This is a genomic window from Chloroflexus sp. (assembly GCF_034434295.1).
Lineage (GTDB): Bacteria > Chloroflexota > Chloroflexia > Chloroflexales > Chloroflexaceae > Chloroflexus.
Window position 1 is genome coordinate 1 of record NZ_DAOTZQ010000025.1, and the last position, 57,671, is coordinate 57,671.

44 protein-coding genes and 1 tRNA gene (1 of these 45 running past the window's edge) are annotated in these 57,671 nt (G+C 54.8%); 26 read left to right on the forward strand and 19 right to left on the reverse strand.

Annotated elements, in window-relative coordinates; genetic code table 11:
* On the reverse strand, positions 1–3,353 hold a 3,353-nt coding region (locus VAE57_RS04060), incomplete at its 3' end, for an adenylate/guanylate cyclase domain-containing protein (RefSeq protein ID WP_322820623.1).
* Between the two features lie 299 nt (positions 3,354–3,652).
* On the opposite strand from VAE57_RS04060, the gene nadA reads away from it, so the two are divergent.
* Complete coding sequence (gene nadA, locus VAE57_RS04065; protein ID WP_322820624.1) at positions 3,653–4,624, forward strand: quinolinate synthase NadA; 972 nt, start codon at positions 3,653–3,655, stop codon at positions 4,622–4,624.
* Between the two features lie 284 nt (positions 4,625–4,908).
* Positions 4,909–6,561 carry an L-aspartate oxidase gene (nadB, locus tag VAE57_RS04070; protein ID WP_322820625.1) on the forward strand — a complete coding sequence of 551 codons (1,653 nt, stop codon included), beginning with the start codon at positions 4,909–4,911 and terminating at the stop codon, positions 6,559–6,561.
* 1,199 nt (positions 6,562–7,760) lie between these two features.
* Here nadB and VAE57_RS04075 read toward each other — a convergent pair.
* Together VAE57_RS04075 and VAE57_RS04080 are read right to left on the reverse strand one after the other, a co-directional pair.
* Complete coding sequence (locus VAE57_RS04075) at positions 7,761–7,976, reverse strand: hypothetical protein (protein ID WP_322820626.1); 216 nt, start codon at positions 7,974–7,976, stop codon at positions 7,761–7,763.
* A gap of 1,109 nt (positions 7,977–9,085) precedes the next feature.
* Complete coding sequence (locus VAE57_RS04080) at positions 9,086–9,874, reverse strand: DUF4397 domain-containing protein (RefSeq protein WP_322820627.1); 789 nt, start codon at positions 9,872–9,874, stop codon at positions 9,086–9,088.
* 643 nt (positions 9,875–10,517) lie between these two features.
* Here VAE57_RS04080 and VAE57_RS04085 point away from each other — a divergent pair.
* Positions 10,518–10,594 (forward strand) — tRNA-Arg (locus VAE57_RS04085).
* A gap of 488 nt (positions 10,595–11,082) precedes the next feature.
* Here the strand turns inward: VAE57_RS04085 and VAE57_RS04090 are convergent.
* The 3 genes from VAE57_RS04090 to trpS all read right to left on the reverse strand — a co-directional run bounded on the left by VAE57_RS04090 (position 11,083) and on the right by trpS (position 14,378).
* Complete coding sequence (locus tag VAE57_RS04090) at positions 11,083–11,649, reverse strand: methylated-DNA--[protein]-cysteine S-methyltransferase (RefSeq protein WP_322820628.1); 567 nt, start codon at positions 11,647–11,649, stop codon at positions 11,083–11,085.
* Between the two features lie 198 nt (positions 11,650–11,847).
* The gene (trpE, locus tag VAE57_RS04095; protein ID WP_322820629.1) at positions 11,848–13,359 is read right to left on the reverse strand and encodes an anthranilate synthase component I; all 1,512 of its coding nucleotides are present in this window, start codon (positions 13,357–13,359) and stop codon (positions 11,848–11,850) included.
* Between the two features lie 8 nt (positions 13,360–13,367).
* Complete coding sequence (gene trpS / locus VAE57_RS04100) at positions 13,368–14,378, reverse strand: tryptophan--tRNA ligase (protein WP_012257293.1); 1,011 nt, start codon at positions 14,376–14,378, stop codon at positions 13,368–13,370.
* A gap of 80 nt (positions 14,379–14,458) precedes the next feature.
* On the opposite strand from trpS, the gene VAE57_RS04105 reads away from it, so the two are divergent.
* Positions 14,459–16,411, forward strand: coding sequence for a hypothetical protein (locus VAE57_RS04105; protein WP_322820630.1), 1,953 nt, complete (start codon positions 14,459–14,461; stop codon positions 16,409–16,411).
* 59 nt (positions 16,412–16,470) lie between these two features.
* Here the strand turns inward: VAE57_RS04105 and VAE57_RS04110 are convergent, their stop codons facing one another.
* Positions 16,471–17,832 carry a TrpB-like pyridoxal phosphate-dependent enzyme gene (locus VAE57_RS04110; RefSeq protein ID WP_322820631.1) on the reverse strand — a complete coding sequence of 454 codons (1,362 nt, stop codon included), beginning with the start codon at positions 17,830–17,832 and terminating at the stop codon, positions 16,471–16,473.
* A 619-nt stretch (positions 17,833–18,451) separates the two neighbouring features.
* On the opposite strand from VAE57_RS04110, the gene VAE57_RS04115 reads away from it, so the two are divergent.
* Both VAE57_RS04115 and VAE57_RS04120 read left to right on the forward strand, forming a co-directional pair.
* On the forward strand, positions 18,452–18,874 hold the full coding sequence (locus VAE57_RS04115; protein WP_322820632.1) for a YbjN domain-containing protein: 423 nt from the start codon (positions 18,452–18,454) through the stop codon (positions 18,872–18,874).
* Positions 18,875–19,888: 1,014 nt separating this feature from the next.
* Positions 19,889–21,403 carry a phytoene desaturase family protein gene (locus VAE57_RS04120; protein WP_322820633.1) on the forward strand — a complete coding sequence of 505 codons (1,515 nt, stop codon included), beginning with the start codon at positions 19,889–19,891 and terminating at the stop codon, positions 21,401–21,403.
* A gap of 62 nt (positions 21,404–21,465) precedes the next feature.
* Here VAE57_RS04120 and VAE57_RS04125 read toward each other — a convergent pair whose 3' ends face one another.
* Positions 21,466–21,834 (reverse strand): chemotaxis protein CheW, encoded by a 369-nt coding sequence (locus VAE57_RS04125; protein WP_322820634.1) that lies wholly within the window; start codon positions 21,832–21,834, stop codon positions 21,466–21,468.
* Between the two features lie 162 nt (positions 21,835–21,996).
* Here VAE57_RS04125 and VAE57_RS04130 point away from each other — a divergent pair, with 162 nt between their 5' ends.
* Together VAE57_RS04130 and VAE57_RS04135 are read left to right on the forward strand one after the other, a co-directional pair.
* Entirely contained in the window at positions 21,997–22,803 is an 807-nt protein-coding gene (locus VAE57_RS04130) for a DUF429 domain-containing protein (RefSeq protein ID WP_322820635.1), read from the forward strand.
* Between the two features lie 3 nt (positions 22,804–22,806).
* Entirely contained in the window at positions 22,807–24,078 is a 1,272-nt protein-coding gene (locus tag VAE57_RS04135) for an MgtC/SapB family protein (RefSeq protein WP_322820636.1), read from the forward strand.
* 28 nt (positions 24,079–24,106) lie between these two features.
* On the opposite strand, the gene VAE57_RS18760 is transcribed toward VAE57_RS04135, so the two are convergent.
* The gene (locus tag VAE57_RS18760) at positions 24,107–24,394 is read right to left on the reverse strand and encodes a methyltransferase family protein (protein ID WP_416208428.1); all 288 of its coding nucleotides are present in this window, start codon (positions 24,392–24,394) and stop codon (positions 24,107–24,109) included.
* A 202-nt stretch (positions 24,395–24,596) separates the two neighbouring features.
* Between VAE57_RS18760 and ruvA the strand changes: the two genes are divergently transcribed.
* Complete coding sequence (ruvA, locus tag VAE57_RS04145) at positions 24,597–25,184, forward strand: Holliday junction branch migration protein RuvA (RefSeq protein WP_322820638.1); 588 nt, start codon at positions 24,597–24,599, stop codon at positions 25,182–25,184.
* Between the two features lie 98 nt (positions 25,185–25,282).
* On the opposite strand, the gene xpt is transcribed toward ruvA, so the two are convergent.
* Together xpt and VAE57_RS04155 are read right to left on the reverse strand one after the other, a co-directional pair.
* Positions 25,283–25,918: a xanthine phosphoribosyltransferase gene (xpt, locus tag VAE57_RS04150; protein WP_322820639.1), complete on the reverse strand. Its 636-nt coding sequence runs from the start codon at positions 25,916–25,918 to the stop codon at positions 25,283–25,285.
* Between the two features lie 356 nt (positions 25,919–26,274).
* Positions 26,275–26,853, reverse strand: a complete 579-nt coding sequence (locus VAE57_RS04155) for a bifunctional nuclease family protein (RefSeq protein WP_322820679.1) — start codon at positions 26,851–26,853, stop codon at positions 26,275–26,277.
* 164 nt (positions 26,854–27,017) lie between these two features.
* Here VAE57_RS04155 and VAE57_RS04160 point away from each other — a divergent pair, with 164 nt between their 5' ends.
* The 7 genes from VAE57_RS04160 to VAE57_RS04190 all read left to right on the forward strand — a co-directional run bounded on the left by VAE57_RS04160 (position 27,018) and on the right by VAE57_RS04190 (position 32,819).
* On the forward strand, positions 27,018–28,421 hold the full coding sequence (locus tag VAE57_RS04160; protein ID WP_322820640.1) for a peptidoglycan DD-metalloendopeptidase family protein: 1,404 nt from the start codon (positions 27,018–27,020) through the stop codon (positions 28,419–28,421).
* Between the two features lie 65 nt (positions 28,422–28,486).
* Complete coding sequence (locus tag VAE57_RS04165; RefSeq protein WP_322820641.1) at positions 28,487–29,284, forward strand: ParA family protein; 798 nt, start codon at positions 28,487–28,489, stop codon at positions 29,282–29,284.
* The gene (locus VAE57_RS04170; protein WP_322820642.1) at positions 29,281–30,387 is read left to right on the forward strand and encodes a ParB/RepB/Spo0J family partition protein; all 1,107 of its coding nucleotides are present in this window, start codon (positions 29,281–29,283) and stop codon (positions 30,385–30,387) included. The genes VAE57_RS04165 and VAE57_RS04170 overlap by 4 nt, the downstream gene beginning before the upstream one ends.
* Positions 30,388–30,397: 10 nt before the next feature.
* The gene (locus tag VAE57_RS04175) at positions 30,398–31,309 is read left to right on the forward strand and encodes a carbohydrate kinase family protein (RefSeq protein WP_322820643.1); all 912 of its coding nucleotides are present in this window, start codon (positions 30,398–30,400) and stop codon (positions 31,307–31,309) included.
* Positions 31,310–31,350: 41 nt separating this feature from the next.
* Complete coding sequence (locus tag VAE57_RS04180) at positions 31,351–31,989, forward strand: CDP-alcohol phosphatidyltransferase family protein (RefSeq protein WP_322820644.1); 639 nt, start codon at positions 31,351–31,353, stop codon at positions 31,987–31,989.
* 20 nt (positions 31,990–32,009) lie between these two features.
* Positions 32,010–32,300 (forward strand): Asp-tRNA(Asn)/Glu-tRNA(Gln) amidotransferase subunit GatC, encoded by a 291-nt coding sequence (gene gatC / locus VAE57_RS04185; RefSeq protein WP_322820645.1) that lies wholly within the window; start codon positions 32,010–32,012, stop codon positions 32,298–32,300.
* A 78-nt stretch (positions 32,301–32,378) separates the two neighbouring features.
* Complete coding sequence (locus VAE57_RS04190) at positions 32,379–32,819, forward strand: hypothetical protein (RefSeq protein ID WP_012257311.1); 441 nt, start codon at positions 32,379–32,381, stop codon at positions 32,817–32,819.
* A gap of 138 nt (positions 32,820–32,957) precedes the next feature.
* On the opposite strand, the gene asnS is transcribed toward VAE57_RS04190, so the two are convergent.
* Positions 32,958–34,280, reverse strand: coding sequence for an asparagine--tRNA ligase (asnS, locus tag VAE57_RS04195; protein ID WP_322820646.1), 1,323 nt, complete (start codon positions 34,278–34,280; stop codon positions 32,958–32,960).
* Between the two features lie 717 nt (positions 34,281–34,997).
* Between asnS and VAE57_RS04200 the strand changes: the two genes are divergently transcribed.
* The 5 genes from VAE57_RS04200 (at position 34,998) to fabZ (ending at position 39,419) form a co-directional block, all read left to right on the forward strand.
* Entirely contained in the window at positions 34,998–36,167 is a 1,170-nt protein-coding gene (locus tag VAE57_RS04200; protein WP_322820647.1) for a M20/M25/M40 family metallo-hydrolase, read from the forward strand.
* 22 nt (positions 36,168–36,189) lie between these two features.
* Positions 36,190–37,242, forward strand: a complete 1,053-nt coding sequence (locus VAE57_RS04205) for a sortase (RefSeq protein ID WP_322820648.1) — start codon at positions 36,190–36,192, stop codon at positions 37,240–37,242.
* 409 nt (positions 37,243–37,651) lie between these two features.
* Positions 37,652–38,143, forward strand: a complete 492-nt coding sequence (locus VAE57_RS04210; protein WP_322820649.1) for a hypothetical protein — start codon at positions 37,652–37,654, stop codon at positions 38,141–38,143.
* Between the two features lie 47 nt (positions 38,144–38,190).
* On the forward strand, positions 38,191–38,952 hold the full coding sequence (locus VAE57_RS04215; protein WP_322820650.1) for a class I SAM-dependent methyltransferase: 762 nt from the start codon (positions 38,191–38,193) through the stop codon (positions 38,950–38,952).
* 32 nt (positions 38,953–38,984) lie between these two features.
* Positions 38,985–39,419 (forward strand): 3-hydroxyacyl-ACP dehydratase FabZ, encoded by a 435-nt coding sequence (fabZ, locus tag VAE57_RS04220; RefSeq protein WP_322820651.1) that lies wholly within the window; start codon positions 38,985–38,987, stop codon positions 39,417–39,419.
* A gap of 250 nt (positions 39,420–39,669) precedes the next feature.
* Here fabZ and VAE57_RS04225 read toward each other — a convergent pair whose 3' ends face one another.
* From VAE57_RS04225 to VAE57_RS04245, 5 genes are all read right to left on the reverse strand, one after another.
* The gene (locus VAE57_RS04225; protein WP_322820652.1) at positions 39,670–40,374 is read right to left on the reverse strand and encodes a hypothetical protein; all 705 of its coding nucleotides are present in this window, start codon (positions 40,372–40,374) and stop codon (positions 39,670–39,672) included.
* A gap of 580 nt (positions 40,375–40,954) precedes the next feature.
* Complete coding sequence (locus VAE57_RS04230; RefSeq protein ID WP_322820653.1) at positions 40,955–41,089, reverse strand: hypothetical protein; 135 nt, start codon at positions 41,087–41,089, stop codon at positions 40,955–40,957.
* Positions 41,090–41,716: 627 nt separating this feature from the next.
* Complete coding sequence (locus tag VAE57_RS04235) at positions 41,717–42,643, reverse strand: branched-chain amino acid transaminase (protein ID WP_322820654.1); 927 nt, start codon at positions 42,641–42,643, stop codon at positions 41,717–41,719.
* A gap of 109 nt (positions 42,644–42,752) precedes the next feature.
* Positions 42,753–43,967: an MFS transporter gene (locus tag VAE57_RS04240; protein WP_322820655.1), complete on the reverse strand. Its 1,215-nt coding sequence runs from the start codon at positions 43,965–43,967 to the stop codon at positions 42,753–42,755.
* Between the two features lie 37 nt (positions 43,968–44,004).
* The gene (locus VAE57_RS04245) at positions 44,005–45,195 is read right to left on the reverse strand and encodes a THUMP-like domain-containing protein (RefSeq protein ID WP_322820656.1); all 1,191 of its coding nucleotides are present in this window, start codon (positions 45,193–45,195) and stop codon (positions 44,005–44,007) included.
* A gap of 108 nt (positions 45,196–45,303) precedes the next feature.
* On the opposite strand from VAE57_RS04245, the gene VAE57_RS04250 reads away from it, so the two are divergent.
* The 5 genes from VAE57_RS04250 to VAE57_RS04270 all read left to right on the forward strand — a co-directional run bounded on the left by VAE57_RS04250 (position 45,304) and on the right by VAE57_RS04270 (position 54,585).
* On the forward strand, positions 45,304–46,548 hold the full coding sequence (locus VAE57_RS04250) for a hypothetical protein (protein ID WP_322820657.1): 1,245 nt from the start codon (positions 45,304–45,306) through the stop codon (positions 46,546–46,548).
* Positions 46,549–47,214: 666 nt separating this feature from the next.
* The gene (locus tag VAE57_RS04255; protein ID WP_322820658.1) at positions 47,215–47,943 is read left to right on the forward strand and encodes an MBL fold metallo-hydrolase; all 729 of its coding nucleotides are present in this window, start codon (positions 47,215–47,217) and stop codon (positions 47,941–47,943) included.
* Between the two features lie 810 nt (positions 47,944–48,753).
* Positions 48,754–51,117, forward strand: a complete 2,364-nt coding sequence (locus VAE57_RS04260) for a bifunctional (p)ppGpp synthetase/guanosine-3',5'-bis(diphosphate) 3'-pyrophosphohydrolase (RefSeq protein WP_322820659.1) — start codon at positions 48,754–48,756, stop codon at positions 51,115–51,117.
* Positions 51,114–52,064 (forward strand): A/G-specific adenine glycosylase, encoded by a 951-nt coding sequence (locus VAE57_RS04265; protein WP_322820660.1) that lies wholly within the window; start codon positions 51,114–51,116, stop codon positions 52,062–52,064. The genes VAE57_RS04260 and VAE57_RS04265 overlap by 4 nt, the downstream gene beginning before the upstream one ends.
* Positions 52,065–52,194: 130 nt before the next feature.
* Positions 52,195–54,585, forward strand: a complete 2,391-nt coding sequence (locus tag VAE57_RS04270; protein WP_322820661.1) for an ATP-binding protein — start codon at positions 52,195–52,197, stop codon at positions 54,583–54,585.
* A 281-nt stretch (positions 54,586–54,866) separates the two neighbouring features.
* Here VAE57_RS04270 and VAE57_RS04275 read toward each other — a convergent pair whose 3' ends face one another.
* Together VAE57_RS04275 and VAE57_RS04280 are read right to left on the reverse strand one after the other, a co-directional pair.
* A complete protein-coding gene (locus VAE57_RS04275; protein WP_322820662.1) occupies positions 54,867–56,285 on the reverse strand; it encodes an aspartate ammonia-lyase in 1,419 nt (472 codons plus the stop codon).
* Between the two features lie 385 nt (positions 56,286–56,670).
* Positions 56,671–57,671, reverse strand: the 3' portion of a protein-coding gene (locus tag VAE57_RS04280; RefSeq protein ID WP_322820663.1) for an esterase/lipase family protein. The gene runs 700 nt beyond the window's last position; 1,001 of the gene's 1,701 nt are visible here — the last part of the coding sequence; its start codon lies beyond the right edge, outside the window; it ends in the stop codon at positions 56,671–56,673.

Consider the following 57,671-nt stretch of genomic DNA (forward strand, 5'->3'; position numbering starts at 1 on the left):
GCTCTGGCCTGATCCGTCAGACTATTACTCTGCACAGCCAGCCTGTAACCGATATTCGCCCATTCCATTGCATGAGTGTAATCGCCAGTGCGGTAGGCAATCCCCGCACCGAGCAGGTAACAGCGGGCGGTTTCGGCCAACAACCCTTGATGAGCATGGGACATCCCTTCGGTTAACAGCGCAAACGCCTGCTGGTAGTTCGAGCGTCGCTCTTCGACCGAGGCCAGCATACGGTGCAGGCGCAACCAGCGCTCGCTTACCGGCTGGTCAGCAGGAGGCAGGCTTAACTGAAGTGCTTCCCGAAAATTCCGCTCAGCTTCATCATATTCACCCAATGTCAGATGAATATCGCCAATTGCTTCATGAATTTCGGCGACCCGGTCGATCAAGCGATTTGGCTCCCACACTGTCGCCAGGTACGGCGCAATTTTCAGGGCCGTTGTGTACAGCGCCAGTGCATCGCGATTGGCAAAGCGACGATGTGCTTGAGCGGCAGCCAGGAGATGGTAATGCAATGCCGGTTGCCACTCTTCGGCCTGCAAAAAATGCCACGCCAGCACTGCGTATTGTTCTTCAAGTTGATGCGCAGCAATCTCTTCGATCCGCCGGGCCACACGGGCGTGTAACATGCGCCGGCGAGCGTACAGAATGCCCTCGTAGGCAACATCACGCAACAGTGCATGCCGGAAGATGTAGGCCAGAATACGCTCCTGCTGATCGGCCTGGATCAATTCATGCTCGATCAAGCGCTCCAGGCTCTCGTCAAGTACCGGCGGGTTAGAGTAGACGCCCTCTACCACCGGGCGCTGAAAGCGTCGGCCAATGACTGAAGCAACCTGCACCAGCTCCTGACGTGGTTCATCCAGACGGTCGAGGCGGGCAATGAGCAACCCTTCAATACTGCGGGGTAGCTCGATCTTTTCAACCGGACGAGCCAATCGCCACGCAGCACCTGCGCTGTCGCGAATCAACAGCCGGTCACGAACTAATGCCCGTACCAATTCCTCGATGAAGAAGGGATTACCCTGAGTACGATCCAACAGCGGCAACATCTCTTCCGGCGGCGGTCCGCCGAGCAGTGCTTCTAACAGCGCCCGGCTGTCTTCTGGACGTAGCTCACCTAATTCGACGCGAATGGTGTGGGGAAGATCATCCCATGGGGCTGGTGATGCCATTTCAGGACGATAGGTTAGTAACAAGACCAGGCGACGACCTGAAACAACTTTACTCAACCGCTCCAGCACCTCAAGCGATGGCGAATCGGCCCAATGGCAATCTTCCAGGATCAGTAGAAGCGACTCACGAGTAGCCAGACGGAGAAAGATCTCAACCAATAGCTCTTGCAATCGATCATGGCGTTGTTGAGGAGACAACCCGGCAGTTAAGGGTGTATCAGCAATCGGCAGTCCCAGTGCATCGGCCAGCAGCGGTGCGAAGCGGCTGAGTTCCGGTACCAGGTGCTCAAGGCGATGTACGACATTGGCTGCTAATTGATCTGGCGCACTCCGTGCATCAAGACCCAGTGCACTGATCAATGGTGCGCGGATCGCCGCATAGGCGGTACGTTGTTCGTAACTTTGACAATCGCCAAAGAGAATGGTGAACGATGGAACATCCTCATGGTCATCCTGAATAGCCGTCGAGTCGATGACCAATCGCTGAATTGCCTCCTCGGCCAGTCGTGATTTACCGGCACCTGCTTCACCAACCAGTGCAATCGTGGCTCCACGTCCGCGCAACGCAATACGGGCTGTTGTCAACACCTGTTCCAGCTCGGCATCACGTCCGATCAGAGGTGCTACCGCCAGTTGCTCATCGTCATGGCGGTTAGAGACGGGGGCAATGCTGACAACCTGCGCCGGTGTAACCGGTTCACTGAGTCCTTTCAAGGTCAGTGGTACAGCAGCCTGCAAGACAACCTGATCCTGCACGGCAATCTGCGAGCTTGGCGAGAGGTAGATAGCCCCTTCCGGAGCGGCTGCCATCAGACGTGCGGCCAGATTCACCGCCGGCCCCATAACGGTATATTCATAACGTGCCGCACCACCAACCCGCCCGGCAAAGACGGTACCGGTATTAATGCCGATCTTCTGAGCCAGTGGCGGAGCAAGGGTTCCCGCTAACTTACCAATCTCCTGGTTTGCATCATGGATGGCTGTACGCAATTCAAGGGCACACCGTACAGCACGGATCGGATCGTCTTCGTGGGCGGTAGGCGCACCGAACAAGGCCATGAGTTTATCACCGTGGGTATACATATCCACTTTGTTGATGATACCCTCGTAGTGATGAACTACTGCCTGTACACGTCGATAGTAGGCATTGAAGATAGCCGCCGCTAATTCCGGATCGCTATCGAGCTTGATAAGATAGCGGGAAAAATCGTAAACGTTGGCGAAGAGCACGGTCACCGGGCGAAATTCACCCAATTCGCCGGCAGCAGGATCGAGAAAACGCCGTGGTAAGCGGTGGACAAGATAGGGCTGGAGGGCATTGAGCTGGCGGGCCAGACGATTCAACGTTGCCAGATCGTCCGGGCCACTAAGCGACCAGGTTAACGACGGCACCGACGGAATTACTGTTGGTTGCAGTTCACGGAGGTGATAAAACCCTGCCTGACGAGGTTCAACGTGATACCCTGTGATACGCAGTAGCGTTTGCTCACTAATAACAACCTCACCTGGTGCAGCAATCTCTTGTGCCAACGCAACCCGGTTAACTTCCGGCCCGGTGACTACCAGTTCAATATGGCTCTGATCGCCAACCTCAGCAGCAAAGACTCGCCCGGCATGCACACCAACCCGCAACCGTAAAGAAAAATCACCCACGCGTGTGGGTAGATGAGCAAATTCCTCCATCTGGCGCTGCATCGCCAGTGCCGCAGTACAGGCTGCAATGGCATGATCATTGCCCAGCATCGTGGTATCAAAGAAAACGGTCAGTGCATCACCACCAAACTTGAGCAATACCCCACCCCGCATCTGCGCTTCGTGCAGCAAGGCGGCAAACAATCGGTTAACGATAGCCGAAACCTCTTCTGCCCCCTGGCGACCTAACTCTGACAGGCGCTCTGACAGCGCGGTAAAACCGGAGAGGTCAGCGAACAGGAGCGATCCTTCCCAAAACGAGCCACCAGTACGACCGGGCTGCGGATCAGCTAGTTGTTGGTGAACAATACGCGCCGGAATATAGGCAGCGTGCGCTGTCAGCCTGGCACGTAAATCACTGCCCAGGTGCGCACGTACTCCGGCGGGTAAATCGCCGGTTGTGATCAAATCGGCAAGCTGATGTGGCTCAAGGTAGCCTTCCAGATCACGCCATTCAGGCAACTGCCCGGTCATTATCGTTTCCATATACTACTCCAACGACGCGGAAGGCATTTATCTGCATATACCTAAACGACTCGTCGCCGAAGTTTGTTTCGAGGTTATGCCCAGCAGATGGTAATAGTGCAGAGGATGACACATCTCTGCATAGCTACGACTCGCTCTGATAGACCTATTGTGCAGCTAAAGTCGGCAAAAGAGAAGGGGAAAAAAGGACTAGTTGGCTAACATTTTTGTTAGTGACCTCTTGACAATATCTCGTCAGCGGTGTATACTCATCGCAATTGTTAAAAGTGTAATAATAACACTAAATCGGAGAATATCTCATGGTCGCCCAGATCTACGAAACAACCGGTGAAACGGCTACTAGCCTCATCGCCGAAATTGCTGACCTCCGGCGCCAACGCAACGCGATCATCCTGGCGCATAATTACGAATACGGCGAAATTCAGGAGATTGCCGATTATGTCGGCGATTCGCTGGGTATGGCACAGGCCGCAGCTCAGACCGACGCTGATGTCATTGTGGTGTGCGGTGTCTACTTTATGGCCGAGACTGCCGCCATCCTTAATCCGCAGCGGACGGTACTTATTCCCGATGCAAACGCCGGCTGCTCGCTGGCCGACTCGATTACCGTAGAGCAGTTACGAGCGTGGAAAGCAGCGAATCCAGGTGCAGTTGTTGTAAGTTATGTAAACACCAGTGCTGCTGTCAAGGCAGAAAGTGATTATTGCTGCACGTCGGGCAATGCCGAGCGGGTTATTAACGCCATTCCCGCCGATAAAACCATCTTGTTTTTGCCTGATATGTTTCTCGGCAGTTATCTACGCCACAAAACAGGACGACCGCTCAAGATTTGGGCCGGCGAGTGTCACGTCCATGCCGCCATCCGGCCAACCATGATCGAACAGAAGCGAGCGGCAATGCCTGACGCCGAGTTTCTGATTCACCCTGAATGTGGCTGTGTGAGTAGCGCAATGGATTATGTGGCTCGCGGCGCCATTGATAGTCGGGGCACGCATATTCTCTCCACCGAGGGTATGATTGCGCATGTCAACCGCTCACCGGCCAGCCGTTTTGTGGTTGCCACCGAGATTGGTGTGCTCCACCGAATGCGCAAAGCCAATCCGCATAAGCAGTTTGTTCCCATCGATGAGTCGATAAGCTGTCGCTACATGAAGCTGATTACCCTGGCAAAGGTACGCGACAGTCTACGCGACCTGCGCGAACAGGTGACAGTACCGCCGGAGATTGCCGAACGGGCCCGAATCGCCATTGATCGGATGCTGGCGTTGTAGACCTGTGCAGTTTTAACATAGCCCAGGTTGCAACCTTTATCACCACAGAGGCACAGAGGACACAGAGGATGGGCATAATCCGAGAGCTACCACAGGGCGTGATGTAGTGCGTCGATGGGAATTGGCAACGACCCATATGGTTCATACGGTTATGCTCCACAGTATTGTGCACAGCGTCGTGCTGTTCATCATGGCAGTCAGCCTCATGTGGTCTGCTCACAGCAAAGGTGTCAACTTTAGTTAACATTTTTGAAGAATTCACCTCACACCCGGCAGAGGAGCATATGATAGAAGCCTTTCCTACTCAGCGCAGCATTTTGCAGCGCATGCCATCGGTACGCGACCGCTTTGTTGATGTTCTGGTGATTGGCGCCGGCGCAGCCGGTCTCACTGCGGCGCTGGCCGCGGCAGCCCGCGGTGCGTGCGTGCTCGTCCTGGCACGTGGTTCACTCCCCGAAAGTAACTCGGCCTGGGCTCAGGGGGGGATTGCTGCTGCGTTGGACCCAGCCGACTCGCCGGGCATTCATGTTGCCGACACTCTTACTGCCGGGGCCGGCTTGTGTGATCCGGCTGCCGTGGCAGTGCTTGCCCACGAAGCACCAGCGCTGATGCGTGAACTGGCGATGTTGGGGGTACCTTTTGAGCGGGATGCCGATCAATTTGCGTTAGGGCTGGAAGGAGGACATTCCCGGCGGCGCATTGTTCATGTCGGCGACGCAACCGGGCGGGCCGTAACCCAGGTGTTGATCGAGCGAGTGCGTGCCACGCCGCTCATCAGTGTACGCGAGCAGGCCCAGGCGGTCGAATTGTTAACTGCCGATGAGCGCGTGGTCGGGGCGCTGGTACGCCAGGCTGATGGGTCGTGGTGGCGAGTGTTGGCGGCGGCAACTGTGCTGGCTAGCGGCGGCACCGGTGCATTGTACGGGTTAACCAGTAATCAACCAACAGCACTCGGCGAAGGCATTGCACTGGCCTACCGCGCTGGAGCCGAGATTGCTGATATGGAGTTTGTACAATTCCATCCCACGGTCTATCGTACCCGCGCCGGTTATGGCTTTCTGATCACCGAAGCTGCCCGTGGTGAGGGTGGAATACTCTACACGCCAACCGGTCGACGCTTTATGCCGGCCTATGATCCGCGTGCTGAACTGGCACCCCGCGATGTGGTAACGCGCGGCATTGTTGCAGCGATGCAGGAGGAAGGCAGCGATCACGTCTTGCTCGATTTGACCCATCTGCCACCTGATCGGATCGAGCATCATTTTCCGACCATTTGTGCCCGTTTACGGGCCGACGGTATTGATCCGGTGCGTGATCCCATCCCGGTGGCCCCGGCAGCCCACTATCTCATGGGAGGGGTACGTACCGATTTGAGCGGCGCAACCAATCTACCAGGACTCTTCGCTGCCGGTGAAGTCGCCTGTACGGGTGTACATGGCGCAAATCGGCTGGCCAGCAACTCGTTACTCGAATGCCTGGTCTTTGGTCGCCGGGCTGGCGAAGCCGCCGCTGCCTATCGCGGGCAGGCCGTTCCCGTGCCTGATCCGCTTCCGATAGCACCAATCACCGCGCCACTTCCTGCTGATTGGCGCTCTGCACTGGCCGAGATCATGCGAGCTGCCGGTCCGTTGCGAGACGGGGCATCGCTCCGGAGCGCACTGGCGAGGCTGGTAAAGTGGCCAATGAGTGCCGGACCAGATGAAGCCGATCACATCACCGCCGTTAATGCCGGGCTGACAGCACGGCTCATCGTCACTGCGGCCCTGCTGCGTACCGAGAGCCGTGGTGGTCACTTCCGACAGGATTACCCGCAATCAGAGGAAGCATGGCGCAAACATACCATCCTTCGCCGTGACGCCGAACCCGCGTTTGTGCCGACGATTGCACCGCCAACGGCGGTCAGTCACGAGCGGCAGGGGACGCATGTCTTGATCTGAATATCAAATCGGGTCTATCAGAAGTCATCGCTCGTGATTTCACCACCACGTCGGCAGTGGTGAGCGCAGATACAGAGAACGGCAGTTACGCTGCACACGCCATGGTATCACGCGCTGGTGTGGATACGGTTTCCCGAACGGATTACCCGTGGCACACGGTTTGACGTGTAGAAGCCAGGCTGCCGCATGCACCACACGTACCGGCAGGTGCGGGTTACAGCACGTACTGGCACGGGTACGTGCTCCTTGACGGGGATACATGAGCGCGGGCCGGCAGTCCGCCCTATGGGAACAAAACGCCATGCAGGGGCTAGGCTGACTAAGGACGATTGAGAGACTCGGTGATGATGCACCGTACTGGTCAAGATTTGATCTGACGTGTTCAATTCCGCGGGTAAGATGGACGAAAGCCCGGCTTATATGAAATCTTCACTGATACTGTGCATTACTGCTCATACCACTCATCGCTGCTCATCAGTCCGGTGATGGCTATTGCTTCGCTCCGAGGGGTGGAACCCGCCCCCCCCGCTCACACCCGACCAGCTCATTACGGACGAGCAAGCCTGACAGGCGTGCGATGCCCACATGTTGTCTTCGTGATCCGCGGAGCAACTGCCGCAACCTGCGCCTGATCGTAAGCACGGCTGCTGCACGCCAAACGCCGCGAGACAGGTAATCCTGGCTGGCAACGTTATCCACACCGAGACGTGATCTAACGTTGGGCGGAGCGAGAACACTGATACGGCGCATCCGCAGTACAGGGAGAGGTGGTGCACCTGGGCTGAGATTCCGCATACTGCTAGATGTGCTCATATCATAATCCTAGATAATGTCTGCAAGGTGTCTTGTGACCTGTGGATCAACCGCTGCGACCCGCACCGGAGCGAAAGCACGGCTAGCGCGGCAGCGTGGCTGACATACGCCAGGTAACGCGCCACGGGGAACTCTATCTGGCAATGGTATCCACACCGAGACGTGATCCAATGTCGGGCGAAGCGGGAACGCTGGTTCGGCATATCGGTAGTGCGACACTTCAGCCCGAAGGTGTTCCCTGAACCAGGCCCACCTTTGCACAAGAGCTGGTATCACTCCCGGAAACACCCCACACACGCACGGTGTCGCACTCTGCCTTAAACAGAGGTCACACCCTTATCTAACATTTAACGGCTGCAAACCGCTGCTAAACAATAGATCGAGAATCAATCGGCCGCTACGTCCCCAATGCGACCAAACTGCTCCTCGTCATGATCTCGCGGAGACCAGGCTTTTTCATCTACGATCAATTCAATCGTTTTGAAACGGCGACCAGTCTCGAGATCATATCGATAGCGAACACAGACGAGACGATCCCCATACATTGCCTGTAGCTTCTTTGTACCACGCTGACCGGGTTTCAGTTTGAGACGAGTGCGCATTGCAGGCTCCATCGAACGTCTACGACAAGTATTGGTATCAGGATAGTGATTCGGTGTTATGCAGTTGTTACCAAAAGGTTAAGATAGAGCCTGAAGTTTCAGTTTTGCCCGGTGACACTAGAACTTAACCCAAGTTACCACTTACGCTGTCAGCAAGCCACGTGAGACTGACTGCTATGATGAACAGTATCCTCGTGACCAGCCGGATCAACGGCGTACCACACACCGAATCGTAAGCACGGCTGCGGCGGCAGCATGACTGCCGCACTCCACACCGCGCAACACACGCATAACGGGCGGGTAAGGCAACCAATCCAGAGCGTGATGGGAGATGGGCGTCAGCCCTCCTTGTTGCCATACCGGTAGATTGGAAGCAGGATATACTGTCGTTGGTGATTGGCAAGCGTCTATGAGCCTGTGTGATGGTCGGGTTGCACGGCAGCACAGCTTTTATGAAATAACTCAAGTTGCGACCTTTATCACCACAGAGACACGGAGGACACAGAGGAGGGTGTAAACTGGGTTAATTCCGTGAGGCGTGACAAAGTATGTCCATAGGCACTGGCTGCTCATCGCATCGTTCATGCGGTTACGCCACACGGTGTTGCGTGCAATGTCGTGATGTTCCTGGCAGTCAGCCTTCGTGGCCTGCTCGCAGTATAGGTAGCAACTTGGGAGAAATAAGTCCTACTGCGCCGCAAGTGCTACGACGATAGCCAGGATCAAAAAATCAACAACCCAAAACCTGCATCACCCTCACCAGTATGAGGTGGTACTTCGGTTCGCACGTAGATAACTGGCGGCGATACTGAGCGAGGGAGCGCTATCCCTACCATTGTTGCACCCACGAATACAATGAGACCAGGCAGAGCAAGGGTTATCAGCAAGGGTTATCATAGCGTCCCTCCTTAAAGTGTTATTCTTACACTATTTACCTTGATAAAAGAAAGAGGTGTTCGGCAACCTCTTATTGTCAATTATACACTACATGTAATGTCAAGTACAAATCAGGAGCGACTGTTACATCGCTCCTGATCGAGACGTGAGGTTACTGATCCAAATGGTTCAGGCGACGTTACTCTCTCACAACCAGACGTGCGCAGAGCAGACTAGCGCATGCTGCGGCGCACGGTCAATCCACCAACGACAGTCAATGCCAGTGCCATCACCAACAGAGCAACCAGCGGCAGGGTCTCACCACCAGTTGTCGGCAGCGCTGCCGGTGCAGCCGTCGTGACCGGTGCAGTCACCGCAAGCTGAGGAGTGATGTTGGTCACGAAGTTGGTGGCGAAGACACTGTAAATCTGACCGGCATCAACAGTCGTTCCCGCCAGGTTAATCACAACAGCATCACCACCTGCTGGCGTTACCTGCAAATCATAGGTACCTGCCGGCACTTCGAGGTAGTCGCTGGCATTGGGGAAGGCAAGATTGCTGATCAGCGTGGTGCCATTCGCCAGCTTAACATCTACCGCCGGCGCATCGGGGGAGAAGTGATACACGCGCACTTTTGCCTGACCAGCCGCAGGAGCGCTCAGGTTATCAACGATGACTTGAGGTTGAATGCTGGCCACAGGCCCAACCGCAGCAACCGTGTAAGCACGGCCGGCTTCAATGGTCAGATTCGCATCAATCACCGCTGAACCAGCACCGGCCCCGGTTGGTGCAACCTGTACCCGGTAGGTACCCGCCGGTAAGTCGAGATACGGGCTGGCAGCGAAGAAGCCTACGTTTGTGAGCACCGCATTGCCATTGACAAACACATCTACTGCGGGCGCATCGGGTGAAGCGTGAATGACGCGAACTTTGGCATTACCACCTTGGGCAAAGGCTGCCGGAACGATCAAAAGAGCGAACAGCAACGCCGTGGTCAGAGCGGTGAACAGTTTACGAGCCATGAAACACTCCTCCTTGTACAATTATGATTCCCTTTTGTTCCAGAATTGCCAACCTTTTGACAATTGATTGCACAATTTCTGGCTTCACCTCTCTTTACGCAGGAGGGTGATAAGTGGATGTATGCAAAACGTGAGTTCTTTCATTTCATCAAAGTGGCGTTATATCGTCTGGTATATCCCAGGGAGAGCGACACGATTCTCTCTGCCGAACGTAAGGTATACCGGCTGAACGTTCTGGCTTCGGCCACGCTCAGCAAGGATGGTAGTGCCAGGAATGACCTTAAATCCGGTGTAACAAGAGTCACGTACCGGCACGGTATGCGCTGCGATCTGCACCTGCCGGTGTGTGCGGTGGGTATGGCAGCGTGGCTGCCGCACGTCGAACAATGCGTCACCGGCAACCCAACCTGAACACCGTATCCACATCGGCAGGTCATACCACGGTGTGTACAGCAGAAACGCCGGTCGCTGCCGGCGTGATGGTGCGCTTACGAGTGATGACTTCTACATCAGGTGAGGGTGTCATTCAATGGAACGCATCGTGCATGACACGTAAGACAGGTTCTGGCATGGCAGGAAAACCTCCAGCAGGCATTTGCATCATGAGCCAAACTATGATATAATGCACGGGCAAACGGAATACGACCCCGTAGCTCAGTGGATTAGAGCGTTTCCCTGCGGAGGAAAAGGTCGTGCGTTCGAATCGCACCGGGGTCGCCAGTAAGCTCACCACATTTGGTGGGCTTATATCTTTTCAGCGATGTCGCCGATCACTTCTTCTAGCAGCGCCAGGCAATGCATCTGTCGTGCCTACGCATGCTCTTTTATGTCAAATTTTCATAAACATGGGGTCATCAATCGTCGTTGGGGCATCTACCCCTTCCCTCCGATCCGCACACCCCTCACACACCGTTAGATTCACGTCTGGTCAGTCTGGTTCGATACGACGCGACTGATCGTAGCGCCATCACCATCAAGGGCACCGCTGTAGCACGCATCTGATCGCGAGCGCGACTGTTGCGGCAGCCATGCTGTCGCACTCCAAACCAGGCGGATACGGGGAACCCTCTCGGTAACGGTATCCACTCCAGCGTGTGATCCCACGACATGTACAGCGATCACACTGGTTCCACACCTCTGTGATCAGGTGCGGTACCAGCATGATCGTGGTATAGCGTGTCATGACCGCTGTAGCACCAGATTTGATACTACAGAAGCGGCAGGAATACTCCTTCAAGTGCCAGCAACGCACGTTTGCGCTCTATCCCCCAGCGAAAGCCATGGAGTCTGCCATCGCTCCCCAGGGCACGATGACAGGGCACCACTATCGCCAGAGAGTTACTCGCACAGGCCCGTCCGACTGCCCGTGCAGCGCTGGTTGGTAATCCTAACTCCTGAGCTAACTGACCGTAGGTACGGGTACTCCCACGCGGGATTGTACAAAGCACCTGCCAGACCAGTTGTTGAAAGGGAGTACCAATTGGATCAAGGGGTAAGGCCGGGAGCGGTGCCTCGTTACGCAGATAGGCTGCAATTGCCGATGCCGCAGTCTCCGCCAGCACACCAGCAGCATTAGTACCCGCTACTGAAAAGCTGGCGTGGAGTGTAGCCAGCAGTGATGCGTCATCATCACCTAGATAGACTGCACGGAGACCGCTATCGGTCGCAGCTACCAACACTCGACCGAGAGGACTATCTGCATATGCAACCTCTTGTATCGGTCTGACACAAGTAGCACGTTTATCATCTCGTGCTTGAGAATCGTGATTTATCATGGGGTCAACATCCGATCAGCTATTGCCGGCATTACCCAACTGCAACCCTGTGCGATATATCGCTGGCACGTAGTCAACATCGTTAGCCAGAGAAGCCCATCATGTCTTCAGCTCACGGGGGCGAAAACACAACCCGCCCCCCGTGAGCTGCGGCACGTGTATTCATCTGGTGCAACACTCTAAGCTGCGAGCCAGCCTCTAACCACCAGCCTGTAGCTCTTCGGCCAGATCGATAGCCCGCAACGAAGCGGCTGCTTTATTACAGCTTTCGTTGAACTCATACTCCGGCGTACTGTCGGCCACCACACCGGCAGCGGCCTGGGCATAGGCAATACCGTCTTTGACAATCAGTGTACGCAGTGCAATACAGGTATCGAGGTCACCGTTAAAACCGAGATGACCAACGGCACCGGCATAAATCCCCCGCTGCTCACCTTCAAGTTCGGCAATGATCTCCATCGACCGAATCTTCGGGGCGCCGGTCACGGTGCCGGCAGGGAAGCAGGCCCGCAATGCATCGATAGGTTTCAGATCGGCTCGTAACAGACCGGTCACTTCTGACACAATATGTTGAACGTGGCTATACTTCTCGATGGTCATGAACACCGGCACCTGAACGGTACCGGACTGGCTGATGCGGCCCAGATCATTGCGCCCCAGATCAACCAGCATCAGATGTTCAGCCCGCTCCTTTTCATCGGCCAGGAGATCGGCAGCCAGTTGTTCATCTTCAGCCGCATCACGACCTCGCCAGCGGGTACCAGCGATGGGGCGCGTGGTCACCTTTCCATCGCGGACCTGCACCAGCATTTCAGGCGATGCACCAACCAGATCACCTTCACCGGTACGGATGTAAAACATGTACGGTGAAGGATTGATCGTGCGCAATGCCCGATAGATGGTGAAGCTATCGGCGCTGGTGGCTTTGCTGAAGCGCTGCGAAATCTGCACCTGGAAGATGTCCCCGGCCATGATATACTCTTTCGCCCGTAGCACCGCCGCCTTAAATTCGGCCTCAGTTCGATTCGAGACGATAGGATTGCTCATCACCCGCGCCGGTGTGTTGTGTGGTTCGTAATTGCGCAGGCTCAAGCCAATACCCGGCGGTAGCGGACGTTGTAAACGAGCGATCAGGGTCTCGATCCGCTGCACGGCACGCTGATACTCAGCGGCAAGGTCTTCGACATCAAGATGAACGTGCGAAATAACGATAATCTTGTGGCGCACGTGATCAAAGGCTAGCAGCGTATCAACAAACATCCACCAGCTATCGGGCATATCGTATGGGCGTACTGGAGGTACCGGCAGGCGCTCGAAATAGCGCGCCGACTCATAATTGAGATAGCCAACCGCACCACCGACAAAGATCGGTAGATTGGGCAAGCGAATCGGGCGGTAGGCGTTTAGATAACTTTCCAGCACTATCAACGGATCGGTGTAGGTGAGTGTCTGCTTGTAACCGCCATGGGTCGCCTGGGCCACACCATCGTGCATACGCAGCACCATATACGGATCGCTACCGATAAACGAGTAGCGACCGATATTCTGACCGCCAGTCACGCTTTCGAGAAGAAAGCCCAACCCGCCCTGGGCAATCTTGAGATAGGCTGATACTGGTGTCTCCAGATCAGCCATAATCTCGCGATAAATGGGGCAGAGATTACCCTGCTGGCGCAACTCCTGTAATTGATCGAGGGTTGGATAGTACATACATGTCCTTATCTACGGTCATTGGGTAATACGAAGCCTACCCGCTCAAGGATAAGCGTCATCTTCGGCTCAGCCACGGCACGAGCCTGTTCGGCACCAATCGCCAGGATACGATCAAGCTCCGCCGGATCGTTCATCAACTGGTAGTAGCGCTCGCGGATCGGGCGCAACGACTCAATCACTACCTCGGTGAGTTCTCGCTTCAGCGCACCATACCCCTTACCGGCAAAGTGTGCTTCGATCTCTGGCCGGCTACGCCCGGTCAGCAATTCATAGATTTGCAAAAGATTATTCACCCCGGCACGATCAGGGTCATCACTAAAGCGAATCTCGTTGTAGGAGTCGGTGACTGCCCGCTTGATCGCCCAGCGAATCTCATCGGGATCGTCAACAATGCGGATCGCATGACCACGGGTTGTTTCCGATTTGCTCATCTTGACTGTCGGATCGTTAAGCCCCATAATGCGGGCGCCGCTCTCGCGAATGACTGGTTTGGGAATCACAAAGGTTTCCCCGAAGAGATAATTGAAGCGCTGCGCGAGATCGCGGGTCAGCTCGATATGCTGCTTCTGATCCTCGCCAACCGGCACCTCGTCGGCATCGTAGAGCAGAATGTCTGCCGCCATCAAGACCGGATAGGTGAGCAAACCGGTCATCACGCTCTCTTGCTTCTGCGCTTTCGTCTTGTACTGAGTCATGCGTTCAAGCCAGCCGAGTGGTGTGATACAACTGAACACCCATGAACACTCGGCATGCGCCCGCACATGACTCTGCACAAAGAGCGTCGTCTGCTGCGGATCGATACCACAAGCCAGCAACAAGGCGGCTAACTCACGTGTCTGGCGACGCAAGTCGGCCGGGTCTTGCGGTACGGTGATCGCATGCAGATCGACGATACAGATGAAATTGGTCTTCTGGCCCTGCCCGGCAACCCATTGCTGGATCGCACCCAGATAGTTACCGATATGCAGGTTGCCCGACGGCTGAATGCCTGAGAAGACACGAGGTTTGCGCGTCATAGGGTTTCTCTCCTTAAGGCTACAATGCGAAGCATGCTATACTAAGCAATGTCAGGTATCGCTTTCATATCAGGTATGCAATGAAACGGTTTCTCTTCCTCTTCCTGCTGATCGCCGTACTTGGCGCCGTGAGTACACCAACACCGCCAGTACAGGCCGAGAGTGGTGCTAGTTTTATCAGCCTCAATCCAACGGTACAACCATTGCTCCCGACACCAGTTGCAATTCGGATCGATGATTATACAGGTCCAGCCCATCTTGTTGTATTCGACAGCCGTGCGCGCTTTGCCGGTGCTTTTCCGCTGACAGTCATCGATGGGCAGGGATGGGTTGAAGTAACGCCCCGTGGTGCGCTGGGTGCGCACTGGGCAGCTCTCTTCACTGCCGATGGCCAGATGGTAGCGAATGGAACGCTCTACCAGCTTGAAGCCGAGACCACACTGCGCAGCGGCGTGGCCGGCTACGACCGGTTGTACCCAACCGTTCGCCAATTCATGGCAGCCGACAGATTGAGCTATCTGCTTGATGGACAACCTGTAGCCGGTTATCGTTCGCCCGACAGCCCGTTGCTCTGGTTGCGCGATCACTACTACCAAAACCGGGCTTTTCGCTATTTTGAGCGTGATCTGCGCTCGCTGCCTGAAGCCTTTGCCCGCATCCAGGCCGAAGATGGTAGCCTGCCGGACTTTCTGGCTCGCCCGGAATGGGGGATTCCCGCCTTCCGCACGCCGGTTGAAGCCGATGTTGAATATCTGTTCGTTCAGTTGATCTTCGAGACCTGGCAGGTAACCGGTGACACTGAATGGATGTTGCGAATGTTGCCGGCAGCTCAACGCGCCATTGATTACACGATGCGTGATCCGCTGCGTTGGGATGCAACCCTGGGCCTGGTCAAGCGCCCCTTTACCATCGACACCTGGGACTTTGAATATGGCCCGCCGATGGTTAACCCGAACAACGGCGAGTTGGGGCCGCGTCACTGGATCGATGAGCAGACCAAATGGGGCATCTTCCACGGTGACAATACCGGTCTGGCGGCTGCGCTGCATGCCCTGGCACTGATGGAAGAGGCTGCCGGGCAGCGTGATCTGGCCGCAGTGCGCCGGATTATCGCTACCGATCTGATGACGCGCCTCAATGTGCTGAGCTGGAATGGACGCTTTTACACGCACCATGTGAAACTCGTTCCCTACGATGTTCCTGGTGTCGATGAAGCCAATCAATTAAGCCTCTCAAACGCAATTGCTCTCAATCGCGGTGTTTTAAGTGAGACGCAGGGACGAGCGATCATTGCCGAGTATCTGCGTCGATTGAATGACCCCAACCGGATTGCTTTTGCCGAATGGTATAGTATCGATCCTCCCTTCCCGGCAGGCGCCTTTGGTATGAATGGACGCCTGGGTGAGCGACCCGGCGAATATGTCAACGGTGGTGTCATGCCGCTCGTTGGCGGCGAACTGGCACGCGGCGCTTTTCGCTATGGCTACGAAGCGTATGGATTCAATATCTTGCAACGCTACATTGACCTGATTGAACGCACCGGTGCCACATATCTCTGGTACTACCCCACCGGCGGTATTGCCCCAGTCAACGAATTTTTACCAACCGACGGCTGGGGTTCCAGTGCAATGCTGGGAGCTTTGATCGAAGGCGCCGTCGGCATCGAAGACCGCTATATCGGCTTTCAGTCAGTCACCCTTTCCCCACGTTGGCCAGCCGATCCGGTATACGAAATTCGTGATGTCTACGCTGTCGCCCGCTACGCCGCCGGTGATGGGTATGTCGCTTACCGGTGGCAGTTAACACCGGCAAGCAATCTTCAACCGGCACGGCTTGAGCTGACAGCAACTGGAAGTGGTGAGTCATTTCGGTTACGTCTGCTCTTGCCATCCAACACAGAACCCAACATCGTGTTACTGAATGGTGCGCCTTCGCCGGTGAATATTGAGCAGATCGGGTTCAGCCGTTATCTGGTCATCGACGCGACCGGTCCAATCATCAACGGCGTGGCCACACTGAAACCCCGTCGCTAGTGCCGGGTGTCCCCATGCTACCGCGAGGCGCACGGTCGTGCACCTCGCGGCTGGACAGGCTATGCCCCGACTGAAGGCAAACCGGCTAATGCCATTGCCACCTCGGCGTCGGAATACTCGTAATCGCGCAACTGCCCCGCCTGATAATCCATGTAGGCCTGCAAATCGAAATGGCCGTGGCCGCAGAGATTGAAGAGAATGACCTCGCTCTTACCCTCCTCCTTGCAGCGGAGTGCCTCGCGGATCACACCGGCAATTGCGTGGTTTGCTTCAGGGGCAGGCAAGATGCCCTCGGTCCGGGCAAACTGCACGCCGGCAGCAAAGGTTTCAAGCTGCTGGATCGCAATTGCTTCAATTGCCCCAATTTCAAGCAAATGACTAACCAACGGTGCCATGCCGTGATAACGCAGGCCACCGGCGTGAATACCGGGCGGCACAAAGCTGCTACCAAGGGTATGCATCTTGACCAGCGGTGTTAGATGAGCAGTATCACCGTAGTCGTAGGCATACTTCCCTTTGGTCAGCGACGGACAGGCTGCCGGTTCAACGGCAACCACGCGCAACGGACGCTCACCGCGCAGCTTTGCCCCGATAAAGGGGAAAGCGATACCGGCAAAGTTTGATCCACCTCCGGTACAGCCAACCACCACATCGGGATAATCACCGGCCATCTCCATCTGGATCATTGCCTCCTGCCCGATCACCGTCTGATGGAGCAGCACGTGGTTGAGCACACTACCCAACGCATAGCGCGTATCATCACGCTGGGCAGCAACTTCTACTGCCTCAGAAATCGCAATACCAAGACTTCCGGTGCTGTCGGGGTCTTGAGCCAGAATAGCCCGTCCGGCAGCCGTCTCGGTGCTGGGGCTTGCCACCACCCGTGCGCCGTATGTTTCCATCAGCGCCCGGCGATACGGCTTCTGATTGTAGCTTACCTTCACCATAAAGACTTCGACTTCAAGCCCGAAGAGCGCACCGGCGAAGGCAAGGGAAGAACCCCACTGACCGGCACCAGTTTCGGTAACCAGGCGGCGGACTCCTTCTTGCTTGTTGTAATATGCCTGGGCCACAGCGGTATTCGGTTTGTGGCTACCGGCGGGGCTAACCCCTTCGTACTTGTAGTAGATGCGAGCCGGCGTATCGAGGGCTTTCTCTAACCGGCGCGCACGGAAGAGCGGTGTTGGCCGCCACTGTCGATAGATGGCCCGTACCTCATCGGGAATCGGGATAGCACGCTCGGTACTCACCTCTTGCTTAATCAGCTCCATCGGAAAGAGTGGCGCCAGATCGGCAGGGCCAATGGGTTGCCCCGTCGCTGGATGCAATGGCGGCGGCGGCAGCGATGGCAAATCGGCAGCGATGTTGTACCAGGTCTCCGGCAGGCGATCTTCACTGAGTACATACTTGACCGTTTCCACAGACACCTCTCCTTGCTGCAACAGACGAATAAAAAATCTCTCGACCGAACTGGTCGAGAGACGGGAAAAACCGCGGTGCCACTCTCGTTCGCCGCCGCTCACGCAAGCGACGCACTCTACAGGTGCTGTCGGCAAGGCCGCTTCACACCTAGCGCCCTGATAACGGTGGCGTCTCCGGCTGCGACTACTGCGGGACAAACCCGGTTCGCCGTGCGACTCACAGGCCCATTCACGAGCGCCGAACGTGCCGATCTCGCACCATCATCGGCTCGCTGGATTGTCGCCACACTCGCTACTCTTCCTGGTCAACGTCGGTTATTCTTTTACGTGGCCGTAGTATACCATTCACGTTCGAGAGTGTCAATGCCGGTGCTACCTGTTGTCCTGCCATCGTGCTGACACACAATAGGACTGGACATTTGTCAGCATTGACAGTTATAGTCAAAAACAAGTCAGATTGCTATAATAGAAAGCAACAGTATGCCCGCAACCATACTCCTGTCTGAGTTGCTCAAGAGCGAAGTGCCAGAACATTGGTCCAGGTCCTCTGCAATTCATCAGGCTGGCGACGGATAATGCTGTCGTGAACTGTGTTCTAGTGCAGAGAAAGGATCATCTTATGACTGGCGCCCAGCCTGAAGAGCTTGTCTATCCGGCACACGTCAACCGAGAGTGGTTATTCCAGCTTTACAACGACGCCTACTTTGACGTTGAACTAGACAGTGATGGTGATGTTTGTCTCCGTCAGGGTTTCCGGGTTTGGGTCTTCTCAATCCGTGAGGGCGAGCAGATTCGCTTTATGTCTCAGTTTCGCGCCAACCCTGAACGTGATCTGGCTGACCGACTCTTGTACGTCAATCGTATCAACGACGAGTTGCACATTGTACGAAGTTATGTTGATCGCAGTGGCGACATTGGCTTCGACGGCTATCTCGTTGTATCTGGTGGCGTGACACGCCGGAATATCATCTTTGCTACCCGTACATTCATCGACCACGTGCGTGCGGCTCTGGCAAAGGACGAAACCGACGTGATTGCCTGATCAGGCGATCATCCTCTCATCACCGTACCACACAGCTCCAGACGGATCGGCCCTTCGGAGGCTATGAACCGGCTCCGAACCTGAGTTTGCCACATCTTCTATATCTGTATATGCATAATGAGAAGGGAGGATGCCATTCATGCTCCCTTCTCGCAATTCATGATCGTGGAAAACGTAAACGCCTTGCATTTCACGATATTCATGCCCAATGCGATACCTGCATGAATCGCAAACGGCCACCCACACATTGGTGGCCGGAGAGAGGGGGATGGGGGGCGGTGTGTAGATTAGGAGATTTTTGCCCGGCGACGACCACCGCAAATCGGATCGCCTGACGCACAGTATCGTAGCTTGCACAGATTAGCTCTGGATTAACCAGGCATTAGATATGTGTTAACGTCCAACGAACCAACGATCAGCATTCATGTTATCCACAAAATCCACCATTTATCCACAATCTCCTCAACATGTGAGGAGTTATTCGCCGATAACCCTGTGCATTCCTGGAACAACAGGGTGAAGGCATCGGGGTGGAAGTTATCATCATTGACAAGCCAGACAAATGTGGCGTGAATGCACGTTGCCCCATCTCGTTACAACAAAAGACGAAGAAGTTTATAGCACAGTACCTATCTCATAAGACAGATCAGGAGGGCTGTTTTCAACAACCTCTCTCCTGGGTCTTCAATGGTGAGATGGAAGATCAACTACCCCGATCAGAGCACCATCTGCAGAGAAGGACATTTTTCAGGGACTGATGCAGTGGCAGGACACGATAGGATGAACTACCTCCCCCAGAGCCACCGTTATCAGGAGTTGTGGAAATCTGGTGGATGAGGTGAATAAACCGCTCCACGGCTACTCCCCACCGATACGTGACGTTGTTGCTACGAAGCATCCTGGCATATTCGCATCAGCGTCAGAAACAGACCATAGAGGGCGTGACCGGCGATCAAAAGCGGTGTATACTCAAACAGGAGTACATGTTTTCATCATCACATAGAGGAGCAGGGAGTGTCACCACGAATTGTTATTGTCGGCGCCGGACCTGGAGGGATGGCTACCGCCATTCGATTAGCCGGCCAGGGCTATCAGGTTGAAATCTTTGAAGCAGTTGATCGTCCGGGTGGACGCATGCGCGGCTTCTCACTCGGTGATTACCATTTCGACACGGGACCAACGATCTTGCAAGTGCCACGGGTCTACGACGAGTTATTTAACAGTGCCGGATTACGCTTCAGCGATTATGTCACCCTCATCCGTCTCGATCCAAATACCCGCATTCGCTTCTGGGATGGTGAATATCTTGATTTGACCTCAAACATCGCGGCCTTCAAAGCACAGTTGGCCCGCTTTGATCCAGCGCTACCGGCAGAATTTGAGCGCTGGTATATCGAGCATATCCGTAAGAATGTGGTTGGTTATGAACCATACCTGGGCACACCGGTGCGTAGTCCACTTGGCTACTTGAAACCACGCGAAATTGCGGCTGCGCTGGCCTTCCGCCCCTGGGAGAGTTTATACGACCACTTCAAGCGCTTCTTCCGCGACGAACGGGTCGTCTACGCGCTATCATACCAGGCTAAATATCTGGGCATGCACCCAACCGCGTGTTCCAGCGTGTTCAGCCTGGTAACCTTTCTCGAATTTGCCGACGGCATCTGGCACCCGCGTGGCGGCTTCCGTGCCCTGGCCGCCGGCTTGGCGAAAGCAGCAACCGACCTGGGTGTTGTTATTCACTACAACCGTCCGGTGAAGCAAGTGCTGGTAGAAGAGGGACGGGCCTGCGGCGTTGAGCTGGTTAGTGGCGAGCGGATAAAGGCTGATGCAGTAGTCGTGAATGCCGATTTTGGTCACGCGCTCACCCATATTATTCCGCCCCACGCACGCGGCACATACACTGACCAGAAGCTCAACACGATGGAGTTCTCATGTTCGACCTTTATGCTCTACCTGGGCGTTAACCGGCGTTGGGATCATCTGCCACACCATCAACTCTACCTGTCGGCCAACATTCGGCGCAACGATCCCTTGTGGGCGAAGAGTGCTGTTTTGGACGAAGATGATCCATCATTCTACGTATGCAACCCGACCATTGTTGATCCAACCAACGCACCGCCCGGACACAGCACCCTCTTTGTCCTGGTACCAGTTCCCAACCTGCGCTATCCGGTCGATTGGGCAGCGGTCGAGCAGCGATATCGAGACCTGATCATCCGGCAGATGGCTAAACTCGGCTTTGAAGATGTTGAACGCCATATTGTCGTTGAACGACGGTACACTGCGGAGACGTGGCGTGACGAGCACCACACCTATCTGGGTGCAGTCTTCAATCTGATTCACAGTTGGAGTCAGCTCGGCCCATTTCGTCCGCATATCCGCCACAATGGCGCACGCAACCTCTACTGGATCGGTGGGGCTGTCCATCCGGGTAGTGGCTTGATGACCATTCTGGAAGCTGCGAAGAGCGCAGTACATTTTATCGGTGAAGACCTACCGATTCACCAAACAACCGCGGTTGCCCATTAGGCTGCCAGGCATCAGCATAGGCGTTGCCACCGGGGCAACGCCCGGCACTCATCTTCAAAACCTCAATCGCGGGCACTGCCGTGGGCCAGCGCAAACAGCTCATCGACATCAAGCAGTAACGCAGGCTGCGGCAGATCACGGATCACACCGCATGAAATACCGTCGATGTGATCTACCGGTGCCAGACCGTCGGCACCCACCCGATGGATACTCATCACCTCATCAACCAGTAGACCGATTTCTGGCGGCTGATCAATATCTGAAGCAGCCAGCAGAATGTAGCTACCGAGATCGTAGCCAGGTGGTTCACCGAGTAGCGAACGGCCATCGATAACCGGTACTGTCGTACCGTGAACTGAGATCACACCACAAACGATTGCCGAGACATCGCTGGCAGGCGTTAGTTCAGCGAAACGGGCGGTATGAACCACTGTCTACATTGGCAGTGCCACAAACCGGCTACCAATCCGGCAAACGATGGTCATTGCCGTTGAGGTGGGATTTATTGTATCCATATCGACCTCCCTGTCGTAGATTTGGCTATACTGTACTCTAAATCACCGGCTACCGGCGTTATAATCAGGCAACCAGCAATGAATGTTCCACCGACAACCATCTATCTCGGCCTGGACCTGGCGTGGTCAGAGCGCAATCCCAGTGGCCTGGCGGCAGCCCGTGGCACTCCGAGTGGTGCACATCTGACGGTTTATCCATACCGTTTGCCGACAACCGCAGAGATTGTGGCGACAATTCGCACTATCTGTGGCGATGCGCCGGCCATCCTGGCCATTGACGCTCCACTCCTCGTACCAAATGAGACCGGTCGGCGTCTGGCTGAAGCCGAGTTAGCGGCAGCGTTTCGTCAGTATCACGCCGGGCCACACCCGGCAAACCGACAGTTGTTGCGACGTTATGGCGGTTTACGTGGTGAGGAAATCATCGCTGCACTGGCCAGCGATGGGTTCTGCTACACACCGACGATTGAGAACGGTGTTGAAGGGCGATTGATTGTTGAAGTCTTTCCACACCCGGCAACCATTGTTCTGTTCGGGTTGCCCCGGATTCTGCAATACAAAGCGCGCCAGGGCCGTTCATTAGTCAGTCGGCGACACGAGCTGCGGCGTTATCTCGACCTGCTGGGCAGTCTGATCCACGCCGATCCACCACTAATTGGAGTTGACCGCATCTGGGAGAACATTGATCTGAGTGATTCAAGTGCAACGGCACTCAAAGCTATCGAAGACGAGGCCGATGCCGTACTGTGTGCCTACATTGCGCTCTATGGTCATCGTTGGGGAACAGCGCGATGTCGCAGCTTTGGCACAGTTGACGGTGGGGCAATTTTTACTCCATACTGGTACGAACAAGAGACTTCAGGAGCGCCGATCAATCAGGGATAGGCTATGTTCGACAGTAGAACCACAACCGACCTCTTCTATCAATTTGGCCTGGCCTTACTCATCGGTGCATTGATCGGCTTACAACGCGAGCATGCCTACACCGGTGTTGGCGAGTTATTTGCCGGCGTGCGCACGTATGCCATCGTTGGTCTCATCGGTTGTGCGGGAGGGTTAGCAGGCATTACACTACAGGCACCGATCATCTTTGCGGCTCTGATAGTCATTGTAGGAGGACTATTAATTGCCGCGTATGTCGTAGGCAGTGGTCAGGAAGGACTGGGACTGACCAGTGAGATGGCGCTCATTACGACTCTCCTGTGCGGTGGCCTGATTGCCTGGGGGTACGGAACACTAGCCATGGCTGTAGGGGTAGCAACTGCGGGTTTACTGGCATTGAAAACTCGTCTACACGATTTCGCGCATCGGCTCAGCACCCAAGACATGCAGGCGGCCCTGACACTAGCGGCAATCAGCGCGATCATCTTGCCGATCCTGCCCAACTCGTCAACAGCGCCGGCGCCATTCGATGTCATCAATCCCCAGAAGATATGGTTTCTGGTTGTCCTCATTTCAACCTTCAACTTCAGCGGCTATGCGCTACATAAGATGATAGGGACAACCCGCGGTATTGCATTAACCGGCATCATCGGCGGAATCGTCTCATCAACAGCAGTAACCCTGAGTAATACGCAGCGCAGTCACAGTGAACCAGCATTAAGTCGGGCGTATGCGCTGGCCATTCTTCTGGCGTGGAGTATTATGTTTATGCGAGTGGCGATACTAACCAGTGCGATTGCCCCAAATGTCCTTACCTTGCTATGGCCAATCATTGCCATCGGTGGCAGTGCTTGCCTGATTGGGAGTCTCTGGTTGATAAAACAGGCGCAGGGTAACGATTCGGTCAGTCTGACGTTGAGCAATCCGCTGGAGCTACGGTCGGCTATCGGTTTCAGCTTACTGTACGCCGCCATCCTGATCGGTGCAAACCTGGCGCGAACCTGGTTTGGTGATGCCGGGATTTATCTCTCCAGCATCTTTGGCGGGTTAGTTGATGTGGATGCAATTACCCTCTCTCTCAGCGAGCTGGCAACAGTTAGAGATGGAATTGACGTACAGACTGCGGCGCGGGCTATCGGCACTGCCGTCCTGACCAATACCCTGGTGAAAGGCGGCATTGTCATTGGCGGTGGTTCAAGCCTCTTGCGACAGGCCATAGCGCCCATTTTCACATTAATGACCTGTGCCATGCTGGTCGGACTGCTCTGGCCATGGTAAGATCGCATATCGCTGATGACGACCACCATCACCAAATCCATGGAAACAGTCGCCAGGTGCGTTGTTGATACAGCTGGTAGTCAGCAAACCGAGACTGGAGTAACTGCTCTTCATACGTTAGCTTAGTGATAAGGACAATCAATAGCCCAACCCACAATCCCCAGCGCCACCATACAGGTAATGCCAGTACCCAGCCCAGGGTGGCAAGGAGCAGGCTGGTGTACATTGGATGACGAATGAGGCGATAGGGGCCGGAACGTACCAGTTCAGTTTGGGGTAAAGGATCAGGGAAGACCGAGAGTCGGCGAAGACTCATCGTGAACAATGCCCACAGGCCTAAAGCCAAACCGGCGGTCAGCAAGCACAGTGGGAGTAGAGAGGTTGGAACAAGCGGACCGCTCAGTACAATGACACCCAAACACCCAAACTGAGCAAGCACCAGGCTTATTGAGTAGAATGGCGAACGCATCTTCACCCGAATTCTCTCCTTGCGCAATCGTATGTAAGGACTATCTATTATGATCGCATCAATTCGCGGCATCATTCAGAGCATCGGTATCGACCACCTGATCGTTGAAACCGGTGGGGTCGGCCTTCTCATCTACGCTCCGCGTTCTACTTTGAATGCTGTTGGTCAGATCGGCAATGAAACATTTCTCTACACCCTGCTGATTGTACGCGAAGACGCGCTGACATTATACGGTTTTAGCGATCCAGCTCAACGCAACCTGTTCGAGCAATTGATTGGTGTCAGCGGAGTAGGACCCAAAATCGCTTTAAACCTGCTATCGAGCGGCTCTCCTGACGAGATACAAAAGAGTATTGCCGGTGGCGATATAGCACGCCTGGCACGAGTGCCCGGAATAGGCAAGAAGACTGCCGAACGGATTGTCCTGGAACTCCGAGGAAAGATTGATCTGCGCCAGCCAGCCGGCATAACTCCAGGCAACGTGAGTACTCTCGACCGTGAGCTAACCGATATCCTGATCAGTCTGGGGTACAGCGCCACCGAAGCGGCCGCAGCAATTGCGTCCCTACCGGGAGATGCCCCACCAACCCTGGAAGAGCGCTTACGACTAGCACTACGCTATTTTGGTAGTGCCTGAACAGAAGCAAGACTAACCGTGCGAACCTTTTCTGTGTCAGGGTAAGCCACTATCTCTATCACTCGCCCACGGGACTACGGGTTTCCGATAGGAATCGCCTAACCATCTGATTGTCCCTGTTCAGATGCTGTCCAGCGATAAATAAGAGGCCGGCCATCAACAAAGCGCGTAATCTGAGCCAGAGAGATGATAGGAACACCCAGCCTTTGCAGCAACGACCGACCTTCTTGAAACTGCTTTTCAACCACAAATGCCGCAGCAACCACAGTAGCTCCAGCCTCGTGCGCCATATCGGCCAAAGCCAGTGCAGTACGACCATTAGCCAAGAAATCATCGACAATCGCCACACGACTTCCTGGAGGAATAAAGCGGGCTGAAATTGCCAGTTGGACCTGACGGTCACGGGTTGGGGAATGGATGTGGCGAGTCAATGCCGGCACCGGAACATCAGGATCATACTTTTTCGCATACACGAGAGGTAATCGAGCGGCAAGGGCTGTGGCCAACGCTGGTGGAATACCACTCGCTTCTGCGGTCAGAATTAACTCAGCGGCAAATGGTTGTAAGCGAGTTGCCAGTTCAACGCCAATAGCAGACATTAGGTCTGTATCAATCCGATGGTTGAGGAAGTGATCGATCTTGAGGATACGATCATTAACGACAACACCCTCCCGGATGATACGTTGAGCAAGAGGAGGAAAGGGTTCGCACAAAGAGCGTTCAACCAGTTGCATAGGACATATCCACATCACTATAAACAGATAACTCCCTTAATATCAAAATAATAAAGCACAAGAAGAAAATCGTCATGATCGTAGGCTTGTGGAAAGTGTGGACAGCAGTCTTTCCAGCTTATTCTAATGCCTCAAACTGCATGTGGACGACTTGTGAACGTCTATCCACAAAAGGAGCGCTCAAAACAATGTACGAAGCGTCTTACGCAAATCCTCCACGAGCTATCAACGACTTGTTCCGCAGGTTATCCACAAACAGTCCAAGTTTTCCACATAATATCGCAAGTTATCCACAAGCCGGTCAAAATAACAGAGGGCGGTTTAACCGCCCTCTGTTAAACACCATCTAACAGACTTTAGGACTTCTCACCAGGCCGGTCGCGGTCATTGAGATCAAGAGTATTGATGAAATTGCGGAAGATAGAGAGGGAATCTTCATTTAGCTCAGGTTCAGGCTCGGAGGATGCTTCAGACTCAGGCTCCTCATTCCGCGATACCGGCGTCGGAGGAACACCATCATCAGACTGCTCTTCCTCATCAAAGAGTACCCCTGCCTGATCCAGCACATGAGCAGCAACAAAGATAGGAGCCTGCACTCGCTCTGCAAGGGCGATAGCATCACTGGGTCGCGCATCAAGCTCAACCGTTCGCCCAGCCTGATCGATCAGGATACGGGCAAAGAACGTATTATCGCGAATATCGCTGATATAGATTTGACGGACAAGTCCATCTAACTCGCTGATGGCAGCCTTGAGCAGGTCGTGGGTCATCGGTCGTTGCGGTTCGTGACCCTGAATGGCCATCGCGATGGCATCGGCTTCAAACTGGCCGATCCAGATGGGCAGGTAGCGATTCCCTTCGGTTTCGCGGAGAACGACGACCCGGCTCTGCGTCAACAGGCTGACACGGATACTATCGACAACGACTCGTATCATTAGCCGGCCTTTCATGGAACGCCCATCACCGGAAGCCAAAGCGACGCCGGACTGGGCAGCGGAAAATTCTACGCTTATATCTTATCATGCGATGAAAGATGCCGTCAAGATTGACAAAGCGGTCTACTACGTGTATCCTCTACCAGAAAGGTGAGAGTAGAAGCATGCACGTAGTCTTACATCGTCCTCCATGGTTAGAGCGATGGCTGCGCAGCAAGCGACGGCTGGCTGCGGCGCGGCGGACTGTTCGCCAGGTGCGTGACGGCTATCGGGTTGCTGATCGCCCCGCTGTCGGAAGAGCGACGAAGTCGGGATCGTTGCGCTGGCAGCTCCGTTTTTCCCGGCAGTTAGCTCACATCCTGCTGTTAGCGGGAGTAATTTGTATTTTGATCGTTGATCGAACGCTTCCTCTTCAATCGCTGACCAATCCCCGTGAAGAGTCTGAGGCGGTAGTGACGCCATGGGCGCCTGTCGTGCCGGCAGAGCAGATAGTACGAATCGCGCCAGCGGTACGTCATACACCCTCAAAGACAGTCGAGCCAGAACCAATTGCGCCGGCGCTACGGGCGCCACAGCCAGTATTGACCGCTTTTCAAACAACACACATGCTGGCTGAGAACGAAACGCTGGCAGAGGTAGCCGAACGCTATCAGATTCCTCTTAGTACCTTAGTGTGGACAAACCAACTGGATCGTGGCGATGCGCTGCGGGTTGGGCAACCGTTACGTATACCACGCCTGGCTGGGGTAACACATAGGGTTGCTGAAGGGGAGACACTCGCAGGGCTGGCCGAGCGCTACGGTGTGGCACCGGAAGCTATAGCCACTTTTGCGCCGAATCGGTTGCCTGGTGGTCAATTGGTCATAGGTCGCGAAATATTTATTCCCGGCGGTCAATTGCCGTGGTCAAATGAACAGGAGGTTGCGTTTGCCCAGCGTCGTGCCGAGCCAGTGGGGATTGTACTGGTAGATGAAACAAATGTTCGATCTGGCCCAAGCACCGATCATCCACGGCAGGCGCAGTTGGCAGCCGGTCGGCAAGTGGCTTTGCGAGGGCGATACAATGATTGGGTGAAGATTGCAATCGGCGATATTACCGGCTGGATTCGGAGTGATTTGTTAGAGGTTGATCCGGCGCAAGTCGCAGCACTTCCGGAAGTCCGCGATTTTCCGCCTCCTCCACCGCGCTGGGTCTGGCCTGCACGAGGGGTGTTGACCTCTGGTTTTGGGCCGCGTTGGGGTGGATTTCATAATGGGATAGATATTGCCAATCGTGCCTGGACGCCGATTGTCGCTGCTAGTAGTGGGCGGGTACGTGAGGCAGGATGGTGTAGTGGTTACGGGTATTGCGTCAAGATTCGGCATCCTGGCGGTATTGAAACGATCTACGGTCATCTCATTGCCCAGCCAGTTGTGCGGGTAGGACAGGAAGTGAGTGCCGGACAACTAATTGGCTATATGGGAAGTACCTATGATCGCGCTGGGGGCGGCTATTCAACCGGCGTTCATCTACACTTCACCATTCTCGTCAATGGACGTGCGGTTAATCCATTGCGTTATCTCCCTTGATGTTGTTTTGTGCCTGCCTGTGGTACAATAGCGCTCAGAGTGGCTGCTTGAGGCAGGTGTTTCACGTGAAACAACATCCAATCCATTCACAACCACATATCATCGCGATTGCCAACCAGAAAGGTGGGGTTGGCAAAACGACTACCGCAGTTAATCTCGCCGGTGAACTCGCCCGGCGTGGGTTGCGTGTTCTGCTCGTTGATATTGACCCTCAGGGGAATGCCACAACCAGCCTTGGGATTGTGAAGACTTCGCTAACGGTGACAACCTACGATCTCCTGCTCGGTGGCGCACCACCCGAAACGATTCCTCGTTCAAGTGGCCGGGAAAGGCTCAACATCATTCCTGCCGATCAAGAACTGGCAGGTGCCGCTATTGAGCTGGTCGACGTAGAACGTCGCGAGTGGCGACTTCGTGATGGCCTGGTGCCACTTTTGCAGCGCTACGACTGGATCATTATCGATTGTCCGCCATCACTTGGGTTACTCACTGTGAACGCGCTCTGCGCTGCCAGTGCCGTTCTGATCCCGCTCCAGTGTGAATATCTGGCTCTGGAAGGATTGGCACAGCTCAAGATGACCCTGGAACGAGTTCGGGAGAGTCTGAACCCTACCTTGCGCATCCTTGGTGTAGTAATGACGATGTACGATGGTCGTACCAATCTGGCGCAGCAAGTGGTCGATGAGGTGCAACGCTACTTTCCCCGCCTCATCTGTCGTACCCTGATCCCGCGCAGTGTACGGCTCAGTGAAGCCCCCAGCCATGGACGTATCGCCTACGAATATGATCCCCATGGTCGTGGTGCACAAGCCTATTCCCTGCTAACCGAAGAATTGATCGGACGGGAGGAACGAGTCGTATGAGCCGGAAGCGTGGACTGGGAAGTGGACTCGATGCTCTCATTCCTGCCGCATCACTTGATCAGACACCGGTGCGGGAATTGCCGGTCTCGGCAATTAAGGCTAACCGTGCCCAACCCCGTACTTCCTTTGATGAGACCACTCTCGCTGAATTGGTGGCTTCAATTCAGACCCATGGCGTGCTCCAACCGATCATCGTGAGTGAAGACCAGCAGGGAGGTTATGAACTGATCGCCGGCGAGCGCAGGCTACGTGCTGCCCGTATGGCCGGTCTTGCTACCATTCCGGCAATTGTTAAAAATGCTACACCGCAACAATTTCTTGAGTTGGCGCTGGTTGAAAATGTCCAACGGGCCGATCTTAACCCCCTGGAAGAGGCCCAGGCCTACGAAACCTTGCGGCGTGAGTTTGGCTTGAGCGATGAAGAAATTGCCCGGCGCGTCGGTAAGAGTCGCGTGGCGATTGTCAATAGTCGGCGCCTGTTGCGCCTCTCTCCCATGGCTCGACAGGCGATCCTTGACGGCTCAATTAGTGCCGGACATGGTCGGGCACTGTTGCGGATCGAGGATGCAACGGATCAGCAGGCTGCGCTTGAATTAATCAAAGAGCGTGCCCTCTCTGTTCGTGAGATCGAGCATCTTTGTGAGATCGCTGCTCAACCCGGCCTGGCAGCATCTGCCCGTCATGCACTTTGCACTGGTCAGCTTGAGCCAGCGCAGGCTCTAGCCCTGCTTCAGATCGGTGACGCACTGCTTCAAAACGCCGCCTGTGAAGCGATTGTCGCTCATCACCTTGGCTTGACTGAGACAGATCGTCTCTGCAAAGCGCTCGCCGGTGGCATTGATCTGGCAACGGCTCTGGGGCAGGTGGTAGAACCACTTGGCGGGAAGATGCCTCCTGCAAGTAGGCCGACTTCATCACCAGAACGCCAACGCTTACCCGCTACTCGTTCACCAGAGGATCAGATGGCGCAACAGATGTTTGAAGAGTTGCTGCAAACGCCAGTTCAGATCGCCCGTAGCGGGCGCACGATTAAAGTAACGATTACTCTGTACGATGACGAACAGTTACAGGGTTTGTATGATCGTCTGTCCGGGAATAGCTAGTGGTAATCGTATGACAATGATCGTTGCTTTTGGAAATCCGGTATACGACGAGATTATTACACCGGTGGTGTCTACTGGGGGACGTGTTCTTTCCGGTTGTTCGACGAATGCCTGTCTGGCACTCAGCCGCTTGGGACGAACAACCGCCCTGGTTGGCCGGGTTGGGCCTGATTATGCTGATCGGTTTCAATCTGATCTGTTGCGCTATGGTGTCACACCGTTTGTCTCATTATCGGCACAAACTGGCGGCTTTAAGCTAGTCTACGATACGCACGGCGATCGGACTCTTGATGTGCTCGGTGTTGCCGATCCAATCCAGACCGTGCCTGACATCATAACCAAAGCATCAGCCGTGATTGTTGGCCCGATCTTGCAAGAGACGCCCCTTGAGTTGATTCGATCTATTCGAGATCGAACTGATGCCCCGATCTTTCTTGATCCACAGGGCCTCCTCCGGCGATTTGGTGCCGCTGGGCGGATTGAACACTTCTTGCCAGATGATTTTGCTGCTATTGCGCCGCTCTGTCACGTGATTAAGGCAAACGAAGTAGAAACAAAAGTGATTACCGGGATCGATCCGCGGGTTGATCCAGTAGCGGCAGCGCGTCGCCTGCGCGAAACTGGTTGCGCGATTGCTATTGTGACAATCGCTGAGGCAGGTTCCCATATCGATGATGGTGAACGTTCCATTCCTGTCCCGGCATATGCGACCGATGCCCGCGATCCGACCGGTGCTGGAGATACCTACATGGCCGGTTTTATTCACTCCTATCTCTCTGCACCACACGATCTCTTTCGGGCCGGTTGTACTGGTGCTGCAACGGCGTCAATCTGGATTGAACATACAGGCCCGGATGCGCCAATTTCTGTGGCGGAAGTAGCATATCGGACGATGACCCTGTTATCGCAGCAAACGTTGTAGTGGATACCTCCGTTATCTCGTAAATCAAAGGAAGAATGTCGATGATGCCATTGCTTGCCCGTTTTCGTCAGCTTTATGAACAAATCTCACTCCCTTTGGGCCATGTTTGCTCACGGCTGGGGATTCACCCAAACATATTGACGTATCTGAGTCTGCTATTTAGTGTGCTGGCCGGTTATCTTCTCTCGCAACGCGAGTTTGGGTGGGGCATTGTTGTCATCCTGCTCATGGGGTTTGCTGACGTGCTGGATGGTGCGACTGCTCGCGCAAGTGGGATGGCCAGCGAGTATGGCACAGTGCTTGATCACGTGACCGACCGCTACGCGGAAGCCTTTGTCATGGGAGGGCTGATGCTATCGGGAGTGGTTGCACCGGTTTGGACGCTGTTTGCGATCTTTGGAATGGTGATGGCAAGCTATGTCCGTGCTCGGGCTGAGGCGACCAGGAAGCTTGCTTCCTGTAATGTTGGATTTGCCGGACGACAGGAGAAGCTCGGTCTGCTTCTCATTGGGCTAATATTGATGCCGTTTTTTCCTGATCGTCCGGTGCTGGAATGGGCAGTTATTGCGGTTGGGATTGTATCTCACATTACTGCTGTACAGCGCCTGTTATACACTCGTCAGATGCTGGTTGGTTCGGCTCGCGATCCCAAACTGCGAAAGGAATCTGGGATTATCTAGTTGTAACGATAGAGGTTCCTATGTCGCTTTCTGAAGCAGAAGTTCGTCACGTGGCCCGACTCGCCCGGATTGCGTTGTCAGATGAAGAGATTGCCCTGATGCAGGCGCAACTCTCAGCGATCCTTGATTATATCGCGATGTTGCAGGAAGTTGATGTCAGCAATGTGCCACCAACTGCGCAGGTTACCGGGTTAACGACGGTCTGGCGACCTGATGTGGTAGGCGAGATGTTGACCCAGGAACAGGCGCTGGCAAATGCCCCCGATCAGCAAGATGGTATGTTTCGGGTACGGGCAGTGTTTGATGAATGAGCAGGTGCAACTTTTGCCCATTGGTGAACGTCGTACTGGCAGTAATAGTGATGTTATCCATTACGAAAGGATACGACGATGTACGGCAATTATGGTAATGGCCCACGACGTCCGTATGTTGTGATCGGCGGCTATCCGGTTAAGCCGGTGTACCTGATCATTCTGGGGGTGATTGTTTTCGGGTTGCTGGTGTATTTTCTGATGCGGTTTTTTAACATCGGCCTGACGATGCATTTTGGCGCATTTGCCGGGCTATTACTCCTGATCGCTAACCTTCGTGAATTGCTAGGATACGGGTATACTCAACGTGGAAGCACCGCGTTGCTCAATACTCTGATCGGTGGTGGCTTGCTCTTTGCCTGGCTGGCGCAGTTCTTTGTTCTCTTCTGGGTTCCGGCACTGCTTGCCGTCGGTGCAGCTACGCCGCTGGCTTTCAATCGGGCTGGTGTCTATGCAGCATACCTGACCACTGCCCAACGTGCAGTCGAGCAGGTGCGGCGGACGGTGGTACGGCAGTAACATTTCCGGTTTGATCCAGCTCTCCATCACAAGCTAAAACAGTCAGCGCGGAGGGGAACACTCTTTACTCTCCGCGCTAATTATTGTGTCTGGTGTGTCTGGCTGCTTGATGGAAGCGTCGCTACCGGTCGTATTATCTTATGGATAGATGCGATACAGTTGGCGTGGGAATGGGATAGTTTCCCGAATGTGACGAGTGCCGGTAATCCAGGCTACGACGCGCTCAATGCCCATGCCAAAGCCACTGTGTGGCACTGTCCCATAGCGGCGGAGATCGAGATACCACTCGTAGTCTTCAATGCGCAGACCATGGTCACGGATTCGTTGCTCGAGAAGGACTGGATCGTGAATGCGCTGTGAACCACCGATAATCTCGCCGTATCCCTCCGGTGCTAACAGATCGGCACACAACGCAACTTCTGGTCGTTCCGGGGCCGGTTGCATGTAGAAGGCCTTGACCGCCGATGGGAAACGTTCAACAAAGACTGGGCGATCAAACTTCGAGGCAATCAAGGTTTCGTGGGGGGCACCGAAATCTTCACCCCATGGCAATGGGTCAGCACCTTCGACTTCCCCCTGGTGCGCAGCAATCAACTCGATAGCCTCATCATAGGTAATCCGCGGAAACGGCGGTCGTACCTGTTCGAGCAGGGTCGTGTCACGCTCCAGTGTCTGCAAATCGTCTCGTCGCCGCTCCAACACGCGGGCCACAATTGCGCTGACAAATTCCTCTTGAAGACGCATGTTATCTTCATGATCGGCGAAGGCTACTTCCGGCTCGATCATCCAGAATTCGGTTAAATGCCGGCGGGTCTTGCTCTTCTCGGCGCGGAAGGTTGGACCAAAGCAGTAAACCTTTCCAAAAGCCATCATGCCGGCTTCAACGTAGAGCTGACCGGTCTGAGCCAGATACGCCTTTCCCAGGTCGAAATAGTCGGTTGCGAACAGATTTGTGGTGCCTTCAGCAGCAGTCGCAGTCAGAATCGGGGTGTCGAAGCGCACAAACCCCTGCTCGTTCAACCACTCCTGGGCAGCGGCAATGACCTCGGCTCGAATCCGCAGGATGGCGTGCTGTTTCGCCGAACGTACCCACAGGTGGCGGTGTGCCATCAGAAATTCAATCCCATGCTCTTTGGGAGTGATTGGATATTCGTGGCTAGGGCCAATGAGTTCAATTGCCTCAACGTCAAGCTCGTAACCACCCGGCGCTCGCTCGTCGGCTCGCACACTGCCGGTGATACGGCAAGAACTCTCTTGGGTGAGTGATTGCGCAGTAGCAAAGGTCTCTTCACCGACATTTTTCTTAAATGTGACACATTGAATAGTGCCACTACCGTCGCGCAAGAGAATAAAGATCAGTTTACCTTTCTCGGTCTTGTGGTAGACCCAGCCGGCCAGAGTAACGCGCTGACCAACGTAACGGGCAATGGTTGCAACGGTTGCAGTTGGCAACAGCGACATAGACGCTCCTTATCGCTATCTGTCTTGTCTTTCTACAGCGTCAGTATGCCACGATCTGGCATAGCTGGCAAATTGGTCGGTAGGTGTTCGCTCAGGCCATAATTGCCGGTGGCGAATGTGATTAGATACCTTTGACCGATAGTTTGCTGGGTCAAATCCGGTCAGTGAAGCGTGGCTGGTGCTGATGGTATGATACGTTCAGCTTCGGGTAAAACTGACAGGGTGGTATCGCTTGTCGAACACCTTTGCGGGTGTTGGCATTCTGTGCTATATTGTCAGTCCAGAAATCAGCAGTGCAAAGCGGTGTAACAGCGACCAGTGTAGCAAATACTACACCCAGCCTGTGGCCGATTCGGGATAACAACATAGTGCGAGAGCGCGTTACAGTGATGTATTCTGCTGTACGTTAATATGCAACGACGCAGATAGAGCTTGTTGACTGATCAATTCAGACCGTTATCGATTGAAAAAATGTACTGCTTTGCTGAATAAAACAACCATATCACCTTTTGTCTGTATTGCAGCCTCTGATTGTGGTTAGCGTGTTGAGTCGTTGCAAGTGTCAGGTTCTTCACGTAAAGCGATTTACCGGCATGCTGCGTAGAATGCGATGGAAATATATCGTAGACGAATTGTGTTTGCTACAAAAACATCCCGTATCAACCAAAAGGTGATCTGTATCTGGCGTGTACTGTCGAACAACAGAAGGATCAGGTGATGAAAGCTGTCGTTCAGCAATGGTATACTCACCCCGCTGTGCGGGCTGCTTTGACTGATCTTGCCGACTATCGGCCAACACTGGCCACGGCAATCGAAATTCAACAGGTTCCAGCACCAACGTTTGCTGAACGACCACGCTCATTGCTTGTCAGTCAGCGTATGCAAGCACTCGGTCTGCACGATGTCGAGATTGATGACCTGGGAAACGTGTATGGCCGCCGTCCGGGTAGTACCGCACGTCCAGGACTGTTGATCTCGGCTCACCTCGATACCGTTTTTCCAGCCGATACCGATCTCTCGATCCGTTATGAAGGTGAACGAGTATATGGCCCCGGTATCGGTGACAATAGCGCAGGTGTTGCCGGCTTGTTGCGCCTGGCTGAGATGTATCAGCGCTTTGATCTGCCCAATACCAGCGACATCTGGTTCGTGGCCAATGTTGGTGAAGAAGGTCTGGGCGATCTCCGCGGTATGCGCAGGGTGGTTGAGCGCTTGCGAACCCGTTTGAGTACGGTGGTCGTGATTGAAGGTTGCGATTTTGGGTCGCTCCACCATCAGGCGATTGGTGTACGCCGGTTTCGGATTGAAGCTACCGGCCCTGGTGGTCACTCGTGGGGAAATTTTGGTACACCGAGCGCCATTCACGTTCTCGTTCGGCTGGCTGCCCGCTTAACCGAATTGCAGGTGCCATCGGCTCCCCGTACTACGTTTAACATCGGTACCATCAGTGGTGGCACGTCGGTGAATACTATTGCCCAGCACGCCAGCATGCTCCTCGATTTACGCTCGGTATCGTCGGCAGCGCTCACCGATCTGGTCAATGAAGTGTACCGTCTGGTCGAAGAAGTTGCACTGGAGTACCCGGACGTACACATTCAGCTTACGAAAGTGGGAGATCGGCCTTCAGGAGCTATCCCCCGTGAACATCCGCTGGTGCAGGCCGCAGTCGCAGCCTATCAAATGGTCGGTGCGCAGATTTCATTTCAGCAGAGCAGCACTGATGCCAATATTCCATTGAGTCTGGGGATGCCTGCGGTTTGTGTTGGTTTGACTGATGGTGGCAATGCTCATCGTACCGATGAGTATATTTTGCCGTTTAACCTCAGTCGGGGTATGCAGGCGTTACTTCTGCTTTCGCTGGCAGCAAATACCCTTGAAACGATGTGAAGCGGATACGGATTCAATACATATGCGCAAACTGCTTGTCGTTCTACTGATGGTGTTGATCCTCTCACCCGTGCCGGTTATCGCGAATACTGCTGCCGGCACACCGATCTTGTTTCGTGAAACTGGCCATACGCTGGCGTATGCGTTTCGTGAGTTCTATGATCGACAGGGAGGATTGCCGATTTTTGGGTATCCCCTCACTGAGGTATTCATCGAAGATGGCCGCCCTGTGCAATACTTCGAGCGGGCCAGGTTTGAATGGCACGCTGATTTAGCGCTGGTGCAGGTTGGGCATCTCGGTCGTTGGGCGGCGGCGACGCTGGCGACACATCCGGCATTTACGCCACTTTCTACCCCACCACCCAATGCCGATTTCTTTCCTGAGACCGGCCATAGTCTGAGTGGTGCGTTCCGCTCGTTCTGGTGGGCGAATGGTGGCTTACCGACGTTTGGCTTTCCGCTTTCAGAGCCGTTTGAGTATACCGACTACGACGGCCAGCCTCGTCTGGTGCAGTTCTTTGAGCGTGCCCGTTTCGAGTGGCATCCACAGAATCCTCCCCGCTATCAGGTCTTGCTCGGTCATTTAGGACGCGAATGGCTGGCTGCCAATTCGGCACCGGACTGGGCTATGCAGGCGGTGGATACCCCTGATGCTGCCTGGTCTGCGGTACGCCCTACCCGTGTGCAGGTGCCACGGATCGGGGTCGACACGGCTGTCGTGAGCGCTGGCTTTTCCTTTGGGTTCTGGGATGTGCCGCGCTATACGGCTGTGCATTACTGGCCAATCAGCGGCTATCCCGGTACGACCGGTAATATTGTGATTGCCGGTCATGTTGGCTACCGGGGAATCATCTTCAATCAATTGCCCGCGATCACAGTTGGTGATGAGGTTCTGCTGACCGTCAATGGACAAATCAGGCGCTATATTGTCCGTGAAGTGCTCACGGTGCTTCCTGATGAGACGTGGGTTTTGGCACCGACCAGCCGCGAAACGCTAACTCTGATCACCTGTGTACCAATCGGCGTCTATTCACACCGCCTGATCGTTCGGGCTGCACCGGTTGCCGATTCGTGAGATAAGATAACCCAAGTGGCTATCTTTGTCACCACAGAGGCACGGAGGACACAGAGGATGGGTATAATCTGAGTTGCTACCTTGAGGCGTGCGTGAAGTAGCGCGTCTATAAGAACTGGCTGCTACCCACATCGTTCATGCAAGTACGCCGCAGGTGTTACGCGCAACGTCGTGCTACTCATCCTGGCAGCCGGCCTCCGTGGTCTGCTCATAGCATAGGTAGTAACTTGGGTTAAGATAGAACGGTGACCTTCTCGCTATCCATAGTGGCAAACGACTTTTCTGACAACGTACAATACGATCATCCCCCGGTGGGAGAGACTGAACGTGAGATGAAAGCTGTAGAACAGACGGACTGCGATCTTTGATATGGCTAGAAAGGAGGAGCGGGCGTCTACTGGTGTCTGAAATGGCCAGTTCTCGCCCGCGAATTCATATGGAAGAGCGTCGTCGTGGCTCAGGCTGGTTCGGCTGGGTTATATTTCTCCTGTTTGTGCTGGCCCCGTCATTTCTACCGCCTCTGGCTCGCTGGCTCAGTCGTCAGACGGGTATACCGATTGGCACAACAGAACTCTTTATTGCGATTATTGTTCTTATCATCGTTTTCTCGATTGGGAGTAGTATCGTTGGTGCGCTGCGGCGGACGGCTGAGGATCGTGACTCGTTACCGATACCGCGATCCGACGATACCTTTCGTCCGCCCCCCTCGTCCCCAGAAGAGGTATTTCGTGTTCCGCCACCGCCACCTGAACCACCGCGCATGCCGCCTTCTGCAACCCGGCTTCCAGGTGCGCCACGCTTCGAGCCGATTATCGATCCGCGCATTCTCCTCTTTGGGATTCTGGGCTTGATTGTGATTGGTTTTGTCTTCGGTGTGCTGTTTTTGGTGCTCAATCCGTAGGCGATGATTGACCAGCGTATTCGCACCTCTCATCTACTTGAAAACATATGCACCTTTACGATCCATTTGCCCGCTATTATGATGCCGATTTTCGCCACTTTCACGACGACATTCCCTTCTACCGTGAATGGGCACGTCGTACCGGTGGGCCGATCCTTGAGCTGATGTGTGGTACTGGCCGCGTGCTGTTGCCGCTGGCCAGTGCCGGCTTTCAACTGACCGGCGTCGATCTCTCGCCGGCAATGCTGGCCCTGGCACGTGAACGATTGCAGGCGGAAGGGTTACTCGACCGGGTAACCCTGCTTGAAGCTGATGTGCGGAGTGTTATATTGCCTGAACATCAGTTTCCGTTAGCATTTGTTGCTGTAAATTCCTTCATGCATTTGACAACTATCGAAGAGCAACTGGCCACACTGGCTGTTGTCCGTCGGGCATTGACCCGGCGGGGGACGTTGATTATCGATCTCTTTAATCCCGATCCACTGGCAATTACCCGCGAAGATGGTCGGGTGCAGCTTGAGCGCAGTTACGAACTCGATGGTTGTTTTGTGCAAAAGTTTGTCGTCATCGAGAGTGATGCTGCGGAGCAGATAAGCCACGTAACCTTTATCTACGATGAAACTGCAGCGAACGGTACACTTACCCGGCGGACAATGCAATTCACCATGCGCTGGCTCTACCGCTTCGAACTTGAACATCTGCTGGCTCGTGCCGGTTTTACCCTTCGTGCAGTCTATGGGAGTTACGATCTCGAACCCTACTCGTCAGGCAGTCCACGTCTGATTGCCGTTGCTTCTCCCCGGCGCTAAGCTGCGCCTGTAGTCTGAAGGAGCCTTGTGTTATGTTGTCAATTCAAGAGATTATGGCGCTCATTCCTCACCGCTACCCCTTTCTTCTGGTTGATCGGATTATGGAGCTAGAGCCGGGTGTGCGTGCGGTAGGTGAAAAGCTGGTATCGGCCAATGAGCCATATTTTCAGGGGCATTTTCCCGGCAATCCGATCATGCCCGGTGTTTTGATACTAGAAGCACTGGCACAAACCGGGGCTGTGGCTGCGCTGAGTGCACCAGAAAACGCCGGCAAGCTGGTGCTCTTTGCCGGCATCGATGGCGCACGCTTCAAGCGCGTAGTGCGACCTGGCGATACGTTACGTCTGGAAGTGCAACTGGAGAAGATGCGGCGTGGTGTCGGTAAAGGCCAGGCCCGCGCTACGGTCGCCGGTCAACTGGCCTGCGAGGCCGAATTGCTCTTCGCGCTGACCGATCCTTCGCGCTAGCAAGGTATGGGTTTGCGCCTGGCCGGCTTACGAATGTCTGTCTTTGAGCATTGACTCAAGCTACCTGTATAAAACGCCGGTAGGGTGCGCGTCGGTTATACGCACGGTTGTTCATCTGGCTGAGTAATACACTCGCTTGTTGTTAATAAACTGCCAACACATAAGCAGGGGCACATACGCTGGCCCCTGCTCGACTCACACAACAGCCTGTGTTCCCTGGAACGCAGTGAACTGCCCCTCAACCAAACCCTCAAGACAGCCTTGAATTGGCCAGTGCCAGCCTGCGCACCGGAACTTCTTGCTCCATTTGCCGGGTAAGCTGCCAGGTTCCCAGACAGAAGGCAAGCTGCGCCAGTGTTTGCACAATCTGCTCAAACCACTGCACCGGAATCGTCTGCGGTACGTTATTTGCCATCTGCGACATACCGATGATGGTGAGGAGCACGATCACGAACACTACTGCCAGCGGACGCATATTGCGTCGCCAGGCGCCTACCGCCAGCATCAGCAAGAGAGCAGTGTTGCCAAGCGTTGCCAGCATAATGAGCGGCACACGCCACGGCCCGCCATTGCTTGCAATCAATGCCGAACCACCGCCAAACAAAGCAATCACGATCAGTGGTACGAGCCATGGCCGGCTCAGTCCTGGTTTGCCCTGCAACTGGCGCGTATAGCTGTAGACTGCTGTGGCGATAAGGGTAAAGCCGGGAGCGATCATAGGAAAGAGCGCCTGACTGAAGAGAGGAACATCAGTGCCGTTGAGTGCCATGAGTAATTTCCATGTGGCTTTCAAGCCTCCACCCACGGCAAGTAAGCCCAGACCGACGTAGACCATGCTCCCCAGACCGCGGTCAAGTTGCGAGACGGTGCGAGCGATAAACCACACTCCAACCAGCGAGAAGATCACCGGGAGGTAATCCTCCAGCGCCAGCGCCAGCGAATATTCCATCTCCATTGCACGCCTCCCGTTATGTTATCCAACGCTTGTGAATTTAGTTCATTATATTGCATATCATACTATCTGACAAGACAGGTTTTGATTACTGCGACAATGAATGGGAGCGGTTAATCATTCTGATCAAAAAGCTGGCGAAGTGGCGAAATGTAAGAGTGGGCAGTGAATACGTGACATGCTATCTAACCATCACCCTGCTCTGGCGCCGCACCTGAACGATGCACCGCTGTGTATTAAGTTCCGCTCTGTCTGCCTGGGAGCGTGCGTCTCCGGTGCGCCCACCACCCGGACCGGCAGGCACTGAGCAGCCCTAAACCGTTAACCATCGTCCTCACCGGGGGCTATGCATTACCTACAACCTTATGGTGTTTACCATGTGCATATCAGCGAGTATGATCCCATAGGTGCTGTGTTGGGCACTATGCCAGGGATCAGTTGTACTGTGAGCTGTGCCCATCACGGACGGAACGCGGCATTGTGGCGGCGAGAGACGTTGTGCCGAAGTGTGGAGCAGGGCGCTTGAACGTCTGTCATCACGCTGTACTCCCGTGCGCATGGACGACAGGCGCATGACCGCGTGTCAGGTACCAACGATAACCTGCCCTGCTGCTGTCCCGGTGGCAGTGCGCCGCTCCAGCCGTGCCAGCACATGCGGGATAGGTTGCCTTGCCCGCTCGTCATGCACGTGGCGCGGCGTTTGGAGTGCGGCAGCCATGCTGCCGCGCCAGCCGTGCTCTCGATCCGGCGCGTGGCACACCGGTACCCGTCCTGGTCACGGGGAAGTTGGATGTGCTCGTTTCGATCATCGAGACGGTCAGCCAGGCATGCAATGCCTGCGCGTAGACGTGTTGTTGCAAGAGGTTCTTGCCTGTGCATCAGCGTCCAGCACCTGATTGCGGTGGCACGGTGTCTACAAACTAGCCCGCCTCCTGGAAGCGCATGTCTCCGGCTCGCCCACCACCTGGTCTGGCAAGCGCTGACCTGCCCTGAACCGTTAATGCCCGCCGCCACTGAGGACGGGTGAGGGAGGGGACGGGCCGCAGATCACTTCTAAGCCTGACGAAAGCGTGCTGCACCTGAACGCAGACGCCCTAAACTGGCTCACCGGTGTTTTTGACGACTCACCACCGGCGCACCGATGATGGGGTAGCACGGGGATGGCATCTCAACGATGCACATCGTTGTGCAAGAGGTGGTATCAGTTCACCTCGTCTGTATTACTCTTTGCTTTACCGGTCACACGATGATTAATGTCTCATCCATACCGACAGGGGCAAGTTTACCCAACCCGCCCCTGCTGTATCTCATAACCTGCTATAGTGATAAGAAACCGGGAAGCGATTTATGCCAGTTCATACACTGGCGTACACCAGTGCTGGTATTTCTTCACCCGACCACGCACCACATCGGCGTAGAGATTGACCAGCATTCGCCCAATCGGTCCAACCGTCCCGTCACCTATCGGGCGACGGTCGATCTCAACAATTGGCTTGATCTCAGCACCGGTGCCACAGAAGAAGGCTTCCTCGGCCACATAGAGTTCGGTACGGTCAATTGGCGCCTCGCGCACCGGAATGCCCAACTGATTGTGCGCTAACTCCATCACCACCTGGCGTGTAATCCCTTCCAGAATATCACCGCTGGTCGGTGGCGTAATCAACACTCCATTTCGCACGATAAACAGGTTCGCCGCCGATGCCTCGGCGACATGACCATCATTACTCAGCACAATGGCTTCATCGTAACCGTTTAGCAACGCCTCACTCTTCGCCAGCGCCGAATTGAGGTATGCGCCACAGGCTTTGGCCCGCGAGGGAATGATGTTGTCGTCGATCCGTCGCCACGATGAAATACAGGCTTTGATCGCTGAACCGGCCAGGTATTGTCCGAACCCGACAGCAAACATTGTGAAACTGTCGGTCAGGCCGTGCAACTGCACGGCAATGGCCGGATCGCTCTTGTAGAGGAGTGGTCGGATGTAGACATCTTCACGAAAGGCTTCTCGTCGCAACAGCTCAGTTGTAATTTGACATAATTCTTCAACAGTGTAAGATAATTTCATCATCAAGATACGGGCCGAGCGGTGGAGGCGCTCCATGTGCTCACGCAGACAAAAGACATAGAGCTGTTGATGGTCAGGATTCCAGTAGCCGCGGATCCCTTCAAAGCAACCGGTACCGTAATTGAGCGCATTGGTCATTACACTGACCTGTGCCTGCTCGATAGGGACAATCTCGCCGTTGAAGAAGGCAAAACGATTGTTGGGCACGGCTTGTTTCCTTTCTAGTTAGCGCGATGTATACATCGGATATTGTACCTCGTGGTCTGCATGTCTGTTCTGAATGCACCGTCTGGCTACGCGGTTGTGGCGCCTAACGTTAGCGATGAATGCCAACCAGTTGCGCTGTTGCACTGCGCAATTGTAAGTAGTTGCCGAGTATTGTAAGCCCAACGGCGCTAATGAATCCAATCCCGGCAAACGCTATCCAGGGCAATGCGGGCAGATTGAATGCAGCGGCCAGATCGATCAACATACCGCCGCTCAGATTGCCCAGTCCGCCACCTACTGCCAGGGCCAGCGCATTGACCCCGAAATACGAACCGAGTGCTCGCTTGTCAGCCAACGCCGCCGTGACGCTCTGCTGCGCCGGTGTGGCGAGGAGAGTACCAAAGGTGAAGATGATGACACATCCAATAAGGAATGGGAAGGAGCCGGCCAGCGCAACCATCCCCAGGCCAAACGCCATCAGAGCAATGCCGAGGATTAAGATGCTAAGCGGACGCAGCCAGCGCTCGAATAGTCCAATGACCGGTATTTGCAAGATGACGGTCATTCCTGCATTAATGCCGTAAATCCAGCGCACAGCATCGGCAGCATTGGCCAGTCGTTCACCTACCAGTGGCAAACTGATCGTCAACTGTACCCACATAAACCAGTACCCCATCAGGAGGGCTGTGAAGGCAAGGAATGGCCGATCACGCAGTGCCAGCCCAAGCCCGAAACCGAGCCGGCTACGGTCGGTCGCCGTTTCAATCGGCGGCAGGAACAGCGTCATTGCGCCAATGAAAGCAAAACAGGCGGCAGCAGCCAGCGCGACGGCACTGAAACCGTAGTCGAGCAGCAATGCACCGAGAAACGGGCCAATCACCATGCCAAGACCACCGCCGACGCCGTTGATGGAAAAAGCCCGTGCCCGCTCTTCTTCCGTGGTCAGCGCAGCGATCCCGGCGCGACTGGGTGCCTCGAAGAGCGCACCGCCAAGCGCCGAGAGCAACATTGATCCGAAGAGCAGTAGCGGCGTGTCGGCAAAGGCCAGGCTGGCGAAGCCAACGGCCCGTACCAGGACGCCGGCGGTGATCAGGCCGCGCCCACCAAATCGATCCGACAATACTCCGCCACCCACACTAACACCCTGCTGGATAAGTTGACGAAGTGCCAGCGCCAGCCCGACCGTTACCGCTGCAAAACCCATTGTTTGCACATAATGCACCGAGACCAGGGGAATGACCATGAAGAAGCCGGCATACATCATAAAGTTGATCACGATCAGGATGATCAGTCCCCGATAGCGAGTAGAGCGCGAGAGATTCATGTTGTCTAACTTTCTGATGAGTCAAACAATTCTGTCCCTACGTTACCATATCTGAACGATCTGCGCTACAGATAATCGCGATTGGCCGATCGGGCATTTGGGTGAGGACAACCACCAGGTGTCGTTGCCCCGAACCACTGAGCTGACGGGCCAGGCTATCGGTGTCGAGTGGCGATCCCCGCTTCTTCACAGTAACAATACCGGCATCAAGCTCGCGGACTAATGCACGCAGGCGTTTGAGTTGGAACGGCATCCAGGTGATGATGGTCCAGGCGCGGGCAAACGGGGTTGGCAAGGCGGTATGAGCGGTGAGATAGGCAATATCGGGTGCCAGTTGATACGCACCGAGTTGATGCGCCAGTTCAGCCACCAATCCCGCCCGGATCACAGCCGGGTCTGGTTCGTAGAGTACGGCTAATGGTGAGCTTAATGAGGGTGCTGTCGTTGTAGTAGCGATCATAGTTGACGTTGATCCATCGCTACCCAGCACCGTTGCACGCCGACTGGTGGTAGCACATGGCCCACACCAGATCACAGCCTCTTTCAAGTCGCCATCAAGCGACACGAATTCTACTTCTGCATCCTCCGGCACGACGCTACGTTGAATACCCGGCGCTAATTTCACCGCCAAAGCCGGTGTGCGTTGTCGCCAGCTCAATACATGGCTGAGCGGTGGCTGAAAATCATCAGGATCGAACAGCCGGCGTTCTCCACTCCGCCGGGCCGGGTCGCAGAAGAGTGCCGCCGCTGACGGTGGCGGCTCGCGTAGCAAATCGCGCTCAATAAAGGATACTCGCGAACCAAGCCCAAGCACTTCAACGTTGAACCGCGCCAGCGCCAACCTGATTGGATCGCGCTCGACAGCGATCACCTGCGCTCCGGCATCGGCCAGTGCAATGGTGTCACCGCCAATCCCACAACCGAGATCGGCTACGTCGCCAACCTGCACCAGCCGCCGGGCACGATGTGCTGCCACAGGTGCTGCTGATGCCTGTTCCAGTGCCTCGCGAGTAAAAAGCATCCGGTCAGCCTGGGGGAATTTGCTGATTGCCCGTCGCCGCAGCAATGCCTGCTCGATAGCAGCCCGTGCTCGCGCCGCCAGTAATGAACGACGCAGTCGATTGAGTTCACTCAGGATGGTCGCCTCACGTATGTCACGTGTTGCCAGATCATCCAGTACGGTACACCCTTCTGGTGAGCTGAGCCAGCGAATAAGGTCTTGATCCATAAAAGCTTAACAATCTATCGCCAACAGTTATGAAATACTATACTCTAAAGTGAACTGAAGCACGGTACAATAAAGTATATTCATCAGATTCTGTTCGGGAGGGTCATAATGCGTAGGACAGGATGGTTTATCGTCTTGATCGCTTTGATGCTGGTTGCGTGTACCAATCAATCAGCACAAACACCAACGGCAACAGAGGCAGTACCAACCGCAGCACCGGCAACAAGTGTATCGGTTTCTGAGCCAACACCGGTAGCAACCGAATTAACACCGGAAGTGGTCGCAGCCGCTATCCAACAGGTACTTGATGGCTATGTGGAAGCCTACAATACCAATAATGTCGAACTCCTGCGTTCGGTCGTTGATCAGACGAATGCTCCGTTCCGTCGGCTGGTCGAAGAGCGTTTCAACACCTTTCAAGAGTCTTCGTTTGCCGGCAGCCGGTTCGGTCGGATGCGCGTACTCGATGTCAAGCCGCGTGATCATGGCTTCTGGCAAGCGGCAATTGACGACGGCGGTTATCGTCGTGATATTCTCTTCCGCCAGATCGAAGATGGTAGTTGGGTGATGAGTGAGCCGACCGAGGAGCAGCTTGGCGAGAAGGTTCGGATCGAAAACGAATACTTCACGCTCAATACCTACGAATGGGCTACCGAAGTCAACACGATTATCGAGGATATGGTTGTCCGGGCGCGACAGCAAGTGATCGATACCCTGGGTCGTACCCCGGAAAACAAATTCAATGTGTACATCCGCCCGATTTTCGGGATTACACCTCCCGTCAATCCAAACTCGTTGGCCTGGTACTCCGCCGGCTCACGGCCACGGAATGATCGGATCGATATCTTTGCTCCCTTCTCCTACGCCTTCGGTTTCTACGATCCGAACGTGGGCTGGGAAGAAGAACTTTACAGTACGATTGTGCATGAATTGACCCACTGGGCGTATACGCGAGCATTTGCCCAGGAGTATCGCATCACTGATTGGATGAGTGAAGGTTTAGCTGAATATGTCTCGAACAATCCGCGTCGGAATGCGGTGAGTGCTGCGGTACGAATGGGGCGCATTATTCCCCTGATTGATCCCAACGGTGGTGTTCGTCCACAGGATATGGATCATATGACCACACTTGAAGTTGATCGTGGCCTGGCCTACGGGTTCGCCTATTCGCTGGTTGCGTACATTGTCGAGACACAGGGTGGGCTTGATGGGTTCTGGCGGTTTGCCGCTGCCGTGCGTGATACGCCTGGCACCGGTATCGAATTTTATGATAAAGCATTGCAAAAAGCCTTCGGTATTACCTACGAAGAGTTTGATGCCGGTTGGCGCCAGTGGCTGCTGGAAAATTACTGATACATGATCGGAGACTTCCTTGTCCAGAGTGCTTTCTTAGTGCGGAAGTTGTGCTTCCGCACTGTTGTCTCATGACGAGTCGCTTACTAGAACTTGTTTCATCAAGGCTGTGCTGTCGTGCTTCCAACCTGTCGCATATGCTCATGAACGCTTGTCAATCACCAACGACAGCATCTCCTGCTCTCAGTCTACCGGTATGGTAGCGAGGAGAACTGATAATCATCTCCGGTACCATCACTCGTTGGGTTGGTTGCCTTGCCCGCTCGTCATGCACGTGGCGCGGCGTTTGGAGTGCGGCAGCCTGGCTGCCGCAGCAGCCGTGCTCACGATCCGGCGCGTGTTACGCTGGTAACCTTAATTTAGTCACGGGGAAGCTGTGTGTGCTCGTCACTGATGAGTTTGTCAGTAATGTAAAGAGATAACTTCCGAAAGATAAAGTAATGAAACCAACTTATTCATTGTCGAGTAGTGGAATGTAGCACAGGCTGATGTTTATGCTCTATACCGGCTACAGCTACAGTTGAAATGTCTTGAGAACTATCGTGTTCATCCGCAGAATGGGTAAGAAGACTGTGTTATTGCGCCAATGCGGAAGTAGCTTATCTGAAACGGTAACCTGGAAAGTGCATGACCGCTGTCTGATAGGTCTGCTCACTGTGAGGTTCTATGTCAACACCACGCCTGATTATTCCAGGTTTGTATGAACTGACTCTACCAATGCCGTTTGCTTCGGTAAACGTGTTCTTTTTACTCACGGCTGACGGTGTGACTCTGATCGACACCGGTTATCCGGATCATGGTACCGGTGTGCTGGCCGGGTTGACAGCACTGGGCCGCACGCCGGCAGAGGTGCGGCATATCATCGTAACTCACCATCATGTCGACCACGCCGGTAATCTGGCGCTATTACAAAGTTACACGCAGGCGCAGATTTGGATGCATCCTGCTGATGCCGATCTGGTTACGCAGGGGCAATGTCTACGCCCAACCCTGCATAGCTCGCCAGGCCTATTCAATCGCCTGGCTTTCAGCCTTGCCAGGATGATCTTGCCGCGAACAATTCAACCTGCACAGGTCGATCATCCAATCACCGATAACGAGATCATCCCCGTGGCCGGAGGTCTCCAGGTGATTCACATCCCTGGTCACAGCGCTGGTCAAATCGGCCTGTACTGGCGCGTGCAAAAGACTCTCTTCGTCGCTGATGCTGTCCTGCACCGTGATAAGACTTTGCAGTTGCCAATAGTTATCGAAGACCTGAATACCGAAATCACCAGCATTTCGCGCCTGGCACGCTACGACTGTACAACAATCTGTTTTGGTCACGGGCCGGCGATCACCGGTGCCGCAGGAAGTGCTTTGCAAGCCTACGCTGCGGCTGTGGTGAAGCGATGATGGGTTACAAACATGACGATCGAAATTCTTTCATCAATCAAGTGTGAATATTCAGGGTTTTCGATACCTTATAGAACCTATCTCATCAAAGCTGTGCGGTCGTGCTCCCAACCTGTCGCATATGCTCATGAACGCTTGCCAATCACCAACGATGTCTATCCTGCTCCCAGTCTGCCGGTATGTCAATGAGGAGGGCTGACGGCAACCTCCGGTGCCAGCACGAGCTGGATGGCTTGCCTTGCCCGCTCGTCAGTCACGTGTCGCGGCGTTTGGAGTGCGGCTGCCATGCTGCCGCAGCAGCTGTGCTCACGATCCGGATTTGATGCTGGCGACCTTGCGGCGCAATCCGGCTGCCATGCTGCCGCAGCAGCTGTGCTCACGATCCGGTGCCTGTATACTGTTTACCCTGCTGGTTACGTAGATACAGGGTGTTCGCGTCACGATCATGTCGTCTGGCAGTAATGAATGAGATAACTTCTACTTGCGCTCACCCAAACATGAAGATATTCCCGTGCGGTATGACGCAGCTTGACATCGCTGCTTGCGGGTGTTATGCTACATAAATAAAGGGTATATATGTCGCGATCGCGGATGATCGTCGATTATGGAGGACGCGGCCTGGCGTTGCACGCCGGGCGTTTTTGATCAAGAATCACTTCGTAACAGATAGTCAAGATAGTCTTTGCAAGATTATCCGTGTAGCGGCGAAGTCGTGTTCAGATCATACATATTGGCATTTCAAGTACATCCGGCCTGCCCATTCCCTGCCGTAATACGGCAGCGAATAGCCTGCCTGGATAGGAGCGGATTATGGATGATGTAGCAATTACCGCTCATTCGCCAGAACTAACCTTAACTTCGTCGACGCATGCGAGTGTGATGTCTGATTTATCGCCATTATCGGCTGAATTGCTCAACCACCCGGTGATGCTCTCGCTCGTTGAACAACAGCAACGTCGTGGTTGTCAGGCATCACTCGAGTCGGTTCAAACAGCGTTCATTAATGCCTATCATTCACCTTCTGTTGAAGCTCTGATTTCCCGCCACCGCGAGTATCTCTCCTCAGCCGATTTCGATCTGATCCGCCGCTCGTATGCGTTCGCTGCTGTTGCCCACGAGGGACAGCGACGGCAATCAGGCCAGCCGTATATTGATCATCCAATTGAAGTTGCCATCATCTTGCTCGATCTACGTCTTGACACCGAATCGATTGCCGCAGCCCTCTTGCACGACGTGGTGGAGGATAGTGCTGTTCCGATTTCAGTGATCGAGCAATTTTTCGGGCAGCAAGTTGCCAGCCTGGTCGATGGGGTGACCAAACTCTCCGGTTACGAGAGCAAGAGTAAAGAAGAAGCACAGGCCGGCACCTACCGAAAATTGATTATTGCGTCAGCCGACGACCCGCGGGTAGTTTTGATCAAACTGGCCGACCGGCTCCACAATATGCGCACCATTCATGCCACACCGCCACAAAAGCAGCAACGGGTGGCGCGGGAAACCCTTGAAATCTATGCCCCTCTGGCCCACCGGCTTGGTATGTGGCAGATGAAATCGGAGCTGGAGGATCTGGCATTCAAAACGCTGCATCCCGACCGTTATCAGGAAATTGCCCGTGGCCTGGCCATGCGCAAAGAGGCCCGTGACCGTATCGTGCAAAAGGTCATTGCCCAATTGAAAGAGATGCTTGCCCGCGAAGGTATTAAGGCAGAGGTCACCGGGCGCTCGAAGCATATCTACTCGATCTGGCGTAAGATGGAGCGCAAAGGGGTGCCACTTGAGCGTATTTACGACCAGCTCGCCGTGCGCATTATTGTCGATGATCCCAACAACGAAGTGGGGGCGTGCTATCAGGCGTTAGGTGTCGTGCATGGTAAGATGAACTGGACACCAGTAATGCAAGAGTTCGATGATTACATCGCTGCCCCCAAAGAGAGTTCCTACCGCTCCATCCATACGACTGTGATCCTGCCGGAGGGCTTGCACTGTGAAGTGCAGATTCGCTCGACGAAGATGCACGAAGAGGCCGAGCACGGGATTGCTGCCCACTGGCGTTATAAAGAGGGCTTCAATTCGCGCAGTGATCGTGATTACGAGAACAAAATTCGCTGGTTGCGTGAGCTGATTTCCTGGCGTAATGAAACCACCGACCGCGAATTTGTCGATATGTTACGCGCCGAATTTGAAGAGCGGGTGTTTGTCTTTACGCCGAAGGGTAAGATTATCGATCTGCCTGAAGGTTCAACGCCGGTCGATTTTGCCTATCGCATCCACTCCGAGGTTGGCCACCGTTGTATCGGGGCTAAGGTCAACGACCGCATGGTGCCACTTGATTATCAGTTGCGGAATGGTGAGATTGTCGAGATTTTGACCTCGAAGAATCAACGTGGCCCCAGCCGTGACTGGCTGCGTTTTGTGAAGACACCCTCGGCCCGCAACCATATTAAGCGCTATTTCCGTCGCCTCGAACGTGAGGAGAATATTGTCGCTGGCCGCGAGATGCTCGAAAAAGAGCTGAAACGCTTTGGTCTGACTCAGGTCAGTTTCGAGAAGCTGGTGGAACTGGCCGGGCCAACAGTACGTTCGGTCGAAGACCTCTTCTATCAAATTGGGGTCGATGATCTGAACGAACGGGCGTTGGTGCAGAAATTGCTCGGTGCCCAGGAGACTTCGCCGCCGCCGCCCCCTGCACCGACCCAGCCCATGGCGCGAGTCAGTGCCAGCGGCGAAATCTACCTTGAGGGCACTGGCAAAATTGCTTCTCGCCTTGCGCGCTGTTGTAATCCGGTGTTCGGTGAACCAATCGTTGGCTTTACAACTCGTGGTCGGGGGGTGACGGTTCATCGTACCGATTGTCGCACGATTCAGAATCTGAGCACCTCTGAACGAAATCGCTTGATGCCGGTCTGTTGGGGGAATGCCTCTGGTCCCAATCAATGGTTCCCGGTACCGTTGCGTATTGAAGCCTGGGATCGGGTTGGCTTGTGGCGCGATATTTCAAATGTGATCGCAGATGCCGGGATCAACATTACCGATATTAATCAGGGGAAGCGCTGGGCCAATGGTCGTACTGTGTTGAACGTAACGGTTTCGTTGCAATCAATGGCTCAACTGTCGCCACTGATTGAAAAGCTTAATCGAATTCCCGATGTCATTGATGTCTATCGTAAAACATGACCGTTGATCGAAATCTGACGCTGGCGGCTCTTCGTACCGCACTGCTAGAATGGTTTGCCGATAACGCACGCGATCTGCCATGGCGGCGTACTCGCGATCCATACGCGATTATGGTCGCCGAGATCATGCTTCAACAAACACAAGTTGATCGGGTCATTCCAAAATATCATGCCTTTTTAGCTGCTTTTCCCACCCTCAAAGCGCTGGCCTCCGCTCCAACTGCTGAAGTGATCCGGTTGTGGGTTGGTCTTGGCTATAACCGGCGCGCAGTGAATCTGCAACGTGCAGCGCAGATTATCGTCGAACAATACGGTGGTAAAGTACCTGATTCGGTGGCAGTGTTGCGTACATTGCCCGGTATTGGCCCTTACACTGCCGGTGCAATTGCCTGTTTTGCTTTCGAGCAGGATGTCGTGTTTCTCGATACCAACATTCGCCGCGTTGTACGCCGCTTGTGTGTCGGTTCTGACCTGCCCCCGACTCTATCCGATGCAGTGCTGCTGGTTCACGCTGAAACCTTACTGCCGTCCGGGCAGGGCTGGACTTGGAATCAGGCTATCATGGAATTGGGTGCCCTGATTTGCACAACCTCCAATCCGGCGTGCTGGCGTTGCCCTCTACGTCAGTACTGTCGGGCTTATGCCGATGCAATTGCTGCCGATGGCGATCTGGTCAATACGATGATGTCGTCAGTCCCCCTGAAGCGGGTGGCAGAGTCGCGGTCTGGTGAGACGTTTGTCGGTTCGCGACGCTGGTACCGTGGGCGTATTATTGCAGTGCTACGCGACTTGCCGGTTGGGGATGTATTGTCATTAGCCGAATTAGGTCAACGCTTACGCCCCGATTTCACTGCCGACCACAAGGACTGGTTGCAAGGGCTGGTGACCGATCTGGCGCGTGATGGATTACTGATTATCACCGATCAGGGAGTACGTTTGCCAGAGTGAAAGAGGGCATACCATGAACCATCAGATGAACAACATATAAAACGAGATATAAAACGAGGAGTTGCCCCGTTACCTTTCCGCTTTCCACGCTTGCCCGGGCAATTTCGCCATCTGTTGAGGAGAGCATTTCATGCACACCATTCCGTTATCCTTGCGTGGTACGCTGATCGGATTGTGGAGTGCTGCTGCGCTGGTCGGCGTCATTTCGAGTCTGTTGGCCCCGCCGGCAGCGTTTGATCTGGCTGCCTGGCTGGCCACCATTCTGTTCGCCCTTGGACTTACCCTCTTTGAGGCGCTAACAATTGTGCGCCAGCATGACCGTCCACTGGCCGTAACTCTGGGCTTGCTTATCAGTGCCATGATCGTGTTGCCGTGGCCTCTCTTTTTGCTGGCAACTGCGATAGGGGCAGTTGCTGGCGCTCTAGCGCGTCAGTCCCTGTGGTGGCAGGCGCTAGCGCTGGCCTCTATTCGCTGGATCGCCCTGACCGCCGGCAGTGTGGTACTCATGCTATTTGTGCAGCAGCATCCTTTTGGTGCTGATATTGCCTCGCCTTTTGCTTTGATCGGCCTGATTGGCTGCGGATTTGTGATCTATTCGATTGAACGGGCGGCCAGTGCCAGCCTGACTTCTCCGGTTACTGATGAGCGTTTTCTGCTGGCACTGCGGTGGCGTATCGATGACGCTGGCTGGTATGCCCTGATCTTTGCTCCGCTAGGGGGGATGCTGGCTATTCTCTGGCAACAGGAAGTTTGGGCTTTTGCGTTGGGGATAGCACCGCTGGCGATGGTTCAAATCAGCCTGCGTCGTCAGTACAGGTTAGAAGAGGCCTTGCGCGTTGCTGATACGCAATTGCAAGCCGCTAATTCTCGCCTTCGCATTTTATCGCGTCAGACCGAGCATTTGCATAGCCTGATTGTCGCACTCATGACTAGTCGTGATGTGCCGACAATGCTCAATCTGTTGGGTGAACGATTGAGTGCTCTGATGGAAGCCGATTGCGCCTGGGTTACCCTGTATGATGACCAGGGTAACCTTCAGTTAGTCGCTTCCCACCATTTACCCGTCTCTACTGAAGGGGTTGGACCGCAGCCGGTACCGCTACCTCAAGCCTATGAGACAGCCCTGGAGCAGAAGCGGGTGACACTCTTCACCAATCAGCAAGTTCAGATGCTGGCGCCGGTGGCTGCCTTGACCGAACGTTCAACATGGCAGGCAGTGATTATGCTTCCGCTGCTCGGTGAGCAAGCCCCACTTGGTGCCGTTTGTCTGGCATTTGAGACGGTACGGGGGCTAAAAGAGGACGAACAGCGTCTGCTGGCAGCGTTTGCCCGTCACGCTACTGCTGTAATCCAGAATGCCCGCCTCTTTCGTCGCTGGCAGGAATCGCAAACCGAGCTGGGGCGTTCGGCTAAGCTGGCTGCGGTAGGTACATTTGCCGCCAGTATTGCCCACGAATTCAACAATCTGCTTGCAGGAATGCTGGGGTATGCGCAACTTGGCCTGGCCGACGATGATGTTGAAATAAAGAACGAGGCTTTGAAGGTCGTGCTCGACACCTGTAAGCGTGGTCGCAGCATTACCGGCAGCCTGCTCACCTTTGCCCGCCGCCGCGACTCGCGTCGTGAATTGTCTGATCTGCGCGAAGTTGTTGATGGAACGCTCACTCTGATGGAGATAGAACTCCGTAAGAATAACATTCGCGTTGTCCGCCAGATCGATATGGTGCCACCGACTATCTGTGATTCTGGTCAGATTTCCCAGGTCTTCTTGAATCTGCTCACCAATGCACGTGATGCGATGAAACCGCAGGGGGGAACGCTAACCGTATCACTGACCTCGGATAACGAATGGATTACCTTGCAGGTTACTGATACCGGTTGCGGCATCCCTGAATCGGTACGCCGCCAGATTTTCCAGCCGTTTGTGACCACCAAGAACACCACTGGTAGTCAATCGGGTACCGGTCTGGGTCTGGCCGTTTCGTATGGCATCATCAAAAACCACAACGGCCACTTTGACGTTGAGAGTGAGGTCGGAAAGGGGACAACGATGACGATCCGTCTCCCTATCGTGCAAGAAGAGGAAAGTGAAACGAGCACAGCCCCGATCCCCTCGCTGCGCATGCTGGTGATTGATGATGATGAAGCTGCTGCCCGCACACTTACTGCCCTTTTGGAACAGGGGGGGCATCAAGTGACCTATTGCGCACACAGTGCAGAGGCAGTAGCCATCTATACTGCCAATCAGTTTGATATTGTTTTGACCGATGTCGTGATGCCTGAACTTGATGGGATCAGTCTCCTCAATGTATTACGCACCTACGATCCTACGGCGAGTATCATCTTGTTCACCGGCCAGATCGAACCCGATCAGGTCGCTGCAATGGCGGCCAGTGGTGCGTATGCCGTGTTACGTAAACCGTTTTCTGCCGAGGAGCTGATGACGACGATTCAGGCAGCCTATCACGACCGCGAACGGGCCAAACGCGCATTGGCAGGCTTCGTCGAAACGGCGCGTTGAGATAAGGTGCGTGGTTGTCTTCTTTTCACATCTGGTGCAGCAGAAATCATGACACGCCATCACTCTGTTACCGCATTTGATCGCGGATGCGCTGAACCAACTCTCTCGCATTGCGACGACCGACCAAAAGCCCGATGGTGCCATTTCGGTACGAATATGACGCCTGAACGATGTACATCGTCGATCACAAGAGTCAGAATCACCGTGTTTCAGATCATAATGTAGCGAGGGGCGGCTCCAGGCCACCCCTCGCTTGTATCTCTGGTTCAGGTCAGATCGCCTTAACCGGCTGCGGCAATGCCCTGAATCCCGCCTTCGGTCATCTTCCGTACATCGAGGAGTTCATCGACCTGTTCGGCGGTGAGGAGACCCTTTTCAACCACCACTTCTTTGATGGTTTTGCCGGTAGCCATCGCCTCTTTCGCGACTGCTGCACCGTTCAGATATCCGATCACGGGGTTCAGAGCCGTTACCAGAATGGCATTCTTCGCCAGCCAGCCCGCCGCCTTCTCGCGATTGGCGGTGATGCCAACCACACACTTCGTCGTGAAGGCATTGATTGCGCCGATCAGCACATGCATCATCTCAAACAGGTTGTGCGCAATGATTGGCATCATCACGTTCAGTTCAAGCTGACCGGCCTGTGCCGCCAGAGCTACAGTCAGGTCACAACCCTGTACATGATAGCAGGCCATGTTCAGCATTTCGGCCAACACCGGATTGACTTTGCCTGGCATAATCGAGGAACCGGGCTGTACGGCAGGTAGCCGGATTTCGTCGAGACCGGTCGCCGGGCCGGAAGAGAGGAGCCGGAAGTCATTGGCGATGCGACCCAGCGTGATGCAGAGGGTGCGCAGGCTGGCTGAGAAATCGGCGGGATCGGCCATGCTTTGCATCGACTCGAACAGATTCCCCGACGAGACAAGTTCATGGCCGGTGAGTTCACTGAGTTTGGCGACCATGCGGCTGTGGTATTCCGGGTGCGCATTGAGACCGGTGCCGGTGGCTGTGCCGCCGATGCCTAGCCGACGGAGACGATTGGCGGCAGTGACGATGCGCTCCATGTCGTTGCGCACAGCCTTGGCGTATGCACCGAACTCCTGGCCGAGCCGTACCGGCACGGCATCTTGCAGGTGGGTGCGCCCCGATTTGACGACATCGTCAAATTCAATCGCTTTTTGTTCAAGTGCATTGGCGAGGTCATCAATAGCGGCGAGTAGTTCGGGTAGACGCCACAAACAACCCAATCGGATTGCGGTTGGAATGGTATCGTTTGTCGATTGTGCCATATTGACGTGGTCATTCGGGCTGACCGGTTTCTTCGGATCGTCGAGGCTGTAGCCCAAAATCTGGTTAGCCCGGTTTGCCAGCACTTCGTTGACGTTCATGTTGTGAGACGTACCGGCGCCGGCCTGAAATGGATCAACGACGAACTGATCGGCGTGCTGGCCGGCCAGGACTTCTTCGGCGGCCTGAATAATGGCATTGGCGATCTGCGGCTCAAGTAGACCAAGGTCGCGATTAACTTCAGCCGCGGCCCGTTTGATCATCGTCTGGGCCCAGACGAAGGCCGGGTAAGGCCGCATCCCGCTCACCGGGAAGTTCAACACCGCACGCTGCGTTTGGGCACCGTAGAGGGCATTAGCCGGTACCTGCATCTCGCCTAATGAGTCGCGTTCAATGCGATAACCTTCAGCCATGAGTTCAGCTCCTTTCATGCAACAGGAAGCGACCATGTATTCCTGCCTTGCATGGATTGTGTCGCGTTACAGGGCGATTGTATCATAACGCAGCGAGATACAGTCGCACCGGCCATTATGCATTCTGTGCGTGCTCTCTCCCTGCACCGCAGATGCGCCGCGTCAGCATTCCTGCTACGCCCAGCGTGGGATCACGTTTCGACGTGAGTACCGTTACCAGACAGGGTTCCCGTGGCGTGTCGTTTGGCGTGCGGCAGCCATCTGCTGCACCAGCCGTGTTCGCGATCAGGCGTGGGGCGTAGCACTCTTCCAGTCTGTTCCACCGTGATGCAGGGGATGGATGAGTGCGGGTATGCCCCGATACCGGCAAGCGACTTCACTTGCGCTAACGACTAATCTCGTTGCGCACCTGAGCCAAGGCAGTGATCATCCCTAATGCCCGCTCACGGTCATCGCCAACCATGTCTTTGCACAGCTCGATCAACTGATCTATGGCTCGATGGCGCTCAATTGGCGGTAGAGCCATGATTGCCTCTACTGCTGCTGGCTCGCCGCTGAGGACACTGCGCAGTCGGTCATCACCGATGGGGGCGGCACCCAACACGCCTCCGCGTTCACTCATCGCCATACCGAGCCTGTCTACCGCCGCAGCCATCGTGCTGCGGGCATCAAACTGGAGTTGGGGGGTGTCAGAGGTGCTCAAGATGGTGCAGGTATAGAAGAGAGCGGTGGTGGGGGCAACCTCACTCTCGATGGTAGTGATCATTGGTTCAGCCGCTGCTGTTGAACCAACCCCACCCAACACTGGCGGTTCGCCTGTACCGGTGAGCATTGCGCCAATCGCAACGTGTCCATAGTCGGTACCGTGTAACATCAATCGATAATCACCGGCGGTTGGATTGTCGATAACGACCAGATTGAGTGCCTTGCCCGTATGCCCATAATTCCGTGCTCGTACCCGGCGGCGACGGGCTGCGCGTTTTTCGCCGGCACCTAACACGCCTGCCGGTGCCAGTGGTTGACCGGCTGGTACCTCAACCTCTACCTCAACCGGCGAAGCTGTCATAATGATCAGGCGTGGGGTGGGGGATGGTGCGGCGGTGGGAGCGGCACCTAATACGTCGGGGGCAATGCCCAGCTCTCGGAAGATTAAGGACAGGGCTTGGGGACTATCGGGTAGCGCACCGTGGCTCACCGTAATTGCAGGGAGATTGTTGGCCTGGGGCACAGTCGCCATGCGTTGGAGTACAGTGCCGTCGCCCTGCGCATCGTAGTGGCGCTGAAGCGGGACACCGTCGGCATAGCGCAGTGGATGATCGTCTGGAGGTGGCCCAACCAGAATAGTGTTCAGCGTATTAAAACCGACACCAGTAATGGTGGTCACCG

Bases quoted from the DNA above. Each gene is read 5' to 3' on its own strand.
- VAE57_RS04080 (WP_322820627.1), bottom strand. From the start codon at position 9,874: ATGGCTCGTAAACTGTTCACCGCTCTGACCACGGCGTTGCTGTTCGCT.
- gatC (WP_322820645.1), top strand. From the start codon at position 32,010: ATGTCGCTTTCTGAAGCAGAAGTTCGTCACGTGGCCCGACTCGCCCGG.
- VAE57_RS04275 (WP_322820662.1), bottom strand. From the start codon at position 56,285: ATGGCTGAAGGTTATCGCATTGAACGCGACTCATTAGGCGAGATGCAG.
- VAE57_RS04210 (WP_322820649.1), top strand. From the start codon at position 37,652: ATGGCCAGTTCTCGCCCGCGAATTCATATGGAAGAGCGTCGTCGTGGC.
- VAE57_RS04175 (WP_322820643.1), top strand. From the start codon at position 30,398: ATGACAATGATCGTTGCTTTTGGAAATCCGGTATACGACGAGATTATT.
- ruvA (WP_322820638.1), top strand. From the start codon at position 24,597: ATGATCGCATCAATTCGCGGCATCATTCAGAGCATCGGTATCGACCAC.
- VAE57_RS04160 (WP_322820640.1), top strand. From the start codon at position 27,018: ATGCACGTAGTCTTACATCGTCCTCCATGGTTAGAGCGATGGCTGCGC.
- VAE57_RS04260 (WP_322820659.1), top strand. From the start codon at position 48,754: ATGGATGATGTAGCAATTACCGCTCATTCGCCAGAACTAACCTTAACT.
- VAE57_RS04170 (WP_322820642.1), top strand. From the start codon at position 29,281: ATGAGCCGGAAGCGTGGACTGGGAAGTGGACTCGATGCTCTCATTCCT.
- VAE57_RS04130 (WP_322820635.1), top strand. From the start codon at position 21,997: ATGAATGTTCCACCGACAACCATCTATCTCGGCCTGGACCTGGCGTGG.
- asnS (WP_322820646.1), bottom strand. From the start codon at position 34,280: ATGTCGCTGTTGCCAACTGCAACCGTTGCAACCATTGCCCGTTACGTT.
- VAE57_RS04270 (WP_322820661.1), top strand. From the start codon at position 52,195: ATGCACACCATTCCGTTATCCTTGCGTGGTACGCTGATCGGATTGTGG.
- VAE57_RS04115 (WP_322820632.1), top strand. From the start codon at position 18,452: ATGACTGGCGCCCAGCCTGAAGAGCTTGTCTATCCGGCACACGTCAAC.
- nadA (WP_322820624.1), top strand. From the start codon at position 3,653: ATGGTCGCCCAGATCTACGAAACAACCGGTGAAACGGCTACTAGCCTC.
- VAE57_RS04075 (WP_322820626.1), bottom strand. From the start codon at position 7,976: ATGCGCACTCGTCTCAAACTGAAACCCGGTCAGCGTGGTACAAAGAAG.
- VAE57_RS04250 (WP_322820657.1), top strand. From the start codon at position 45,304: ATGCGTAGGACAGGATGGTTTATCGTCTTGATCGCTTTGATGCTGGTT.
- VAE57_RS04245 (WP_322820656.1), bottom strand. From the start codon at position 45,195: ATGGATCAAGACCTTATTCGCTGGCTCAGCTCACCAGAAGGGTGTACC.
- VAE57_RS04090 (WP_322820628.1), bottom strand. From the start codon at position 11,649: ATGATAAATCACGATTCTCAAGCACGAGATGATAAACGTGCTACTTGT.
- nadB (WP_322820625.1), top strand. From the start codon at position 4,909: ATGATAGAAGCCTTTCCTACTCAGCGCAGCATTTTGCAGCGCATGCCA.
- VAE57_RS04180 (WP_322820644.1), top strand. From the start codon at position 31,351: ATGATGCCATTGCTTGCCCGTTTTCGTCAGCTTTATGAACAAATCTCA.
- VAE57_RS04240 (WP_322820655.1), bottom strand. From the start codon at position 43,967: ATGAATCTCTCGCGCTCTACTCGCTATCGGGGACTGATCATCCTGATC.
- VAE57_RS04215 (WP_322820650.1), top strand. From the start codon at position 38,191: ATGCACCTTTACGATCCATTTGCCCGCTATTATGATGCCGATTTTCGC.
- VAE57_RS04205 (WP_322820648.1), top strand. From the start codon at position 36,190: ATGCGCAAACTGCTTGTCGTTCTACTGATGGTGTTGATCCTCTCACCC.
- VAE57_RS04135 (WP_322820636.1), top strand. From the start codon at position 22,807: ATGTTCGACAGTAGAACCACAACCGACCTCTTCTATCAATTTGGCCTG.
- VAE57_RS04105 (WP_322820630.1), top strand. From the start codon at position 14,459: ATGAAACGGTTTCTCTTCCTCTTCCTGCTGATCGCCGTACTTGGCGCC.
- VAE57_RS04225 (WP_322820652.1), bottom strand. From the start codon at position 40,374: ATGGAGATGGAATATTCGCTGGCGCTGGCGCTGGAGGATTACCTCCCG.
- VAE57_RS04190 (WP_012257311.1), top strand. From the start codon at position 32,379: ATGTACGGCAATTATGGTAATGGCCCACGACGTCCGTATGTTGTGATC.
- fabZ (WP_322820651.1), top strand. From the start codon at position 38,985: ATGTTGTCAATTCAAGAGATTATGGCGCTCATTCCTCACCGCTACCCC.
- trpE (WP_322820629.1), bottom strand. From the start codon at position 13,359: ATGTACTATCCAACCCTCGATCAATTACAGGAGTTGCGCCAGCAGGGT.
- VAE57_RS04230 (WP_322820653.1), bottom strand. From the start codon at position 41,089: ATGGCTGCCGCACTCCAAACGCCGCGCCACGTGCATGACGAGCGGGCA.
- VAE57_RS04265 (WP_322820660.1), top strand. From the start codon at position 51,114: ATGACCGTTGATCGAAATCTGACGCTGGCGGCTCTTCGTACCGCACTG.
- VAE57_RS04255 (WP_322820658.1), top strand. From the start codon at position 47,215: ATGTCAACACCACGCCTGATTATTCCAGGTTTGTATGAACTGACTCTA.
- VAE57_RS18760 (WP_416208428.1), bottom strand. From the start codon at position 24,394: ATGAGTCTTCGCCGACTCTCGGTCTTCCCTGATCCTTTACCCCAAACT.
- VAE57_RS04200 (WP_322820647.1), top strand. From the start codon at position 34,998: ATGAAAGCTGTCGTTCAGCAATGGTATACTCACCCCGCTGTGCGGGCT.
- xpt (WP_322820639.1), bottom strand. From the start codon at position 25,918: ATGCAACTGGTTGAACGCTCTTTGTGCGAACCCTTTCCTCCTCTTGCT.
- trpS (WP_012257293.1), bottom strand. From the start codon at position 14,378: ATGACGCGCAAACCTCGTGTCTTCTCAGGCATTCAGCCGTCGGGCAAC.
- VAE57_RS04155 (WP_322820679.1), bottom strand. From the start codon at position 26,853: ATGATACGAGTCGTTGTCGATAGTATCCGTGTCAGCCTGTTGACGCAG.